General features: G+C 71.8%; 57 protein-coding genes, 1 tRNA gene and 1 pseudogene (1 of these 59 only partly in view). 32 read left to right on the forward strand and 27 right to left on the reverse strand.

The features are described from left to right. Positions 1-255: 255 nt before the first annotated feature. From ndhC to Ade02nite_RS46055, 5 genes and pseudogenes are all read left to right on the forward strand, one after another. On the forward strand, positions 256-633 hold the full coding sequence (ndhC, locus tag Ade02nite_RS46035; protein WP_203777763.1) for an NADH-quinone oxidoreductase subunit A: 378 nt from the start codon (positions 256-258) through the stop codon (positions 631-633). A 69-nt stretch (positions 634-702) separates the two neighbouring features. Continuing rightward, a pseudogene (locus Ade02nite_RS46040) lies at positions 703-1,104 on the forward strand (DivIVA domain-containing protein); the annotation flags it as partial. A gap of 53 nt (positions 1,105-1,157) precedes the next feature. Continuing rightward, complete coding sequence (locus tag Ade02nite_RS46045; protein ID WP_203777765.1) at positions 1,158-1,655, forward strand: SRPBCC family protein; 498 nt, start codon at positions 1,158-1,160, stop codon at positions 1,653-1,655. A 37-nt stretch (positions 1,656-1,692) separates the two neighbouring features. Continuing rightward, positions 1,693-2,292 (forward strand): DNA-3-methyladenine glycosylase I, encoded by a 600-nt coding sequence (locus Ade02nite_RS46050; RefSeq protein WP_203777766.1) that lies wholly within the window; start codon positions 1,693-1,695, stop codon positions 2,290-2,292. A gap of 12 nt (positions 2,293-2,304) precedes the next feature. Further along, positions 2,305-2,847 (forward strand): hypothetical protein, encoded by a 543-nt coding sequence (locus Ade02nite_RS46055; RefSeq protein WP_203777767.1) that lies wholly within the window; start codon positions 2,305-2,307, stop codon positions 2,845-2,847. A 192-nt stretch (positions 2,848-3,039) separates the two neighbouring features. Here the strand turns inward: Ade02nite_RS46055 and Ade02nite_RS46060 are convergent, their stop codons facing one another. The 3 genes from Ade02nite_RS46060 to Ade02nite_RS46070 all read right to left on the reverse strand — a co-directional run bounded on the left by Ade02nite_RS46060 (position 3,040) and on the right by Ade02nite_RS46070 (position 5,588). Beyond that, positions 3,040-3,852 (reverse strand): S1 family peptidase, encoded by an 813-nt coding sequence (locus tag Ade02nite_RS46060; RefSeq protein ID WP_203777768.1) that lies wholly within the window; start codon positions 3,850-3,852, stop codon positions 3,040-3,042. 96 nt (positions 3,853-3,948) lie between these two features. Further along, positions 3,949-4,782: an enoyl-CoA hydratase/isomerase family protein gene (locus tag Ade02nite_RS46065; protein ID WP_203777769.1), complete on the reverse strand. Its 834-nt coding sequence runs from the start codon at positions 4,780-4,782 to the stop codon at positions 3,949-3,951. Then, positions 4,779-5,588, reverse strand: a complete 810-nt coding sequence (locus Ade02nite_RS46070; RefSeq protein ID WP_203777770.1) for a PaaX family transcriptional regulator — start codon at positions 5,586-5,588, stop codon at positions 4,779-4,781. Before Ade02nite_RS46070 ends, Ade02nite_RS46065 begins: the two co-directional genes overlap by 4 nt. Positions 5,589-5,846: 258 nt before the next feature. Between Ade02nite_RS46070 and Ade02nite_RS46075 the strand changes: the two genes are divergently transcribed. Then, entirely contained in the window at positions 5,847-6,014 is a 168-nt protein-coding gene (locus Ade02nite_RS46075) for a DUF3117 domain-containing protein (protein ID WP_014694782.1), read from the forward strand. Positions 6,015-6,091: 77 nt separating this feature from the next. Further along, positions 6,092-7,480: a leucyl aminopeptidase family protein gene (locus tag Ade02nite_RS46080; RefSeq protein ID WP_203777771.1), complete on the forward strand. Its 1,389-nt coding sequence runs from the start codon at positions 6,092-6,094 to the stop codon at positions 7,478-7,480. Here the strand turns inward: Ade02nite_RS46080 and Ade02nite_RS46085 are convergent. Further along, entirely contained in the window at positions 7,457-8,032 is a 576-nt protein-coding gene (locus Ade02nite_RS46085) for an O-methyltransferase (RefSeq protein WP_438871027.1), read from the reverse strand. The genes Ade02nite_RS46080 and Ade02nite_RS46085 overlap by 24 nt on opposite strands. A 226-nt stretch (positions 8,033-8,258) precedes the next feature. On the opposite strand from Ade02nite_RS46085, the gene Ade02nite_RS46090 reads away from it, so the two are divergent. After that, on the forward strand, positions 8,259-9,530 hold the full coding sequence (locus Ade02nite_RS46090; protein WP_203777772.1) for a trypsin-like peptidase domain-containing protein: 1,272 nt from the start codon (positions 8,259-8,261) through the stop codon (positions 9,528-9,530). A gap of 72 nt (positions 9,531-9,602) precedes the next feature. Next, positions 9,603-10,013 carry a twin-arginine translocase TatA/TatE family subunit gene (locus tag Ade02nite_RS46095; protein WP_203777773.1) on the forward strand — a complete coding sequence of 137 codons (411 nt, stop codon included), beginning with the start codon at positions 9,603-9,605 and terminating at the stop codon, positions 10,011-10,013. Here the strand turns inward: Ade02nite_RS46095 and Ade02nite_RS46100 are convergent. The 3 genes from Ade02nite_RS46100 to Ade02nite_RS46110 are packed head-to-tail and all read right to left on the reverse strand — an operon-like array spanning position 10,010 to position 13,015. Then, the gene (locus Ade02nite_RS46100; protein ID WP_203777774.1) at positions 10,010-11,161 is read right to left on the reverse strand and encodes an Mrp/NBP35 family ATP-binding protein; all 1,152 of its coding nucleotides are present in this window, start codon (positions 11,159-11,161) and stop codon (positions 10,010-10,012) included. The genes Ade02nite_RS46095 and Ade02nite_RS46100 overlap by 4 nt on opposite strands. Before the next feature lie 22 nt (positions 11,162-11,183). Further along, complete coding sequence (locus Ade02nite_RS46105; RefSeq protein ID WP_203777775.1) at positions 11,184-11,729, reverse strand: DUF1003 domain-containing protein; 546 nt, start codon at positions 11,727-11,729, stop codon at positions 11,184-11,186. Continuing rightward, a complete protein-coding gene (locus tag Ade02nite_RS46110) occupies positions 11,726-13,015 on the reverse strand; it encodes a magnesium transporter MgtE N-terminal domain-containing protein (protein WP_203777776.1) in 1,290 nt (429 codons plus the stop codon). The genes Ade02nite_RS46105 and Ade02nite_RS46110 overlap by 4 nt, the downstream gene beginning before the upstream one ends. 27 nt (positions 13,016-13,042) lie before the next feature. On the opposite strand from Ade02nite_RS46110, the gene Ade02nite_RS46115 reads away from it, so the two are divergent. Further along, positions 13,043-13,915 carry a PhzF family phenazine biosynthesis protein gene (locus tag Ade02nite_RS46115; RefSeq protein ID WP_203777777.1) on the forward strand — a complete coding sequence of 291 codons (873 nt, stop codon included), beginning with the start codon at positions 13,043-13,045 and terminating at the stop codon, positions 13,913-13,915. Here Ade02nite_RS46115 and Ade02nite_RS46120 read toward each other — a convergent pair. Continuing rightward, entirely contained in the window at positions 13,912-14,409 is a 498-nt protein-coding gene (locus tag Ade02nite_RS46120) for a hypothetical protein (protein ID WP_203777778.1), read from the reverse strand. The two genes, Ade02nite_RS46115 and Ade02nite_RS46120, sit on opposite strands and share 4 nt — an antisense overlap. Before the next feature lie 9 nt (positions 14,410-14,418). Next, positions 14,419-15,129 carry an HAD family hydrolase gene (locus tag Ade02nite_RS46125; protein ID WP_203777779.1) on the reverse strand — a complete coding sequence of 237 codons (711 nt, stop codon included), beginning with the start codon at positions 15,127-15,129 and terminating at the stop codon, positions 14,419-14,421. A 139-nt stretch (positions 15,130-15,268) separates the two neighbouring features. On the opposite strand from Ade02nite_RS46125, the gene Ade02nite_RS46130 reads away from it, so the two are divergent. The 3 genes from Ade02nite_RS46130 (at position 15,269) to Ade02nite_RS46140 (ending at position 18,530) form a co-directional block, all read left to right on the forward strand. Beyond that, positions 15,269-16,183: a DMT family transporter gene (locus Ade02nite_RS46130; RefSeq protein WP_203777780.1), complete on the forward strand. Its 915-nt coding sequence runs from the start codon at positions 15,269-15,271 to the stop codon at positions 16,181-16,183. Positions 16,184-16,398: 215 nt separating this feature from the next. Beyond that, positions 16,399-17,040 (forward strand): hypothetical protein, encoded by a 642-nt coding sequence (locus Ade02nite_RS46135; protein WP_203777781.1) that lies wholly within the window; start codon positions 16,399-16,401, stop codon positions 17,038-17,040. Positions 17,041-17,726: 686 nt separating this feature from the next. After that, on the forward strand, positions 17,727-18,530 hold the full coding sequence (locus tag Ade02nite_RS46140) for an SDR family NAD(P)-dependent oxidoreductase (RefSeq protein ID WP_203777782.1): 804 nt from the start codon (positions 17,727-17,729) through the stop codon (positions 18,528-18,530). A 41-nt stretch (positions 18,531-18,571) separates the two neighbouring features. Here the strand turns inward: Ade02nite_RS46140 and Ade02nite_RS46145 are convergent, their stop codons facing one another. The 4 genes from Ade02nite_RS46145 to trxA form a co-directional block, all read right to left on the reverse strand. Continuing rightward, positions 18,572-19,018, reverse strand: a complete 447-nt coding sequence (locus Ade02nite_RS46145; protein ID WP_203777783.1) for a DUF4190 domain-containing protein — start codon at positions 19,016-19,018, stop codon at positions 18,572-18,574. 63 nt (positions 19,019-19,081) lie between these two features. Further along, a complete protein-coding gene (locus Ade02nite_RS46150) occupies positions 19,082-19,489 on the reverse strand; it encodes a CoA-binding protein (RefSeq protein WP_203777784.1) in 408 nt (135 codons plus the stop codon). Positions 19,490-19,508: 19 nt separating this feature from the next. After that, positions 19,509-21,419, reverse strand: a complete 1,911-nt coding sequence (locus Ade02nite_RS46155) for an intein-containing Rv2578c family radical SAM protein (protein WP_203777785.1) — start codon at positions 21,417-21,419, stop codon at positions 19,509-19,511. 109 nt (positions 21,420-21,528) lie between these two features. After that, complete coding sequence (trxA, locus tag Ade02nite_RS46160; protein WP_203777786.1) at positions 21,529-21,891, reverse strand: thioredoxin; 363 nt, start codon at positions 21,889-21,891, stop codon at positions 21,529-21,531. A 417-nt stretch (positions 21,892-22,308) separates the two neighbouring features. Here trxA and Ade02nite_RS46165 point away from each other — a divergent pair, with 417 nt between their 5' ends. The 7 genes from Ade02nite_RS46165 (at position 22,309) to Ade02nite_RS46195 (ending at position 27,341) form a co-directional block, all read left to right on the forward strand. Then, positions 22,309-22,941 carry a TrmH family RNA methyltransferase gene (locus Ade02nite_RS46165; protein ID WP_203777787.1) on the forward strand — a complete coding sequence of 211 codons (633 nt, stop codon included), beginning with the start codon at positions 22,309-22,311 and terminating at the stop codon, positions 22,939-22,941. Positions 22,942-23,023: 82 nt separating this feature from the next. After that, complete coding sequence (locus Ade02nite_RS46170) at positions 23,024-23,692, forward strand: DUF6758 family protein (RefSeq protein ID WP_369076687.1); 669 nt, start codon at positions 23,024-23,026, stop codon at positions 23,690-23,692. A gap of 130 nt (positions 23,693-23,822) precedes the next feature. After that, entirely contained in the window at positions 23,823-23,981 is a 159-nt protein-coding gene (locus Ade02nite_RS46175; RefSeq protein WP_166661190.1) for a hypothetical protein, read from the forward strand. Between the two features lie 9 nt (positions 23,982-23,990). Beyond that, a complete protein-coding gene (locus Ade02nite_RS46180) occupies positions 23,991-24,830 on the forward strand; it encodes a PH domain-containing protein (RefSeq protein WP_203777789.1) in 840 nt (279 codons plus the stop codon). 70 nt (positions 24,831-24,900) lie between these two features. Next, positions 24,901-25,752, forward strand: a complete 852-nt coding sequence (locus tag Ade02nite_RS46185; RefSeq protein WP_203777790.1) for a PHP domain-containing protein — start codon at positions 24,901-24,903, stop codon at positions 25,750-25,752. A gap of 52 nt (positions 25,753-25,804) precedes the next feature. Further along, positions 25,805-26,422: a MarC family protein gene (locus Ade02nite_RS46190; protein ID WP_203777791.1), complete on the forward strand. Its 618-nt coding sequence runs from the start codon at positions 25,805-25,807 to the stop codon at positions 26,420-26,422. 91 nt (positions 26,423-26,513) lie between these two features. Then, complete coding sequence (locus Ade02nite_RS46195) at positions 26,514-27,341, forward strand: RecB family exonuclease (RefSeq protein ID WP_203777819.1); 828 nt, start codon at positions 26,514-26,516, stop codon at positions 27,339-27,341. Positions 27,342-28,121: 780 nt separating this feature from the next. On the opposite strand, the gene Ade02nite_RS46200 is transcribed toward Ade02nite_RS46195, so the two are convergent. Both Ade02nite_RS46200 and Ade02nite_RS46205 read right to left on the reverse strand, forming a co-directional pair. Continuing rightward, positions 28,122-28,979, reverse strand: coding sequence for an oxygenase MpaB family protein (locus tag Ade02nite_RS46200; RefSeq protein ID WP_203777792.1), 858 nt, complete (start codon positions 28,977-28,979; stop codon positions 28,122-28,124). 56 nt (positions 28,980-29,035) lie between these two features. After that, positions 29,036-29,464 carry a Fur family transcriptional regulator gene (locus Ade02nite_RS46205; protein ID WP_203777793.1) on the reverse strand — a complete coding sequence of 143 codons (429 nt, stop codon included), beginning with the start codon at positions 29,462-29,464 and terminating at the stop codon, positions 29,036-29,038. Between the two features lie 162 nt (positions 29,465-29,626). Here Ade02nite_RS46205 and Ade02nite_RS46210 point away from each other — a divergent pair, with 162 nt between their 5' ends. Then, positions 29,627-30,100 (forward strand): DUF2231 domain-containing protein, encoded by a 474-nt coding sequence (locus tag Ade02nite_RS46210; RefSeq protein ID WP_203777794.1) that lies wholly within the window; start codon positions 29,627-29,629, stop codon positions 30,098-30,100. A 124-nt stretch (positions 30,101-30,224) separates the two neighbouring features. On the opposite strand, the gene Ade02nite_RS46215 is transcribed toward Ade02nite_RS46210, so the two are convergent. Continuing rightward, positions 30,225-30,557, reverse strand: coding sequence for a translation initiation factor 2 (locus tag Ade02nite_RS46215; RefSeq protein WP_239169556.1), 333 nt, complete (start codon positions 30,555-30,557; stop codon positions 30,225-30,227). Between the two features lie 64 nt (positions 30,558-30,621). Here Ade02nite_RS46215 and Ade02nite_RS46220 point away from each other — a divergent pair, with 64 nt between their 5' ends. After that, positions 30,622-30,798, forward strand: coding sequence for a hypothetical protein (locus Ade02nite_RS46220; protein ID WP_203777796.1), 177 nt, complete (start codon positions 30,622-30,624; stop codon positions 30,796-30,798). A 271-nt stretch (positions 30,799-31,069) separates the two neighbouring features. On the opposite strand, the gene Ade02nite_RS46225 is transcribed toward Ade02nite_RS46220, so the two are convergent. The 3 genes from Ade02nite_RS46225 to Ade02nite_RS46235 all read right to left on the reverse strand — a co-directional run bounded on the left by Ade02nite_RS46225 (position 31,070) and on the right by Ade02nite_RS46235 (position 33,111). After that, a complete protein-coding gene (locus tag Ade02nite_RS46225) occupies positions 31,070-31,744 on the reverse strand; it encodes a hypothetical protein (RefSeq protein ID WP_203777797.1) in 675 nt (224 codons plus the stop codon). A gap of 302 nt (positions 31,745-32,046) precedes the next feature. After that, a complete protein-coding gene (locus tag Ade02nite_RS46230; RefSeq protein WP_203777798.1) occupies positions 32,047-32,409 on the reverse strand; it encodes an FmdB family zinc ribbon protein in 363 nt (120 codons plus the stop codon). 99 nt (positions 32,410-32,508) lie between these two features. Beyond that, positions 32,509-33,111: a 5-formyltetrahydrofolate cyclo-ligase gene (locus Ade02nite_RS46235; RefSeq protein ID WP_203777799.1), complete on the reverse strand. Its 603-nt coding sequence runs from the start codon at positions 33,109-33,111 to the stop codon at positions 32,509-32,511. Positions 33,112-33,150: 39 nt separating this feature from the next. Between Ade02nite_RS46235 and Ade02nite_RS46240 the strand changes: the two genes are divergently transcribed. From Ade02nite_RS46240 to Ade02nite_RS46265, 6 genes are all read left to right on the forward strand, one after another. Continuing rightward, positions 33,151-35,127, forward strand: coding sequence for a sensor domain-containing diguanylate cyclase (locus tag Ade02nite_RS46240; protein WP_379038525.1), 1,977 nt, complete (start codon positions 33,151-33,153; stop codon positions 35,125-35,127). A 49-nt stretch (positions 35,128-35,176) separates the two neighbouring features. Beyond that, complete coding sequence (locus Ade02nite_RS46245) at positions 35,177-36,091, forward strand: UTP--glucose-1-phosphate uridylyltransferase (protein WP_203777801.1); 915 nt, start codon at positions 35,177-35,179, stop codon at positions 36,089-36,091. Then, complete coding sequence (locus Ade02nite_RS46250) at positions 36,088-37,398, forward strand: molybdopterin molybdotransferase MoeA (RefSeq protein ID WP_203777802.1); 1,311 nt, start codon at positions 36,088-36,090, stop codon at positions 37,396-37,398. Before Ade02nite_RS46245 ends, Ade02nite_RS46250 begins: the two co-directional genes overlap by 4 nt. Further along, on the forward strand, positions 37,395-38,027 hold the full coding sequence (locus Ade02nite_RS46255; protein ID WP_203777803.1) for a GNAT family N-acetyltransferase: 633 nt from the start codon (positions 37,395-37,397) through the stop codon (positions 38,025-38,027). Before Ade02nite_RS46250 ends, Ade02nite_RS46255 begins: the two co-directional genes overlap by 4 nt. Positions 38,028-38,159: 132 nt before the next feature. Beyond that, the gene (sepX, locus tag Ade02nite_RS46260) at positions 38,160-38,891 is read left to right on the forward strand and encodes a divisome protein SepX/GlpR (protein WP_203777804.1); all 732 of its coding nucleotides are present in this window, start codon (positions 38,160-38,162) and stop codon (positions 38,889-38,891) included. Between the two features lie 87 nt (positions 38,892-38,978). Next, positions 38,979-39,052 (forward strand) — tRNA-Ala (locus Ade02nite_RS46265). A 210-nt stretch (positions 39,053-39,262) separates the two neighbouring features. Here the strand turns inward: Ade02nite_RS46265 and Ade02nite_RS46270 are convergent. From Ade02nite_RS46270 to Ade02nite_RS46280, 3 genes are read right to left on the reverse strand one after another with little or no spacing between them, the layout of a single operon-like run. Continuing rightward, on the reverse strand, positions 39,263-39,814 hold the full coding sequence (locus Ade02nite_RS46270; protein ID WP_203777805.1) for a DUF642 domain-containing protein: 552 nt from the start codon (positions 39,812-39,814) through the stop codon (positions 39,263-39,265). 34 nt (positions 39,815-39,848) lie between these two features. Beyond that, the gene (locus tag Ade02nite_RS46275) at positions 39,849-40,631 is read right to left on the reverse strand and encodes an SDR family NAD(P)-dependent oxidoreductase (protein WP_203777806.1); all 783 of its coding nucleotides are present in this window, start codon (positions 40,629-40,631) and stop codon (positions 39,849-39,851) included. Further along, positions 40,628-41,542: an aldo/keto reductase gene (locus tag Ade02nite_RS46280; RefSeq protein ID WP_203777807.1), complete on the reverse strand. Its 915-nt coding sequence runs from the start codon at positions 41,540-41,542 to the stop codon at positions 40,628-40,630. The genes Ade02nite_RS46275 and Ade02nite_RS46280 overlap by 4 nt, the downstream gene beginning before the upstream one ends. Positions 41,543-41,641: 99 nt before the next feature. Here Ade02nite_RS46280 and Ade02nite_RS46285 point away from each other — a divergent pair, with 99 nt between their 5' ends. Beyond that, positions 41,642-42,508 carry a hypothetical protein gene (locus Ade02nite_RS46285; protein WP_203777820.1) on the forward strand — a complete coding sequence of 289 codons (867 nt, stop codon included), beginning with the start codon at positions 41,642-41,644 and terminating at the stop codon, positions 42,506-42,508. Between the two features lie 47 nt (positions 42,509-42,555). Continuing rightward, entirely contained in the window at positions 42,556-43,800 is a 1,245-nt protein-coding gene (locus tag Ade02nite_RS46290; protein WP_203777808.1) for a GAF domain-containing sensor histidine kinase, read from the forward strand. Positions 43,801-43,838: 38 nt separating this feature from the next. Here the strand turns inward: Ade02nite_RS46290 and Ade02nite_RS46295 are convergent, their stop codons facing one another. The 4 genes from Ade02nite_RS46295 to Ade02nite_RS46310 form a co-directional block, all read right to left on the reverse strand. Then, positions 43,839-45,374, reverse strand: coding sequence for a hypothetical protein (locus Ade02nite_RS46295; protein WP_203777809.1), 1,536 nt, complete (start codon positions 45,372-45,374; stop codon positions 43,839-43,841). Further along, the gene (locus Ade02nite_RS46300; RefSeq protein WP_203777810.1) at positions 45,367-46,212 is read right to left on the reverse strand and encodes a hypothetical protein; all 846 of its coding nucleotides are present in this window, start codon (positions 46,210-46,212) and stop codon (positions 45,367-45,369) included. Before Ade02nite_RS46300 ends, Ade02nite_RS46295 begins: the two co-directional genes overlap by 8 nt. Before the next feature lie 4 nt (positions 46,213-46,216). Next, positions 46,217-48,475, reverse strand: a complete 2,259-nt coding sequence (locus tag Ade02nite_RS46305; protein ID WP_203777811.1) for a glycosyltransferase — start codon at positions 48,473-48,475, stop codon at positions 46,217-46,219. Between the two features lie 324 nt (positions 48,476-48,799). Further along, a complete protein-coding gene (locus tag Ade02nite_RS46310; RefSeq protein ID WP_203777821.1) occupies positions 48,800-51,238 on the reverse strand; it encodes a bifunctional polysaccharide deacetylase/glycosyltransferase family 2 protein in 2,439 nt (812 codons plus the stop codon). Between the two features lie 51 nt (positions 51,239-51,289). On the opposite strand from Ade02nite_RS46310, the gene Ade02nite_RS46315 reads away from it, so the two are divergent. Next, positions 51,290-52,141: a hypothetical protein gene (locus Ade02nite_RS46315; RefSeq protein ID WP_203777812.1), complete on the forward strand. Its 852-nt coding sequence runs from the start codon at positions 51,290-51,292 to the stop codon at positions 52,139-52,141. Positions 52,142-52,793: 652 nt separating this feature from the next. On the opposite strand, the gene Ade02nite_RS46320 is transcribed toward Ade02nite_RS46315, so the two are convergent. Further along, entirely contained in the window at positions 52,794-54,374 is a 1,581-nt protein-coding gene (locus Ade02nite_RS46320) for a dolichyl-phosphate-mannose--protein mannosyltransferase (RefSeq protein WP_239169557.1), read from the reverse strand. A 76-nt stretch (positions 54,375-54,450) separates the two neighbouring features. Between Ade02nite_RS46320 and rsmI the strand changes: the two genes are divergently transcribed. After that, a protein-coding gene (gene rsmI / locus Ade02nite_RS46325) for a 16S rRNA (cytidine(1402)-2'-O)-methyltransferase (RefSeq protein ID WP_203777814.1) crosses the window boundary here: on the forward strand, positions 54,451-54,783 show its 5' end (the start). Its footprint extends 519 nt past the window's final position; only the first 333 of its 852 coding nucleotides appear in the window; the start codon lies at positions 54,451-54,453; its stop codon lies beyond the right edge, outside the window.

Consider the following 54,783-nt stretch of genomic DNA (forward strand, 5'->3'; position numbering starts at 1 on the left):
AACCACCCGATCCAGTTGCTCGACCCGTTTCGCTCCAGCGGACACGTTCCCAACCTCCAAAGGTTGCCGGCCGGCCGGAGATGATCGTCGATGAGCCGGCCCGCAAGAACTAGTCACTTCCAGACTACGTCGGCGCTCCTTACTACCCGGCGTGAGCCGTTGACCACAGTAGCCACGTCGCGCTCGCCCGAACCAGCAGAGTCCACTATCCGGCCGGGGAGTGCCCCGTACGTGGCTCGTCTACGCTTCGAGGTTGTGGACGGGTATCTCGGGTCGTACGCCACGCTCGGGCTGGTGGCAGCCGTGGGCGTTCTCGTCTTCGTCGGCGCGTTCGCGGCCAACAAGCTGCTCCGCCCGTCCGACCCGGCCCAGCCCGAGGGCAAGTTCATCGCGTACGAGAGCGGCATCGACCCGGTCGGCGGCGACTGGGCGCAGGCGCAGATCAGGTACTACGTCTACGCGTACCTGTATGTGCTTTTCGCCGTGGAGGCCGTTTTTCTCTTTCCCTGGGCGGTCGTGTTCGACCTGCCGGGCTTCGGCTGGGCCACCGTGACCGAGATGGGCGTGTTCGTGGCGGTGCTCGCCCTCGGCATCCTCTACGCCTGGCGCAAAAAGATCCTCACCTGGACCTGAGGTCACTAGCGCGTACCGGTCGGGGTGGCGGACTCGCCACGCGGATCGCGTCGTGCCAACATCTTGCGCATGGGCCAGCTTTTCCTCTTCATCGTCGTGGCGTTGGTCGTCGCGGCGATCGTGTTCGGCGTGACTGTGATGATCAGTGGCAACGACAGCGCGCTGACGCCGGTCGAGCCGGACGGCCGGGCGGTGCCGCTGCCCAGCGACCGCCCGCTCGGCGAGGAGGACGTGGCGCACACCAAGTTCGACGTCACCTGGCGCGGCTACCGGATGGCCCAGGTCGACCAGGCGCTCCAGCGGGCCGCGTACGACATCGGCTACAAGGGCGAGCTCATCGGCGTGCTCGAGGCCGAGGTGCTGGCGCTGCGCGAGGGCCGGATCGCGGACGCCGACGTGCTGCGCCGCGCCCGCGAGGCGGCGATCGCGCCGGTCACGCCGGCTCCGCCGCCGCCACCGGCCACCGGCGACGACCCGGTCATCGACGTGACGCCCGTCCCCGCGGACGAGCCGGTGGCCAAGCAGTGAGCCCCACCGAGCCGGTCGGCGGGCTCGGCGACGCGGCGGAGCCCGGCATCGGCGAGGTCACCGCGACGGTCATCGTCGACGCGCCCGCCCCCAAGGTCTTCGCGGCGTTCCTCGACTGGGAGAAGCAGTCCGAGTGGATCCCGTTCACCCGGGTCCGCGTGGTCGAGGGCGACGGCGGCGAGGGCAGCCTGGTGGAGGCCGTCACGGCGATCGGCCCGGCGGCCCTCCGCGACGAGCTGCGCGTCGTCAAGGTCAACGCGCCGTACGAGGTCCGCGTCGTGCACTGCGGCAAGATCCTGCGGGGCCCGGGCTCGATGAGGTGCACGGCGATGTCCGGCGACCGCACCCAGGTGGTGCTGCACGAGTGGTTCCACCTGCCGGCCGGCCCGATCGGCAAGCTCGCGTGGCCGGTCCTGTGGCCGGGCTCGAAGCTGAGCTTCACCGGCGCCCTGAAGAGGTTCGGCCGCCTGGTCGAGCAGGGCAAACTCCCGTAGCCGATTTTTGTCGTACCGCCCCTCTACGGTGGTCGCCATGACTGATGACGCCGGGCTCGTGATCGGCACCGACGGGCGTGCCCGCTGCTTCTGGGGCGGCTCCAGCCCCGACTACGCGGCCTACCACGACGACGAGTGGGGCAAGCCGGTGCGCGGCGACGACGCGCTCTACGAGCGGCTCTGCCTCGAGGCGTTCCAGTCCGGCCTCTCCTGGATCACCATCCTGCGCAAGAGGCCGGCGTTCCGGGCCGCCTTCGCCGGCTTCTCGATCGACAAGGTGGCCGCCTTCTCCGACGCCGACGCCGCCCGCCTCATGGCCGACACCGGCATCGTCCGCAACCGCATGAAGATCGACGCCGCCATCGCCAACGCCCGCGCCGCCGCCGACCTGCCCGACGGCCTCTCCGCCCTGCTCTGGTCGTTCGCCCCCGACCCGCGCCCGGCCCGCCCGGCGACCCGCGCCGACGTCCCCGCGATCACGCCCGCGTCCACCGCCCTGGCCAAAGACCTCAAGAAGCGCGGTTTCCGCTTCGTCGGCCCCACGACGGCCTACGCGTTGATGCAGGCCACGGGCATGGTCGACGACCATCTGGCGGGTTGTTGGGTCCCACCCCTCAGCCCGCATCCCGGCGCATGATGGGATGGAGCCATGGGTCAGTGGGCGGTGATCATTCCGGCGAACAGGTGGGCCGACGAGAGGTTGTTCCACCACGACACCGTGACGGTGTCGGCAGGCACATCCTCGGTACGGCCGGACGACGAGGTGCTCCTGGTCGCCGACGGCACCGTGGTGGCCCTCGCCCGAGCCGCCAAGAGCGAGGCCGGCGAGCTCGCCCTGACCTACCTGCGGCGCGCCTTCGACGACCCGGCCCCCGCCCCCGAGTTCGGCTCCCTCACCGAGGGTGAACCCACCCCCGTCGACGCCGAGACGTTCCGCCGCTTCGCCACGGCCCTGGGCGCCGAGCCGCTCGGCCCCAACCGCCCGACCTGGCTGGTGAGCGTGGCCCTCCCCATCGAGGCCACCACCCCGGCCGAGGCCGTGCGCCAGTTCTGGTCCCACCTGCTCGAGCTGGGCCCGGCCGAGCTCCCCACCTATGTGTGGCCGAGCGGCGACGAGCTCGCCATGCAGGCGTTCGTCCTGGGCGCCGAGGCCAACCAGGACCCCGAAGAAGAAGACGAGGACGAGGACTGACCGCCTCGCGGCCGGCGGGGGCACCGGCACAGCACCAGCGCCGGCATCGGCAGCGGCGCCGGCATCGGCTAGGGGAATGGGCGAGCTTCACGGCCGGCGCGGCGAACGCGCGGAGGTGCCACGGCGTCGGCTGGTGGCACGACGCCGCGGCACCGGTTCCGGTCGGGGCTTACACGCCGCGACCCCCGAGGATCAGCCGCCCAGTGAGGTGGCGGCGGAGCGGATCGCGGACGAGAAGTAGCTGACCTGCGTGTAGACGCCGGGCTTGTTCGGGCGGGCGCACCCGTCGCCCCAGCTGACGATGCCGACCTGGATCCAGGCGTTGTTGGCGTCGCGGCGGAACATGGGGCCGCCCGAGTCGCCCTGGCAGGTGTCGACGCCGCCGGAGGTGTAGCCGGCGCAGATCTCCTCCGCGGCGATCACCTCGCCGCCGTACATGGCGGACGAGTTGCAGGTGGCGTCGCTGACGTAGGGAACCGTGGCCTTCAGCAGGTAGCGCTGCTGCGATCCGCCCTCGCTCGCCGCGCCCCAGCCGGCGATCGTGAAGGTGCCCGAGTCGTACGCCGTTGTCGTGGCGATCGGCAGCGTGGCCAGGCCGGTGACCGGGCTGGCCAGGCGGATCAGGGCCCAGTCCTTGCCGGCGCCCGTGTATCCGGGTGCGCGGTAGACGTAGTTGGACCGGCGGGTGATCCTGCTGGACGAGTTCAGGTCGACGACGCCGAGCGTGGCCGTGATCGACGAGTTCGCGCCGGTGCGGCTCACGCAGTGCGCCGCCGTGAGGACCAGGGTGGGGCTGTAGAGGGCGCCGCCGCAGCCCATCGACAGGCGCACCATGAACGGGAACTCGCCCTGCGCGGCGCGGGTGCCGCCGACGACCGACGGGGTCGGGTTGACTGCGCCGTCACCCGACGTCGGTGCCGCGGCGGCGGGGGACGCGATCGCGCCGCCCGCCGCCATGGTGAGCGCGGCAAAAGCCGTACCCAAGAAGATCCGCCACCTGACCATGAGGCCCTCCCACGGGGAAACGCGCGTCCGGTAGGACGCGTCGGGAGGAGCGTATGCATCGAGCCTTATGGATGTGGTGATCCCAAAAGCGTCATATCAGCGGCCTTCGAAGACCGGCTTCTGCTTCGCCACGAAGGAGTTCACCGCGTTCTTGTGGTCGGCCGTCGCGCCGCAGATCGCCTGGGCCTGCGCCTCGGCCGCCAGCGCGTCCGACAGCGTGCCGGCGTCGCCGATGGAGAGCTCGCGCTTGATCGCCCCGTAGGCCACGGTGGGGCCCGCCGCGAGCCGCGCCGCCAGCTCCTGGGCGGCCGGCAGCACCTGCTCGTCGTCGTCCACCAGGCGGGAGAGCAGGCCCATGGCGTACGCGTCCGCGGAGCGCACCGGCTCCGCCAGCAGCAGCAGCTCCAGCGCACGCGCGTGCCCGACGATCCGCGGCAGCGACCACGAGATGCCGCTGTCGCCGGCCAGACCCACGTTGGCGAAGGCCATCAGGAAGCCGGTCTTCGGCCCGCCGATGCGGAAGTCCGCCAGCAGCGACAGCGAGGCGCCGGCCCCGGCCGCCATGCCCCGCACCGCCGCCACCACCGGCTTGGGCATGCTCGCCAGCCGCTGCGCGATCGGGTTGTAGTGGACCCGCACCGTGTCGAGGTCGGTGCGGCCCGACTCCAGCTGTTCGGCGTGCTCCCGCAGGTCCTGGCCGACGCAGAAGGCGTTGCCCGCCCCGGCCAGCACGATCGCCCGGCAGGACTTGTCGGTCTCGAGGGACGCCAGGGTGTCGCGCAGCGCCTCCTTGAGGTCGACGTCGAGCGCGTTCATCGCCGACGGCCGGTTGAGCGTGAGAGTGACGACCGCATCGGTGCGGTCAACCAGCAGGGAGTCAGTCTTCAGGCTGCTCAAGGGTGGCGGGTGGGGCGGTCGGATGGCGGTCATGTGTCTGAGAATCCCACACGGTTGCGAGTCACGGAGTGCAGGCATCGCTCCACGTAACGGTCGGCGGCCGGGCGCAGCCGGGCCGCGTGCCGGTCGAAGAAGCCCGCCGCGCTCGTGCCCGGCCAGCGCGGGGGCAGCAGCGACGTGGGCAGCTGCGGATCGCGGAACAGGAACGAGCGCCAGGCGTGCACCAGCCGGAAGCGGGCCGCGTAGGCCTCCTCGTCGCTGCTGCGGGCGTTGACCGTGGTCACCACCGGTCGCAGGTCGGCGACGAAGTCCTCGTAGGACCGGGCCAGCTCCGGCAGGTCCCACGCCTTGCCGACCACCTCGGCGGCGCCCGGCGAGCCGGCGGCGTGCGCGGCGCTGAAGCGCTCGTACGGCACTCCGGCGTCGGTCAGCACGAGGTCCGCCTCCTCGGCGGCGCGGGGCGCCACCCACGCGTGCTCGCCCAGCGACCCGTACCCGAGGAAGGCGAGCCGGGCCGCGTCCCGCTTGGCGAGCGGGCCGTGCAGCAGGATCAGGTCGAAGCGCCCGTCCCAGCCGGCCCGACCGGTCCGGTAGATTCGCGCCGCCGCCTCGTCGAGCCGGCGGGCGGCTTTCGGGGTCAGCAGGTATCCCGGACCGGAGACCAATCGCATAGGGTGCAACCAGCCTTGGCGCACCATGCGGGACACCGCGGTGCGCACAGCGGGAGGAGCGATGCCGAGTGGCGCCAGCAGCTTGACCAGGGCCGCGACCGGTGCGCGCCCTCCTCTCGGGCGGAGGTAGTCGCCGTACAGGTCGAAGAGTGCGGACCGCGCCTGCATGACCGCACATTGTGACAGCCCAAAAGACGATATGCTAGACGCTGTCACATCCGCCCGGGCTGGGTTTGGGTTCGCCGGTGTTCATCAGGGAAAATGTTTGATCGGCACGGTGGGCCGGTCCGCGTGAAGACGCGAATGGCCCCTCTGCCGCCGGTCGGATACGAGGTACCACGTCACGTGGGGCTGAGCACGTGACCGTTGACAAGTGGCTGTGGGGCAACCCACCGACACCCTGATGTGGGTCTGAGGGGAGACAAGATGGCGGCGATGAAGCCGCGGACGGGCGATGGTCCGCTGGAGGTCACCAAGGAGGGTCGTGGCATCGTCATGCGCGTCCCACTGGAGGGCGGTGGCCGTCTCGTCGTTGAGATGACTCCGGACGAGGCCAGCGCGCTGGGTGACGCGTTGAAGTCGATCGCCGGCTGACGTTTCACGCGAGCCCGCCGGTACGGTACCGCCCGTACCGGCGGGCTTTCCACGTCTTCGAGAAAGGTCATGCTCCCGTGTTTCCGATCCGGCTGACCGACCGCCTCGACGACGACCTGACCCGCGTGGTGCCGATCGGCTCGTCGGGTCCACTGTCGCACGCCGGCGGCGACCTGGGTGACGAGATCGCCGCTCTGGGTGACCGTCCCGATCCCGTGCTCGCCCTGCACCGCCCGCTGCGCCGCCCCGCCAAGGTCCTCCTGGTGGACGCGAGCGAGGGCTGGCGAGCGGCCGGCGCGGCAATTGTCAGAAACGTTCCGGGCGACGAGCCGCTGCAGATCGTCGTGGACGACCTGGACAAGGACCTCGCCGAGGGCCTCTGGCTCGGCGGATACCGCTACCGCGACGCCCGCGAGGAGCCCAGGACCGCCCCGATCGACCTGGTGACGGCCAACCCGCAGGGGTACGCGAGAGACCTTGCCCAGGCGCGGGTCGCGGCCCGGGCGACGTGGCTGGCCCGCGACCTCACCAACACGCCGTCCAACCTGAAGATCCCGGACTGGTTCGCCGAGGAGATGTCCGGCGCGTCCGCGCGCAGGCCCGGAGTCTCGGTACGCGTCCACGCCGGCGCCGGCCTCGCGCGCTTCGGCGGATTGCGCGCGGTCGGCGGCGGGTCGAAGTGGCGGCCGTGCATGGTGGAGCTGACCTGGCAGCCGCCCGGCGCGACCACCCACGTGGTGCTGGTCGGCAAGGGCATCACGTTCGACAGCGGCGGCCTCTCGATCAAGACCCGCGAGGGCATGAAGCGGATGAAGAACGACATGGCCGGTGCCGCCGCGGTGGCCGCCGCCACGCTCGGCGCCGCCGACCTCGGGCTCCGCGTGCGGATCACCGCGCTGATGCCGCTCGCCGAGAACGCGATGAGCGGCGCCGCGTTCCGGCCCGGCGACGTGATCACCCAGTACGACGGCAGCACCACCGAGACCACGAACTCCGACGCCGAGGGCCGCCTGGTGCTGGCCGACGCGCTCGGCTACGCGGTCGCCGAGCTCGACCCCGATGTGATCGTCGATCTGGCCACGCTGACGGGCTCGCAGAAGGTCGCGCTCGGCCCCGAGATCGCCGCGCTCTACAGCGGCAGCGACGAGCTCGCCGCGGCCCTCACCGAGGCCGGCGCCGGTGCGGGGGAGCGGATGTGGCGCATGCCCCTGCCGGGCGAGTACGCCGACCTGCTCCGCAGCGACATCGCCGACCGGCACAGCTCCCCGGCGAGCGGCCCCGGCTCGATGGTGGCCGCCCTGTTCCTGCGTGACTTCCTCGGGCCGTACGCGGACCGCTGGGCCCACGTGGACATGGCCGCGCCGGCCTGGAGCGACACCACCCAGCTCGAGATCACCCGGGGCGCGACCGGATGGGGAGCCCGGACGCTGCTGCGCTACCTGTCAGCGCTTGACGGCCGCCAGTAGGCCCGCGCCCGACGGGATCACCGCCGGGATCCACTCCTCGGACTCGCGCACCGAGCGCACCGTCTCGCGGATGGTGATCGTGTCCACGTCCCGGGCCGACGGGTCGGCGATCCGGCCGCCGGCGAGCACGCCGTTGACCACCAGCGCGCCGCCCGGCCGCAGCAGCCGCAGCGCCTCGTCGGCGCAGGCCCCGAACTCGGTGGCGTCCGCGTCGACGAAGACCAGGTCGTAGGCGCCGTCGGCGAGGCGGGGCAGCACGTCCAGGGCCCGCCCGGTGATGATCCGGGTCCGCGACGCCGCGAACCCTGCCTCCACGAAGATCCGCCGGGCGATCCGCTGGTGCTCGTTCTCGACGTCGATCGTGGTGAGCACGCCGTCGGGGCGCATGCCGCGCAGCAGCCAGACGCCGCTCACCCCCGTACCGGTGCCGATCTCGACGACCGCCTTGGCGCTGCCCGCGGCAGCGAGAAGGCGCAGCACGGAGCCGGCGGCCGGGGTGACGCTGAAGAGGCCGAGCTCGTGGGAGAGGCTGCGCGCGGTCTGCAGGACGATGTCCTCGTCGGCGTACGCCTCGGCGAACTGGGAACCATGGGCGGCCGGCTGCGGGCCGATCGAGCGTGCTGACGGGACGATGACGGACCTCCGGGGACACTGAGGATGCGCATAAAGAGTAGAGCGATGCTCTCCTGGGGCGCACTCGGCCGTCGATGGGATAAAAGGGCCGGGGAGAGGCAGCGCCGGGGATCCGTGTCATCCTGGAGGGGGAGCCGGGCGGAACATGAGTGGAGGCACCGACGTGACCGACGGTTGGAACGCGCGTCCCACTCCGCCGCCTGCCAATGGTCAACAGCCCTCGCCCTGGTGGTCCGACGCGCTCGCCGACCCCTGGCGTGACCCGTACGCTCCGGCCGCCGTCGTCGTGCAGAGCGCCCAGCAGAGCTCCGGGCCGCCGCCCGAGCCGGTCGCCGACCCCGACGCGCCCCGCCGCTCGTACACCCCGATCCTGCTCATCTGCCTGGTCACCGCCCTGCTCGCCGGCGGCCTCGGCGGCACGCTCGGCTATGTCTTCGCCGTCCGCGGCGGGGTCGGCGGCGGCGCCGCGTCGAGCCTGGGCGCCACTCCCGACGATCCGCCCGCGGCCGCCAACCGGGCGCCCGACTCGCTCGCCGGTGTGGCCAAAAAGGTGCTGCCCAGCGTCGTCACGGTCCGCGTGACCGGCGCGATCGGCTCCGGCTTCGTGGTCTCCAAGGACGGCTACGTGATCACGAACGACCACGTCGTGGAGGGTGCCGAGGACGACACCCTGTCGGTCGCGTTCAGCGACGGCTCCACCGCGAGCGCCAAGGTGGTCGGCCGCGACCCCGAGTCGGACATCGCCGTGATCAAGGTCGCCAAGGGAAATCTCACCCCGGTCGCCATCGGCAACTCCGACTCGCTCGCGGTCGGCGACCCGGTGCTCGCCTTCGGCTCCCCGCTGGCCCTGGTCAACACGGTCACCGCGGGCATCGTCAGCGCCCTCGACCGCACCATCGAGGCCGGCGGCGAGACGGGCGGCCCGACGCGCTACTACGCGGCGATCCAGACTGACGCCGCGGTCAACCAGGGCAACTCCGGCGGACCGCTGGTCAACGCCGCCGGTCAGGTGGTCGGCGTCAACTCGGTGATCCGCTCGGTGGGCGGCACCGAGACCGAGGCGGGCAACATCGGCCTGGCCTTCGCCATCCCGATCAACCAGGCCCGCCGGGTGGCCGGCGACATCATCGACACCGGCAAGGCCCGGCGCACGGTGATCGGCGCCGAGGTCGCCACCGGCGGCACCAGCTCGGCCGGCGCCCGGCTGCGCTCGGTCGAGCCCTCCGGCCCGGCGGCCACCGCGGGCCTCGAGGCCGGCGACGTGGTCACCAAGATCGACGGGCACGTGGTCGAGGACGGCACCGACCTGATCGCCCTCGTCCGCAAGTACCCGCCGGATTCGACCGTCTCCGTGGAGTACCGTCGCGGCACCAAGACCCAGACGGCGTCAGTGACATTGGTCGCCGACTCCAACTGAACCGCCCGCGGACTGCCAACTGACAGGTTCCGTGCGTAGGCTGGGCGCCGGAGACAAAGGGAGGCAGCCCTCATGTTCGAGAACCTGAACTGGTGGGAGATCGGCGCGCTGCTGCTGCTCGCGCTGCTGATCTTCGGCGAGCGGCTGCCGAAGGTGATCGGCGACGGCATGCGCATGCTGCGTGGCCTGCGCGCCATGGCACAAAACGCGACGAGCGACCTCAACCGCGAGCTCGGCACCGACCTTCAGCTGCAGGACCTGCACCCGAAGGCGTTCATCCGCAAGCACCTGATCAGCGAGGACGAGGAAGCGGCGATCCGCAAGCCGCTGCAGGGCCTGCTCGAGGACGTGAAGTCGGACCTGAACGGCGTGAAGACCGACCTCACCGAGGTCGCGGACGCCGCGGACATCAAGAAAGCGCCCTCGGCCCCGATCGTCACATCGGAGCCGAAGGCGCGCACCTTGGATCTCGACGCCACCTAGCCCTTGCGGGCGTTGACCATCAGGCCGAGGGGCTTGCCGACGAGGGAGTCGCGGCGCACGGCCAGCTTGGCGGCCACGGCGTCGAGCGCCTTGGCGGCCGGCGCGTCCGGAGCGGCCAGCACGATCGGGTCGCCGGCGTCGCCCGCCTCGCGCACCCGGGTGTCGAGCGGCACCTGACCGAGCAGCGGCACCGAGGCGCCGATCGCGGTGGTCAGCGAGTCGGCCACGGTCTGCCCGCCGCCCGCGCCGAAGACCTCCATGCGCGAGCCGTCCGGCAGCTCGAGCCACGACATGTTCTCCACGACGCCGATGACGCGCTGGTGGGTCTGGAGCGCGATCGCCCCGGCCCGCTCGGCCACCTCGGCGGCCGCCGCCTGCGGCGTGGTGACGACCAGGATCTCGGCGTTGGGCAGCAGCTGCGCCAGCGAGATCGCCACGTCGCCGGTGCCCGGCGGCAGGTCGAGCAGGAGCACGTCGAGGTCGCCCCAGTAGACATCGGCGAGGAACTGCTGCAACGCGCGGTGCAGCATCGGGCCGCGCCACACCACTGCCGCGTTGCCCGCGGTGAACATGCCGATCGAGATGACCTTCACGCCGTGCGACTGCGGCGGCATGATCATCTCTTCGACCCGGGTGGGCCGGCCGTCGACGCCGAGCATGCGCGGCACCGAGTGGCCGTAGATGTCGGCGTCGATCACGCCCACCGACAGGCCCCGCTTGGCGAGGGCCGCGGCCAGGTTGACCGTCACGCTCGACTTGCCGACGCCGCCCTTGCCGCTCGCCACCGCGTACACCCTCGTGCGGGAACCCGGCTGGGCGAACGGAATGACCGGTTCCGCCGAAGCGGAACCGCCGCGCAGCGTGGTCTGGAGCGCCTTGCGCTGCTCCTCGCTCATCACCCCGAAGTCGATGCTCACCGAGGTGATGCCGGGGATCTTTGTCAGGGCGGCGGTGATGTCGTTGTCGAGCTTGTCGCGCAGCGGGCAGCCGGCCACGGTGAGCAGCAACTCGACCCGGACCGTGCCGTCGGCGACAGTGAAGCCCTTGACCATGCCGAGTTCGGTGATCGGGCGTCGGATCTCGGGGTCGTCGACCGTGGCCAGCGCGGCCTGAATCGCGTCCTCGATGGTGGAGGCGGGAGCGGACATGGTTGCCATGCTACGTCGCTCCTTACGAACGCTCGGCGTCCCAGTCCTTGCGATCTTCTTCCCAGTCGGAGCGCGCCCGCTTCTCGCGGCGGTGTGCCGCCTCGTCCAGTTCGTCCGCGAGCCGGGCCAGCTCCGAGCGGAGGAAGTCGCGGGTGGCGACCTCGCCCAGCGCGATGCGCAGCGAGGCGATCTCGCGGGCCAGATATTCGGTGTCGGCCTTCTGCATCGCCGCGCGGCGCCGGTCCTCCTCCATCGCCAGGCGGTCGCGGTCGGCCTGCCTGTTCTGCGCGAGCAGGATCAGCGGCGCGGCGTAGGAGGCCTGCAAGGACAAGATCAAGGTCAGGAACGTGAACGTGTACGGGTCGAAGCGCAGCTTCTCGGGCGCGAGGGTGTTCCACAGGAACCACCCGGCGATCACCAGCGTCATCCACACGATGAACTGGGCGGTGCCCATGTAGCGGGCGATGTTCTCGGACCAGCGGCCGAACGCCTCGGGGTTGAACCGGGGCAGGCGCACACGCCCCGGCTCGACGGGCTGGTCCAGGCGGTCCCGGCGCGGCTCGGTCACAGCGTCACCTCGTCGGCGCTGTCGTCGATCCCGAGGTTGTCGCGCTCACGCCAGTCGCGGGGCAGCGAGTGGTCGAGCACGTCGTCGACCGTCACGGCACCGACCAGCCGGTGCGTCGAGTCGATCACCGGCATGGCCACCAGGTCGTACGTCGCCATCCGCTTGATGATCTCGGCGAGCGTGGCGTCGGGGCGCAGCGGCTCGATGTCGTTGTCGACGATGCCGCCGAGGATCGACGACGGCGCCTCGCGCAGCAGCCGCTGGAAGTGGACCATGCCCAGATATTTGCCGCTCGGGGTCGCCGAGGGCGCCCGCGCGACGAAGACCTGCGCGGCGACGACCGGCGACAGCTCGGGCTCGCGGATGCGCGCCAGCGCCTCGGCCACGGTCGTGTCCGGGGTGAGGATCACCGGCTCCGAGGTCATCACGCTGCCCGCGGTGCCCGGGCGGTAGCTCATCAGCTGGCGCACCGGGTCGGCCTCGTCCGGCTCCATCAGGTCGAGCAGGACGGTCTGCTCCGCCTTGGGCAGCTCGGCGAGCAGGTCGGCCGCGTCGTCCGGGTCCATGCGCTCCAGTACGTCCGCGGCGCGCTCGCGGTCGAGGCGTACCAGAATCTCCACCTGATCGTGCTCGGGCAGCTCCTCGAGCACGTCGGCGAGCGTGCGGTCGCTGAGCGCGGCGGCCACCTCGTTGCGGCGGGCGTCCGGCAGGTCCTGGAGCGCGTTCGCCATGTCGGCGGGGCGCATCTGCTCGAGCAGCGCCAGCAGGTTGGAGGTGCCCTGCGTGTCGGTGGGGCCGACCAGCCCGCGCACCCGTTCGAACTCGGCCTGGAAGACGTGGCCGCGGCGGGTCAGGCGCCCGGTGTGCTCGCGCACGGCGACCCGGGTGACCAGCCATTCGTTGTTCCGGTTGAGCTCCATGCCGATGTCGACGACGTTGCCCGGAGTGCCGTCGCCCTCGCCGTGCTCGGGCACCACCACGACCCGGCGGTCCAGCAGGTCCTCGATCACCAGCAGCTCGTTGGGCCGCTTCTCGAACCGGCGCAGGTTGAGGCTGCCGCTGCCGAGCACGACGTTGTCGGCGTCCATCGACGTCACCCGCCCGATGGGCAGGAAGATGCGCCGGCGCAGCGCCATCTCGGCCACCAGCCCCACGACCTGTGGTGGCCGGGTGGTGGTGCGCAGCCGGACCACACCGTCGCGCACCCGGCCGACCCTGTCCCCGTTCGGGTCGAAGACGGGCAGACCCGCGAGACGGGCCACATAAACCCTCGTCCCCATGGTCACGCCTTCAGCCTAGGTTAGGGTCCGGACATGTCAGGAGTGGCGTACGAGATCGTCGACGTATTCACTGATCGCCCGTTCGCGGGAAATCCCCTCGCCGTGGTGTACGGCGCCGAGGACCTAGCCGCAGATCAGATGCACACCCTGGCCCGCGAGTTCAACCTCTCCGAGACCGTCTTCGTGCTCCCGCCGGCCGACCCGGCGGCCACCTATCGTGTGCGGATCTTCACTCCGGAGTCGGAGATCCCGTTCGCCGGTCACCCCAGCGTGGGCGCCGCGGTGACCTCGATGCGCCGCGGCCTGTTCGCCGCGGGCGAGGTGGTCCAGGAGTGCGGAGCGGGCCTGCTGCCCATCACGGTCACGTCCCAGGGCGCCGCCACGGTCACCGGCTCGGCTCCCCGGCTGGGCGAGCCGGTTCCCGTCGACCACCTTCTCGAGGTCACCGGCCTGTCGGCCGACGACCATCAGGGTCCTGCCCCACGTCCCGCCGGGTGCGGTCTCGACTGGGTCGTTTTCCCCGTACGCCGGGAAGCGCTCGCCACCGTTACCATCGACACCCGGGCAGCGGCGAGGCACGGCATCACCGACCTCAGCGTGGTCGCCTGGAACCCGGAGACCGCGGAGGCCCACTCCCGCGTCTTCATCCCCGGCAGCGCCGTCCCCGAGGACCCGGCGACGGGCTCGGCGGCGCTGGCCCTCGGCGTCTGGCTGGTCGACGCGGGCCTGCTCCCACCCGAGGGCACGTCGTCGTACCGCATCCACCAGGGCATCGAGATGAAGCGCCCGTCCCGCCTGGAGTGCACGGTCACCGCCTCCGCGGGCGCGGCCACCTCGGCCACGGTCGGCGGCCACGTCTGGCCGGTCGCGTCGGGCGAGATCGCGGTCCCGCCCTTCGTGGGCTAACGCTTGCGGACGCGGTGCAGGCGGAAGGGGCGGGTCACGTCGACCCGGGCCGGGGTCTCGCGGGGCGGGGCCGCCCCCGAGTCCTTCGGGAGGTCGGGGCGCCCGACCGGAGCCTGGTCGGCGACCGGCGTCAGCCGGACCACCGCGCACCCCGTCTCGGCCCAGCGCGTCACCACCTCCTCCGCCGTGCCCGAGGCGTTGAGGCGCTTGGCGGCGAGCTGCGGGGCGGCGGTCTCCCACTCCTCGGTGCCGGGGGTCAGGCGGGTGACCGTGGCCTCGGTGACCACGATCAGCCCGCCGTTGTCGCCGCGCAGGCGCACGGTGGCCCGGGGCGCCTCGGCCAGGCCGGGGGCGTGCTGCTCGCCGGGGCCGCTGACGACGATCAGCGAGCCCTCCAGCGGCATGCACCACAGGGCCAGCGCCGGCCCGTCCCCGACGGAGATCCAGGCCAGCGCGGCCTTCTTGAGGGCCTCGTCCAGCAGCGCGGAAGTCACCGCGTCATCCTAAATGGCCGCGGGCTCGCCGACCCGGGCCTGATCGACCAGGCCGATGACCTCGGTGAGGGACCGGACCGTCCGGCCCGCGAAGTTGGTGTCGGCGTCGAAGGTCAGGTGATTGGCGAGGTCGGGCGCGGCCAGGCGTACGGGCGTCATGCCCACCGCCGCCGCGCCGGTCAGCTCGTGGCTGCCGCCGTCGCCGACGTAGAGGCATTCGCCCGGCAGCACATCGAGCTCGTCGCACGCCGCGAGGTAGATCTGCGGGTCCGGTTTGCAGACCCCCAGCCGTACGGAGAAGATCGTCGCGTCCAGCAGCGGGGCCACCGGCAGGCCGGGCAGGAACGCGGGCAGCTCATGTGTGCAGTCACTGATCACTGCCGTGGCCAGCCCGCGGCGCTTGACGGCGGCCAGGGTGGTGACGGCGTCGTCGCGCAGCCGGGTGTCGGCCTTGAGCGCGTTGATCCGCGCCGGGACGCCGGCGCGCACCTGGGCCGTGCGGGGGTGGCCACCGGCCTGCTCGATCACCCACCGTAGGGTGGCTTCGGCGGAGCCGTACCGGCCGCGGGCGCGCGCTCGGAAGGTCCGGTCGAGCACGCCGCGGACCGCTTCGGGATCGGCGCCGAGAGCCCGGGCGATCTCGGCGTGCTGGGGTCCGCGCTGGACCGAGCGGGTCAGTGTGCCGAAGAAGTCGAACACGACCGCACGGTATGCGGGCATGGTGAATCAGCCTCCGGGGCATCGAGGGGTGCAAAAGGGGTCATGCGAAACCTCGGTGACTGTAACGACACAATCACTCTCTGTTCAATAGGTGTCGAGGAACTGTGGCGTACAAGTCCGCAAGAAGCGACGGCGGGGGATGAATAAGCCTTCATCGCGCGTGAACGGGTCAGTTGTCGCCCTGGTGGTCGCGGTCCTGGCGGTCTCGTCGTCGGCCCCGCTGATCGCGTTCGCCGCAGCCCCGGCCCTGGCCATCGCGTTCTGGCGCAACTTCCTGGCCACGGTGGCGCTCACCCCGGTCACGTACGGGCCGCGCCGCTCCGAGATCCGGGGCGCCGCACGCCGGGTCGTCCTCTTCGCCGTGCTGGCCGGGGTGGCGCTGGCCGCGCACTTCGCCACGTGGATGCCGAGCGTGCAACTGGGCTCCGTGGCCACGGCGACCGCGCTGGTGGCTACCCAGCCGGTGTGGCAGGGCCTGATCGCCATGGCGCAGGGCCGCCGCCCGTCGGCGGCCGGGTGGGCCGGCATCGTCCTCTCGGTGGCCGGAGCGGCCTGGGCCACGGGCGCCGACATCGGCGTCTCGGGCGAGGCGGTGCTGGCCGACATCCTGGCCCTGCTGGGCGGCGTCTTCGCCGCGGTCTACACGGCCCTCGGCGAGCGCGCCCGCGTCTCGCTGAGCACCACCACGTACACCTGGATCTGCTACGGCGTCTGCGCCGCGCTGCTGCTGATCGTCTGCCTGGCGTCCGGCATCGACCTGGCCGGCTACGACACCCGCACCTGGGCCGCGATCCTCGCCTTGGTGGCCGGCGCCCAGCTCCTGGGCCATTCGATGTTCAACTACGCCCTCCAGCACACCTCGGCCACCACGGTCAGCGTCCTGATCCTCCTCGAGGTCCCCGGCGCGGCCCTGCTCGCCTGGCTCTGGCTGGGCCAGACCCCGCGGGCGGCCGCCCTGCCCGGGCTGTGCCTCCTCCTGGTCGGCGTCGCCGTCGTCATCCTGGGCGCCACCCGATCCACCCGCCCGGTCGTCGATCCAGCCCTGACCGACTGACGGAGACGCCCGCCCCGCCGCCTGTAGCCTCGGCCACCTGCCGCCCCGGCCACCTGCCGCCCCGGCCACCTGCCGCCCTCGCCTCCGCCCGCCCCTAGATCTCTTCACCATGATCACTCGGCGCCTTATCGGGCGGTTCGTGGCTTTCGTTCGTTGAGCCCTCGGGATCTTCGCCTGGCGGGCTGTGCCGGGCCGGGGTAGAGAGGGGGAATGCGATGCACCGCGCTCGATTCCTGGTCGGACTGGTGGCGGCTCTCGGGGCGATCCTCGTGATCGGCGGATGCGGCGATCAGGCCGACGACCAGCCCGCGGACCGGCCCGGCCTGACCGGCGGATGGAGCACCGCGGGCTGCGAGTTCCACCGCCCGCCCCGGCAGGTGGCGGTCGCGGGCATGCTCCTGCCGGCCACCCCCGCCAAGCTGGAGGCCGCGATGGACCGCATCGACCGCGGCGGCCGCGAGCAGTTCGCCGACAGCTACGCCGGGCTCGAGGTCGACCAGAAGCGCGTGCGGGCAATCGTCCACCGGGTCCCGTCGGCCGCCTTCGACCAGTTCATCCGCCGCGCCGCCGAGGACGCCTGCGTCGTCGTCCGCGACGCCGACCACTCCGCGGCCGACCTGGCCTTCTGGCACGACCGCGTCCTGGCCGACCTGCAGTTCTGGACCCACCGCGGCATCCGCCTGGTCTCCATCGGAGCCCGCCACGACGGCTCCGGCGTCGAGATCGGCACCCGCGACCTGGGACGCGCCCGCCTGGAGCTCCCGGCCCGCTACGGCGCCCGCGCCCCGCTCCTGTTCGTCGAGGAGGGTCCCGTGCGCCCCCTGCCCCGGCCCACCCCCACACCGGCCACCGACTGACACCCGAGCCGCCCGTCTCGAGCCCACCGTCAGCTGCCGACGGAACGCGGGGCGCCCGCGACACGCAGCCTCGTGCGCACGTCGCGCTTCGCCCCGTCCGCCGACCAGCGGTCGAACCCATGCCGCTTGACCTTCCCCCGTCCGCTTCACCCTTCCTCGTCCGTGCCCGGTGGTCGGGCCCACGCGCACGTGCCCTCCCCGTCCGTGCCCGGCGGTCGGGCCCACGCACCACTGCACCCTTGCCCGCGGCCGTGCCCGGCGGTCGGGCCCACGCGCCACCTCACCCTCGGTCTTCTTCCGTGGACTCATAACGTTCGATGTCATCACTCACGGTGCCCATCTCGCCGAACCTCAGCCCGGCGTGTCGGGCCGGAAACACCGCTCCTGGCACAGTCCCGGCGGCCGAGCCGAAAGCCCGGCGCGCGGCCCCTGACACGGATTGACGGGCGTTCCGGGGGCCGGATGTCGCAGCGCTGAACTCCGTGACGCGGCGTGCGTAGTGGAAGGCGAGGGAATTGGCCGGGCCGGGGCCGCGTACCCGGAAAAGAGGCGCACCTCGCGTGCGCCACGACTGCGGCGATGTTTGCTCTGGGTGAGGGGAGGGGGCAGGATCGCCCGCAGGGTCTCCGGCGCTGTGCCGGGTCGATGTCAGACAGTGCGGCCGTTGCCGTGCGGGGAGTGCTGAGATGGGGATCGACGTGGAAGCGACGGAACCGGAAGAGGCGCCGGTCACGCTGCGGCTGGACGGAAAGGTCGCCCTGGTCACAGGCGCGGGCAGTCCGGACGGGATCGGATATGCGACGGCGCGGCGGCTGCGCGACCTGGGGGCGCGTGTGGCGATCGTGTCGACCACGCGGCGTATTCACGAGCGGGCGTCGGAGCTCGGCGTGACCGGGTTCGTGGCCGATCTGACCGACGAGGCCGAGGTGGGTGCGCTCGCCGACGCGATCACCGACCAGCTCGGCGACGTCGAGGTGCTGGTGAACAACGCGGGACTCGCGAGCCGAGCCAGCCCGGAGGTGCTGCGGCCGGTGGCGCAGCTGACGTACGACGAGTGGAAGTCCGAGATCGACCGCAACCTGAGCACGGCGTTCCTGTGCAGCCGGGCCTTCCAGGGCGGCATGGCCGAGCGCGGCTGGGGGCGGATCGTCAACCTGGCGGCGACGGCGGGGCCGGTCAACGCGTTGCCGACCGAGGCGGCGTACGCGGCGGCGAAGGCCGGCGTGGTCGGCCTGACCCGGGCGCTGGCGATGGAGCTGGTGGCCGACGGGGTGAACGTCAACTGCGTTGCGCCGGGCACGATCTACACGGCCGCGTCGACGGTCACCGAGATCAAGCAGGGCCTGGGCACGCCGATCGGCCGGCCGGGCACGCCGGACGAGGTGGCGGCGGCGATCGCCTTCCTGTGCTCGCCGGCGGCGTCCTACATCACGGGACAGATGCTCGTGGTGGACGGCGGCAACAGCGTGCGCGAGGCCCAGTTCCGCTGAGGACCGTGGGCCGGCCGGTCACCCGGCCGGCCCACGAGCCATCAGGGCGACGTGGTGGCGGAGCTGCCCACCGCGATCACCACGATGATCACGTAGCCGATGCAGACCAGCAGGCCCAGCGCCGTGAAGATGTAGCCCAGCCAGAGCCCCGCGGTGGCCAGGCCCTCGCCCTGCTCGCCGGTCTGGCGGATCTGCTTCTTCGCGATGTGGCCGAGCACGATCGCGGCCGGCGAGAAGACGAACGCGAACACGAGGGCCAGGATCGCCATCGTGTTCGTGCTGGTCACCGGCGCGTACGGCGCGCCGTAGCCGGGCTGCGCGCCGTAGGGCTGGCCGTAGCCGGGCTGGCCGCTGTACGGCTGTCCGCTGGACGGCTGTCCACTGGACGGCGCGCCGTACGGCTGGCCGCTGGTCGGGTCGTATGGCTGCTGCCCGTAGGGCTGTTGCGGCTGATATGGATCCGGTGTTCCGCCGGGCGGATATGTCATCAGGTCCTCCTCGTTCCTCGGCACGGTACTAGCCGGGGTACAGGGGACAACACGATAGGTGACCTATCGCAGCTTGGTAAGCCCGCCGGTGGCCCGTTCCACTGCCAAGCATCGATCTTCGACGTAGTCGATGCCGGCCTCCTCGGCGATGCGCCGGGCCTCCGCCGACACGATGCCGCTCTGCAGCCAGACCGCCGGCGCCTTGATCGCGACCGCCTGCCGCACCACGTCGACCGCGTCGTGCGCGGGGCGGAAGATGTCGACGAGATCGACCGGCTCGCCGATGTCGGCCAGCGTGGGGACGGTCTTGACCCCGAAGACCTCGTCGACGAACGGGTTGACCGGGATGATCCGCCAGCCGTGCCGCAGCATCTGCAACGGCACCGAGTGGGAGGGCTTCCACGGATCGCGGGAGGCGCCCACCACCGCGATGACGTTGGCGTCGGCCAGGATCTGCTGTGCGCTCCTCATGCTCTTGACTGTAGTGCGATCACAGCAGGGTCAGCTGCCGTGATTCCTCGCGCTCCCCGACGGCGCGGGCCTCGCCGGGGGTGGCCCGGTGAAGCCCGTGGCGGCGGGCCGCCATCCGGACCCGGGCGACGACCTCGGCCTGATAGGACTGCGGCGAGTAGGAGCCGTTGCCGTACAGCTCGCGATAGCGCGGGGCCAGCTCCGGATGAGTGCGGGTCAGCCACGACGCATACCACTCCCGGGCGCCGGGCCGCAGGTGGAGCGGTAGCGGCGTGACGCTGGTGGCGCCGGCGGCCGCGATGGCGGCCACGGTCTCGTCGATCGACTCGTCGGTGTCGGTGAGGCCGGGCAAGATCGGCGCCATCAGCACGCCGATCGAGAAGCCGGCGTCGGTGAGCCGGCGGACCGCGTCGAGCCGCCGCCGCGGGCTGGGCGTGCCCGACTCGACGGCGCGCCAGGCCCGCTCGTCGACGAAGCCCACCGAGAACGACAGGCCGACCCGGGTGACCTCGGCGGCCTGCCGCAGCAGCTCGAGGTCGCGCAGGATCAGCGTGCCCTTGGTGAGGATCGAGAACGGGTTGGCGTGGTCGCGCAGCGCCGCCAGGATCTCGGGCATCAGCCTGTAGCGCCCCTCGGCGCGCTGGTAGACGTCGACGTTCGTGCCCATGGCGATCGGGGCGCCGGACCAGCGCGGAGCGGCGAGCTCCCGGCGGATCAGCTCACCCGCGTTGACCTTGACGACGATCTTGGTGTCGAAGTCGTGCCCGGTGTCGAGGTCGAGATAGCTGTGCGTGTGGCGGGCGAAGCAGTTGTGGCTGACCACGCCGTCGGCGATGAAGTCGCCCGTACCGGTGGTGATGTCGAACAGCGGCAGGGTGAGCCCGAGGTCCTCGATCTCGACGACGGCCAGTTGGCGGCCGGCTCGCACGCCCACGCCGGAGGCGTCGAGGGGCGCGCCCTCGACCCCCGTGAGGTGCCGGAAGCGCAGCGCCGCCCAGAGGTCGCGGTCGAGCTCGACGACGCCGTTGCCGCGCCGCGGGCCCCGGCTGGGCAGGCCGAGGTGGGTGAGCGCCTCGGTGACCCGGCTCAGGAACTGGCGGTCGCCGCTGGTGAAGGTGATCGCGAGCCGGTCGGCGCGGCCGACCGAGCCGAAGGCGCCGGCGAGAAAGCCCCTGTACCACCCCGTGGTGGGCAGCTCGGGCCAGCTCAGCGCCTCGTGCAGCGGGATGTCCTCGAGGAACCGGTCGGCGCGGCTCCAGGCGGCGCCGTCACGGGCGAGGGCCGGTCCGCCGCGGACCAGGCCGCAGAGGTAGCCGGCCTGGTAGTCGGGCGACTCCTTGGGTGGCTCGGCGAAGTGGCCGACCCCGAACATCAGGTCGCCGACGGCGAGCGCGGGCTGGTGTGCCTCGGCGGGGCTGACGTGCCGCCAGCCGCGGGTGGTGAGGAAGCGGTGGTCGCCGCTCGCGACCAGCCGGGTGCCGTCGGCCAGGGTGACCCGGAAGGAGTGCTTGGTGGTCGACCAGTGGTCGAGGACGGTGGTCGGCACGTATCGCCGGCAGGCGCCGGCACCCATCGTGCCCATGATGGCGTCGCCGCGGCGCAGGTCGGCCAGCCGGCGGGTGCTGCCGTCGGCCATCAGGACCGGGGTGTCGCCGGACAGGCAGTAGGAGCAGGCGTGTGAGCACCCGCGGTAGGGGTTGACGGTCCACTCGAACGGCACCCGCGACGAACCGGGAACACGGTTGATCAGGCTCTTGGCCCGGACCTCGTAGAACGTCATGCCGGCGAAGCCGGGGGTGTCGAACGTGCGGACGGTGGCGCCGGGCAGCGCCAGCGGCAGGGGTGGAGCCGCCGGCGCTGCCCTGTCCAGGAGCGAGCCGCCGTCTGCCCCGGCTTCCGGACCGGAGGCCGACAGGTTGGACCATCGCATGGCGGCTATTCGAACACGCGTTCGAGATCGTTGTCCAGTCGAACACGCGTACCAACGAAAAACCCGCCGGCCCGTGAGGGGCGGCGGGTTTTTCGAGGTATCTGCGAGATCAGTGGCTGTGCGCGGCGAGCTGCTGGCGCACCTCGTCCATGTCCAGCTTCTCGACCTGCTCGATCAGGTTCTCGAGGGCCGACTCGGGGAGCGCCCCGGGCTGCGAGAAGACGATGACGCCGTCGCGGACGGCCATGATCGTCGGGATCGAGCGGATGTCGAACTTCGCGGCGAGCGCCTGCTCGGCCTCGGTGTCGACCTTGCCGAACGTGATGTCGGGGTGCTTCTCCGAGGAGCGCTCGTAGGTCGGGGCGAAGCGGACGCACGGCCCGCACCAGCTTGCCCAGAAGTCGACCAGGACGATCCCGTCCTTGCCGGTGACCTCGTCGAAGTTCTCAGCGGTCAGCGCAACCGTCGCCATGATGTCTCCGTCCACGGGAAATTGGCTTTCGTGCGGTGAAACCCATCCGTCCCACTGGCCATTCCCGCCGCGGCGGCGGATGACACGTGGTCTACAGCACGAATTGGGGACACGGTGTGGGCCGTAGACCACCCATCGTAACGATCGGTGAGGGAAACGCTGCGCTGATCCAGGCAAATCGCGATGTCCTTTTTGCCCTCACCTGCACCCGACACATCGAGATCCATCTCGCCATGGGTAATAGGCAATAAAGTTAAATGTGAGCTGCGTCACATGTGAGCGACCTTCACATCGATACGGACGGTAAGGCAGACTCTCCCCCAACAAGCGTGGGCGGCGGGTGCCGGGGAGGGCCCCGCCGCTCATTGCGTCTCCCTCCGGGTGAGAGCCCGCCGCGGATGAGTAACGTGGCCGCCCATGATGATCGGTGAGGACGAGTCCGCCGAGGTGGGCGTCGGCCCGTGGCCCGGCGAGTGGCCCACCGACGCGCGCTACGACCCCGAGCTGCTGGCCAACGGCGATCGCCGCAACGTCGTCGACCGCTACCGCTACTGGACCCGCGAGGCGGTCGTCGCCGATCTCGACACCCGCCGGCACGACTTCCACGTGGCGATCGAGAACTGGCAGCACGACTTCAACATCGGCACCGTCGTACGCAACGCGAACGCGTTCCTCGCCGCCGAGGTGCACATCGTCGGTCAGCGCCGGTGGAACCGCCGCGGCGCCATGGTCACCGATCGTTACCAGCACGTGCGCCACCATCCCACCATCGAGCAGTTCGTGGCATGGGCGGCCGAGTGCGACCTGCCGGTGATCGGGATCGACAACCTGCCGGGCTCGCGGCCGATGGAGACCACCACCCTGCCGAGGCGCTGCGCCCTGCTCTTCGGCCAGGAGGGCCCGGGCCTGTCCGAGGCGGCGCGCGCGGCCTGCTCCCAGCTCTTCTCGATCGCCCAGTACGGCTCCACCCGCTCGATCAACGCCGGCGTCGCCAGCGGCATCGCGATGCACGCCTGGATTCGCGCGCACGCGGGACCCCCGCCCGGGTGAAACTTTCTGATACGCCCGGGTTCTGCGGATCCGCTTGACGAGGGACCGCGCGGGCCGCACGGTAGTGGATGTGGGTGTCACGGTGAGTTGCCCCAGGTGCGGTGCGCAGGTCCGGAAGCCGGACCTGATGCACAGCGAGTGGCGCTGTGACAACTGTGGCGACGTGCCGCCGTTCCACGTCGCCGAGCACATCAACGCCGACATCGTCGAGAGCATGCTCCGCCGCCAGGCGGTGTCCGGCGAGGGCGGGCGGGTGCCGTTCTGGTGCCCGTGGCCGCTCCCGGCCGGCTGGATGGTGACGGGCATCGGCTGGGCGGGTGACGACCGCCGGGGCGTGCGAGCGAGCGCGCTCGCCTGCAGCGGCCCCGAGCCGCTCGGCGGCGGGCCCGCCGACGTCATGCTGATCGCCGAGCAGCCGGGCGTCGGACTCGGCACCAGGTTCGCCGGGATTCCGGGCATCGATCCGGGCTATCTGATCGCCGAGGCGCTCGCCGATCCCGGTGGCCACCCTGGACCGCATGCCAAGATCAAGGCGGCCGGACACCCCACTCCACTGTGGTGCGTCAAGTCCCCTGAGGATCGAAGTGCGTACGTGAGTGAGGCGAAGGGAATGTGGCTCTATGCGGTAGCGTGGCCGGCAAGCGCGGGCTACTTCCTCGCGGAGCACGTCGTGCTGCACGATCTCTCCGAGGGGGTGCCGTCCGAGCTCGTGTACGGAGCGCCGTCACCGTGCCTGCACGGAAAGGCCTGATAGTTGGGTCCTGACCTGCGGAGACGGTATCGGCTTTTCGGCCACATTGTTCACACCGAGCGACGAAACTGATACCGTCAGTACTGCCGCGGCGCTGACCGTCACCCGCACCCACAGGAGAAGGCCCGCCATGATCAAGAAGGTTCTGACCTGGCTTGGTATCGCGTTCTTGATCTTCTTTATTGCCTTCAACCCGAACTCGGCCGCATCGGTCTTCGAGTCACTCGGAGGCACGATCGCCGATATTGCCCGGGGCTTCGGCACGTTCTTCACCAACCTCGTCGCTTAGCATCACCACATGGGTGGTCCTGCTGAGCCGCACGAGCCTCGAGGCGAGGGTGCCGGGCGCCCTCGGGACGACGACGAGAACTACGGGTACAACGACCCCGCGTTCGACGACGCGTCCGATTACTCGCGGCGCCGTACCTATTCGGACGGTCCTGGATACTCGCCGGACGCGGGTTACTCACCCAGCGCCGGCTACGCGAGCGACGGCGACCCCGGCGACGAGTACGAGCCACCCGTCTTCACCGAGGAGGAGCTCGAGGGGCTGGGGCCCGAGGGCGGCGGCGGCCCGCGCCGCGTGCTGCCCCTCGAGGACGAACCGACCACTCTGGTCGCCCGCTATCTCTTCCCCACCGAGCGCTACCGCGGCGAGTGGAAGAGACATTGGATCCACCTCTCCGCCCCGCTCGGCATCGGCGCCGGCGCGACTCTCGCCCTGGGCTATCTGGCCGGCTTCCTGACCCGGCAGAACATCAACGGCCTGGTGACCGCGGCCGTCCTGATCTGGCTCGGCGTGATCAGCTGGGTGGCCTGGAAGGTCTTCGACTGGTATTTCGACCGCTTCATCCTGACCAACAAGCGGGTCATGGTCGTCAACGGCATCATCACCCGGCGGGTGGCCATGATGCCGCTGCTGCGGGTCACCGACATGAAGTACGAGCAGTCCGCGCTCGGGCGCATGCTCAGCTACGGCACGTTCGTGCTGGAGTCCGCCGGCCAGGACCAGGCGCTGCGCGAGGTCAAGCACCTGCCCAACCCCAACGAGCTCTACCTGCGCGTCGTCGAGGAGATGTACGAGCCGCAGGCCGTCGAGGCGCGCCTCGGCAAGGACAGCGAAGGCGACGACGCGTAACCGTGAGGTGTGACGGAGCAATCGGGTCGCCGGGAGGCGGCCCGGCCCACCGTCCCGGTAGCGTTTTCAGGTGACCCGAATCGATCTGCACTGCCATTCCACCGCCAGCGACGGCACGCTCACCCCCGCCGAGCTGGTCAGGGCGGGGGCGGAGGCCGGTCTCGACGTCATGGCGATCACCGACCACGACACCACGGGTGGCTGGGAGGCGGCCGCGGCGGCCCGCCCCGAAGGACTGACGTTGGTGCGGGGTGCCGAGCTGTCCTGCCGCTGGCACGGCGCCGAGCCGCCGATCGCGCTGCACATGCTCGCGTACCTCTTCGACCCGGCGGAGCCCCGCCTCGCGGGCGACCTGGCCCGGCTGCGCACCGACCGCGAGCAGCGCGCCGAAAAGATCGTGAACCGGCTGGCCGCCGACGGGGTGCCGATCACCTGGGACGAGGTGCGCGGCTACGCGGCGGGCGGCTCGGTGGGGCGGCCGCACATCGCCCAGGCGCTGATCAGGGCGGGGCTCGTCCGTACGACGACCGAGGCGTTCCACTCGCAGTGGCTGGGCGCGCGCTACTTCGTACCGAAAGCTGATCTTGATGTGTTCGAGGCCGTGCGCGCCGTCCGGGCCGCGGGCGGCGTGACCGTTTTCGCCCATCCGCGGGCGACGGTGCGCGGGCGTGTGGTGCCGGACCGGCTGATCGTGGAGCTGGCCGAGGCGGGGCTGTTCGGCCTCGAGGCGGACCACGAGGACCACACCCCGGAGGAACGGGCGCACGTGCGGGCCCTCGCGGAGCGGCTCGGGCTCGTCGTCACCGGTTCGTCCGACTTCCACGGCACCCACAAGACGGTTCGGCTCGGTGCCTTCCTGACGGCGCCTTCCGCGTACGAGAAAATCGTGTCGGCAGCCACAGGCGTTCCCGTCCTGGGGTGACACTCGACGCACCGAACTGCGGCGCGGCGGCCAGGGCCCCTACCTTGTTCGGGTGAATCTCAAGTTCCTCGGCGAGGTCTTCGTGACCCTCTTGGTGATCGTCGACCCTCCCGGCATGGTGCCGGTCTTCCTCGCGCTGACCGGGACGATGTCGAACAGGGACCGGATCCGGGCCGGAACGCAGGCCGTCCTGCTGGCGCTCGGCGTGATCGTCGGCTTCGCCGTCGCGGGGCAGACGCTGCTCGACTACCTCCACGTGGACCTCCCCGCGCTCCAGGGCGCCGGCGGCCTGCTGCTCGTGCTCGTCGCGTTGCAGCTGCTCACCGGCAAGACCGACGAGCCGGCCGAGCAGGGCGGCACGAGCAACGTGGCGCTGGTGCCGATCGGCACGCCGCTGCTGGCCGGCCCCGGCGCGATCGTCGCGACCATGCTGTTCGTCCAGCGTGCGGAGGGTTTCGACGAGTACCTCGTGATCGCGATCGGCATCCTGCTCGTGATGCTGACCGTCTGGATCGTGCTGCGCTTCTCCGGCGTGATCGTCAAGCTGCTGCGGCCGGCGGGCATCGAGGTGCTCACCCGCATCGCCGGCCTGCTGCTGGCGGCCATCGCCGTACAGCTGATCGCCGACGCGATCGGTGCCTTCGTCCGGCTCGAGGCCGTCGGGCTCTGACGGGGTTTCTGTCATACCGGGCTGGCAGGATTGCAGCGTGCCTCCCACCAGATCCCGCGCCGGCGTCCCCGAGCAGCTCGGTTTCGACGGCATGCCCGAGCGGCTCTTCGTGTGCACCCCGAGCAAGCTGGGCGCCTACGTCGACTGCCCCCGGCGATACCGCTATTCCTACGTCGACCGGCCCACCCCGCCCAAGGGCCCGCCGTGGGCGCACAACTCGCTGGGCGCGAGCGTCCACACCGCGCTGAAGAACTGGTTCGGCCTTCCGGCCGACCGGCGAGATCCGAGCGTCCTGCCCACGCTTCTCAAGAGCACGTGGGTACGGGAGGGCTACCGCGACGTCGACCAGGAGCGCGCGGCCTACCGGGCGGCGCTCGGCTGGCTCGAGACGTATGTGGCCGGCCTGGATCCGGAGGAGGAACCGCTCGGCGTCGAGCGCGTGGTGGCGACGAAGACGGCAGTGCTGGCCCTCAACGGCCGCGCCGACCGCATCGACTCCCGCCCCGGCCCGCAGGGCCCCGAGGCCGTGATCGTCGACTACAAGACCGGCCGCTCGGGCCTCGACGCCGACGACGCGCGCGGCTCCCTGGCGCTGGCCCTCTACGCCTACGCGGCACAGCGCGTCTTCCGCCGCCCGAGCTACCGCGTCGAGCTCCACCACCTGCCCACCGGCACGGTCGCGGCCCACGAGCACACCGAGGAGTCCCTGGCCCGCCAGGTCCGCCGAGCCGAAGACACGGCCCGCGACATCATGGCCGCCGAAAAGGCCGTCAGCGCCGGCGCCGACCCCGACGCCGAGTTCCCCACCAACCCGGGCCCCCTGTGCGGCTGGTGCGACTTCCGCAAGATCTGCCCATCCGGCTCCGAGGCGGTCGCGAAGGAGCCGTGGGCGGCGGTCTCCCACCTCACCCCGCCGTAGGAGGTCGCTGCCCATCGACGGACCGGCATCGGCGGCGACCCCACCTGGTGTCCGGACCGCGGTTCGGCCCTGGCGAGGTCGTGTCGGCTTGCCCACGCCTGGTCTGCGCGCGACCTGTCCGGCCTGCGCCCGCCCCGCCTGGCCCGCGCCCGCGTGGCCTGCGCCCGCCAGGCCTGCCGCGCGACCTTCTCTGACTGCACCTCCCGACCTGCCCTGCACGTTGCCGGTCCTGCTCTCCCGTCCTAGCCGCGACCGCGCTAGCTGTGTTGGCTCCGGTGTTGCCCTCGTTCTGGGCGAGCACCACCGGCCTCGGCGCTTCCTGCTTGAAACGCTTCATGTCGATCTCGCGTTGAGTGAGGCGGCTCGGGGAGAATGCCGGCCCGTCGTGCGGCGCTGCCGTCGGTCGGACTGTCAGGCGATGGAAGCGTCGGTCGGCGACGCGGACGGACAGGCGATGCATGCGGTCGATCGAGGGCTTGCGATCGGCTGCGGGCCGGGGTGTTGGTCGGGCGGCGTCAGTGGTTGGCCAGGCGCTGGGAGTGTCGGGCGGTCGGAGGGCGCGGGCAGCGAGGGCGGTCAGGTGGCACGGGTGGCGCGGTCGGTCGGGTGGCGCGGTCGGTCGGGTGGCGCGGTCGGTCGGGTGGTGCGGGCGGTCGGGTGGCGCGGGCGGTCGGGTGGCGCGGGCGGTCGGGTGGCACGGGCGGTCGGGTGGCGCGGTCGGTCGGGTGGCGCGGTCGGACGGGTGGTGCGGGCGGTGGGGCGGTCGCGTGGCGTGAGCGGTCAGGCGGCGGCTGTTTGGGCGCGGGCCAGGGCGGCCTGGCGCATGGAGCTGTCGCGGTAGCGGCGGGGCAGGGTGGCGAGGACCGTCGAGAGCAGCAGGCGCAGGCCGCGGATGGAGAGGTCGGCGGTCATGTCGGTGGTGGGCCAGCCCAGGCCGCCGTAGAGGCGGCGGGCCCACGGTGGCAGCAGGGCCACGGCGGTGCCGGCTATGCCGAGGTAGGCCCAGCGGGTCGGGCCCAGGGTGAGGCCCAGGCGCAAGGCGCGCGGGCCCCACGTGTCGGGCACGGGCGGGACGGTCAGGAAGAGGGCGGTCTCGGCGGTGTCCCGGGTCATGCCGAGCTCGGGGCGGATGTCCTCGTAGTAGGCGGCGACCTCGGCGGCCGTGGACGGCACGGTGGCCGGGTCGAGGCCGACGAGCTCGGCGGCCTTCAGCTGCTCGGTGTAGTAGCGGTCGACCTCGTCGGGGGTCAGCCGCAGGCCGGCTCGGGTGGCGGTGGTCAGGAACGACTCGACCTCGGTCACGTGCACCCAGCGGAGCAGGTCCGGCTCGTCGATGCGGAAGGTCTCGCCGGTGCGCGGATCCACGGCGGTCATCTTCGCGTGGAGGCGGCGCAGACGGCTCGAGGCCTGCTCGACCTCGGCCGTGCTCCCGTAGATGACCGTGGCGACGTACGCGGAAGTGCGACTCAGCCGGCCCCACGGATCGGCTCGGTAGCCCGAGTTCTGGGCGACGCCGGCGACGGCGCGCGGGTGCAGCGCCTGAAGGTAGAGGGAGCGCAGGCCGCCGAGCATGAGGATCGGTTCGCGGTGGAGTTTCCAGGTGACCGAATCCGGTCCGAACAGCCCGACGTCGCTCATGACATCCAGACTGCCACGGCCGCGGGCCAAATTTGAACCCGTTCAGATAACGGGATTCACGCCTCGTCGTCGTGGCGCTTCTGGCAGGCGGGGCAGAGACCCCAGAACGTCACCTCGGCCTCGTCGAGCTGGAAGCCGTGGCTCGTGGACGGCGTCAGGCAGGGCCGCTCGCCGACGGCGCAGTCGACGTCGGCGATCTCGCCGCAGCCCCGGCAGACGATGTGGTGGTGGTTGTCGCCCACCCGGGCCTCGTAACGGGCGGAGCTGCCCGCCGGCTCCAGGCGCCGGGCGAGGCCGGCCCGGGACAGCGCGCCGAGCACGTCGTAGATCGCCTGGGTCGAGACCGAGTCGAGCCGTACGCGGGCACGCTGGGCGATCTCCTCGACGTCGAGGTGGCCGCCCTCGGTGAGGATGTCCAGCACGGCGAGGCGCGGCTTGGTGACCCGCAGGCCGTGCTCCCGGAGTAGATCTTCACCGTGGGGCATCGGTCAATGACAGCACGCTCTTGTTGAAAACCCAACTTTTCCGCGGCGCAATCCCACGCGAGGTGAACCGCCGGCGAGTGATCGGCGTAAGCGGACACGAGGACGTTTGCGCCGTCAGATACTTCTAAGCTGTCGGCCGACCGGTTCGATCGAGGAGGCGTCGTGTTCGACCAGATAAACGGCCTGCCGGTGCATGCGCTGGTGCTGCATGCCGCGGTGGTGTTCGTTCCGCTGCTGGCCCTAGGGGCCGTCGTCTATGCGCTGGTGCCGCAGTGGCGTCCCCGGATGGGCTGGGCGGTGGGCCTGCTGGCCGTGGCCGCGCCGGCGTCGGCCTTCGTCGCGAAGGCGTCGGGCACCGAGCTCTACAACCGCCTCCTCGGCCAGGGCATCAGCGGCCCCGGCAAGGAGATCCTCGACGACCACATGGCGTACGGAACGCGCACGTTCTGGTTTTCCCTGGCCCTCGGCGTGGCAGCCCTCGCCATGGTCGTCGTGACGTGGCGCCGCACGGGCCGCCTCCCCCTGATCGGCGAGGCCGCCGGCGCGGTGGTCCTGGTGGTTCTGGCCGCCATCTCCGGCTATTACGTCTTCAAGACCGGCGACTCGGGCGCGACCGCCGTGTGGGGCACCTACTAGACCGGTTCGGCAAGCGGACGGCTGGATCCGTTCGGCAAGGCAGGCGAACAGACGCCGGCGTGGTGGCAGCCACCGCACCGGCGTCTTGCTGCGTGAGCGCCCAGGCTGAGGCCCGACGGGTTGGTCAGAAGATGACCCGCGCGCAGAGCAGGCACATCAGGATGAGGGCGATCGCCCCGGCGACCAGGCCCACGCCGTAGGTGACCGTGCGGGCCGAGCCTTCCGCCTCGTCGAGGGCATCCATGTCCTGCGCGGGCATGCTGCGCGGGGGCGGCGGCTGCGCGATGGTGGGCGGCCGCCAGCTCGGCGAGGGCGGCGCGGGCCGTGGCGGGCCGGGATAGTCAGGCTCGGGTTTGGGGGCGGGTTCCGTGGAGTCGGGGGCCGGACCGGGCACGGCAGAGTCAGGATCCGGTCGCTGCCAGTAGGAGTCGTCCGGGACGCCGGTGGGGCTGCTCACGTTCACCGACGGTACAGCCGAAGGGGGAAGACTTCCGCAGCGGCGCGGGCCTACCCTCTTAGGCGTGGACATCCTGGATGAGCCCGAGCGCGACTTGGACGGCGAACGCGAGGTCGACTTCGAGTCGGAGGAGGCGCCCGTCCTCCCCGACCAGACCCGGGACGACACCGAGCGCGGCTGGGGCGAACGCTCCTTCGACAACGACGAGCGCCTGCTGGAGGACCGCCCGCCCCACTGGTGAGCACACCCCACAGACGCCAAACACCGTCCTCCCACGCGGCCCGCACCAGCGCCGCGCGCGAACACGCGCCCGCCGAGACGGCGCCGCGCGAACGCACGCCGCCAGTTTGCGCCGCGCGTGAACCGTGCTCGTGACGTGCGATCGAGCGGTTCCCGTGCCGGTGGGAAGGGCTGGGGCGGCGCGTGATCGAGCGGCTCCTGTGCCCGTGGAACGGGCTTGGGCTGCGCGCAATCGAACGGCGCCGGCGTAGGCGGGCTGGGATCGCGCAGGTTCAGTCGGGACGGATCAGGACGGCGAAGCCGTGGCCGGGGGTGGCTACGGCGCGTTCGGCTTCGGCGGGGGGCAGGGCCAGCAGCAGGCCGCCTGTCGTGGGGTCTGAGGCACCGGTGACAGTGAGGACCAGCGCCGCGGCGGCCACGGAGGTGGTGGCGCCCTTGGTGTCGTCGAGGCGTAGCAGGTCCACGCGGTTGCCCGGCCTTACCAGAGAGAGCGCGGTGGGGTCGGCCAAGCGGATGGCGACGCCGACCGTGCCCGGCGGGACGGCCGGGTTGCCCGATGATCCGCCCAGGGGGCCGGCAGCGTCGGCTGGGACGCCGCCCGTGCCGCCCACCGGGCCGGCAGCGGCTGGGACGCCGCCCGTGCCGCCCAGCGGGCCGGCAGCGTCGGCTGGGACGCCGCCTGTGCCGTCCAGCGGGCCGGCCGCGTCGGCTGAGGCGCCGCCCACCGGGCCGGAGCCGTCACCTCCCGACCTGGCCGGCTCGGTGGCTGCGTGGGGATGCGCCGCGTCGGTGGGCGACCGGCCGCCGGACGGGGTGGGGGACGCCGTGGCCGTGGGTGGGTCGCACGTCGGCGGAGGTGACCACGACACCAGGGCGGCGAGGGCCAGCAGGGCCGCGACCGCCGCGAGGCGTAGCAGCGTGCCGCGGGCCGGCCGGCGCCTGCGCACGGGATCCAGGCGCCCTTCGCCGCTTGCGCGGCTTGCGTTCCCGTGCGGCTGGGGGAGGGCCCGCCCGAGCCGGGACATGCTCGGTCTGGCCATCGTCCGGTCCCCTCTCGCTCGCTCTGGCGTCGTGGTCCGGCGCCGGGGCAGACGTTAGGCGGGAAGGAAGATCGCTCGCTCCGAGCCTGTGGACAGCGCGCAGTGTGGATAACCGTCGCCGCCACAGGTGATTTTGGTAAGCGAGCGGCCGGGATCCGGGCACGCGAAGATCGCGCCAGGGGAGCCCTGGCGCGATCGGAGGTGGATCGTCAGGAGGCGGCCGGGGTCTTCGAGGACGACGAGGACGAGCTGCTGGACGAGGAGCCGCTGGACGACGAGCTGTTCGAGGAGGACGAGGTCGTCGACGCGGGCGTGGACGAGCTGGAGCTCGACGTGTCGGACTTCTTGGTGGCGTCGCCGTTGGAGGTCGCGGACTTCTCGGCGCTCACGTTGCCGGAGCGGGAGTCGTTCCGGTAGAAGCCCGAGCCCTTGAAGACGATGCCGACCGAGTTGAAGACCTTGCGGAGCTTGCCGTGGCACTCCGGGCACTCGGTCAGCGCCGGGTCGGAGAACGACTGCACGGCCTCGAGCTGGTGACCGCATTCGGTGCAGGCGTACTGGTAGGTGGGCACGGCTCCTCCGGATCTTTCGGCTGCTGGCACTCGCCAACTCCGAGTGCCAATGTTGCGCCATCGGAGGTCATTTCGTCCACTCGATCGGCAGGTTGAGGGTCACACGGCCACGCGGAACAAACCGCCGTTCGGGGTGATGGCGGCGTGGACGGGGCGGTCGTGCGGCTCGGCGGGCACCTCGTCCAGCAGCTCGCCGTCGTGCAGCAGCGCCACCACCAGGGGGCCTGACGAGGGGATTCGGGCCAGCGCCCGGTCGTACGAGCCGCCGCCGCGGCCCATGCGGACCCCGCGCCGGTCGACGGCCAGCGCCGGCACGAGCACCAGGCCGGCCGAGGAGATGGCCGACACGCCCAGCCGCGCCCCGGGTGGCTCCAGCAGCCCGCGAGGTCCGGCGGTCAGGACGCCCTCGTACGCGGCCCAGTCCAGGTCGCCGTCGGGCAGGAGCACCGGCAGCAGCACCCGGGCCGAGGCGGCCAGTGCGGGGATCAGGCCGGGGCCGCCGGGTTCCGCGCCGACCGGGACGTAGGCGGCGACGACGGCCGCGTGCTCACCCCGTACCAGAGCCAGAACTTGATCTTGAAGGTGAGAAGCCGCGGAGCCGAGCGTCACCGGGGACAAGTGACGTCGGTTAGTAAGCAGACGACTCCGCAGAGCGATCTTGTCCGCGCGAGATCTTTCCGCTTCATCGGTTGAATCGGGCACTCGACACCCCCTTTTGAAAAGCGGCAAACGGTGCACACTATGTCAGCATCGCTCCAAAGAGGGCCACACCCGGGAGGATGTGTGACGCTACGTGGCCGGCTCACCACCGCCTTTCTGGTGGTCGTGCTCGGTCCGGTCCTGCTCGGGTCCATCTTCGTCGCCCTGACCGTCACCACGGTGAGCCGGGATCGGACGGCCGAGCGGCTCGACCGCGCCGCGACCACGGTCCGCACCGGCATCTCCGCGGCGTGCCGGCAACTCCAGGCGGCGGCCGACGCGGTGGCGGTGGTGCCCGCGGGTGAACGACCCGCGGTGGCGGGCCAGCTGATCGCGCGCGGCCTGGCCACCGACATCGAGCTCGACGGGCGCGAGCCGCACGACGACTGGCAGAGCTGTGCGACCCCCGCCGACGGCCCGGCGGCCACCATCGCCGTCGAGTCGATCAACGGGGACGCCACGATCCGGGCGGCTCAGAGCGTCGACGACGCGTTCCTCGACCACCTCAGCGCGGCCAGCGGCGCCCGCGTGACCCTCACCGGTGCGGACGAGAGCGGCCACCTGCTCAGGATCACGCCCGAGTCCGGCCAGCCGCTTCCGCTCACGCTCACCGTCCCCGCGACCAGGCCCAGCTTTCTGTACGCCGTACTGCCGGCCGTCGTGCTGGCGGCCGGCCTGGCAGCCGTGCTCGTCGCGCGCTGGCTGGCCCGCACCACCACCCGGCCGCTCGGCGAGCTGGCCTGGGCCGCCGACCGGGTGGCCGACGGTGACCTGGACACCCGGGTGCCGATCCTGCGCCCGGACGAGCTGGGCCGGCTGGGCGCGAGCTTCAACCGCATGACGCGCGAGCTCCAGGCGTACGTCCAAGCCCTCACCGCCAGCCGCGACCAGCTCCGCGGCCATCTCGCGATCCTCGGCGAGACCCTGTCGAGCACCCACGACCTCCAGCGGATCCTCCAGGTCATCCTGCGGACCGCGCTCGCCGCCACCGGCGCCCGCGCCGGGCTCGTGCTGCTCCTCGACCCGGCGGGCGGACAGCTCGTCGCGCAGTGCGGCGTCGGCCTCGCCGGGCACTGGGACGTGCCCGACGCCGACCTGCCCAAACAGCGGCTGCCCGTCGGCGAGGGCGTGCTCGGCGGAGTCGCCGCCAGCGGGGAGCCGCGCCGCGGCCAGGGCGAGCCGGCCACCGACGAGCCGCCCTGTCTGACCTATGTGGCGGTGCCCATCTGCGCTCCCGTCGAGGCCGGTGACGAACCCGAGACCCTGGGCGTGCTCGCCCTCTACGACCGGGTCGGCGGGGACGCCTTCGACGACGCCGACTTGCGGACGTTGCGTACGTTCGCGGGCCAGGCCGGCGTGGCGGTGCACAACGTGCGGCTGCACGAGGAGGCGCAGCGGCTCTCGCTGACCGACCCGCTCACCGGGTTGTGGAATTACCGTTACCTCCGCGAATCGTTGCGCCGAGAGGTGGAGAGGGCGAGCCGGTTCGGGCGGATGCTCACGGTGCTCGTGCTCGACCTCGATCACTTCAAGGACGTGAACGACACGTACGGGCACGCGGCGGGCGACGCGGTGCTGGGCGAGTTCGCCCGACGCATCCGGGTCGGGCTGCGCGAGGTCGACGTGGCGTTCCGGCAGGGCGGGGAGGAGTTCGTGGTGCTGCTGCCGGAGACCGACGCGTACGGCGGGGTGATCGTCGCCGAACGGCTGGGCGCCGCGGTGCGCGACCGGCCCGTGCCGATCGACCCGCTACGGCCCGACGGCACCCGCATCCCGATCAGCGTGTCGATCGGCGTCGCGGTCTTCCCCGAGCACGGCGACAACGCGCAGCGGGTGCTGGCCGCCGCGGACACGGCCCTCTACGCGGCCAAGAGCGCCGGCCGCGACACCTACCGGCTGGCGGATTCCGCCGATGTGACAAATTCGCGAGTTTCCCCGAGTGTTCATGAAGGAAACTTTGATCCCAAGACGGCCGTCCCGACCGGGCCACGACCGCCCGGGCACAGACGCGGCCGATAGTCTCGCTGCATACCACGAGCTCGATCGACTTGAAGGTGCGGTGACCTCGATGACCACGAACGCGCAAGCGTCCGGCCGCCGGGCAGTGAAGGCCGTGATCCCCGCGGCCGGTCTGGCGACGCGGTTCCTGCCGGCCACCAAGGCCGTACCCAAGGAACTGTTGCCCGTGGTCGACCGGCCCGTGCTGCAATACATCGTCGAGGAGGCCGCCGCCGCGGGCATCACGGACGTCCTGCTCGTCACCGGCCGCGGCAAGACCTCGATGGTCGACCACTTCGACCGCCGCCCCGACGTGGAGGCCCGGCTCGAGGAGAAGGGCGACCAGGAAAGGCTCGCCGCCGTACGCCGCACGAGTGAGCTCGCGGACATCTACACCGTCCGCCAGGGCGAGCCGCTCGGCCTCGGCCACGCGGTCGGCACCGCCGCCTCGCACGTCGGCGACAACCCGTTCGCGGTGCTGCTCGGCGACGAGTTCGTCGAGGAGGACAAGCCGCTGCTCCCCGACATGCTCGACCTCCAGGCCCGCACCGGCGGCATCGTGCTGGCGCTCGGCGAGGTCAAGCCGTCGGAGACCTCCCGGTACGGCATCGCCTCGGTCGAACCGTCCGGCGACGGAGACGACATCGTCCGGATCACCGGCCTGGTCGAGAAGCCGTCGCCCGACGAGGCGCCGAGCAACCTGGCCGTCCTGGGCCGCTACGTCCTGCCCGGCACCATCTTCGAGGCGATCGCCGACACCAAGCCGGGCCGCGGCGGCGAGATCCAGCTGACCGACGCGATGGCGCAGCTGCTCGCCGACGGCACCCCGGTGCACGGCATCATCTACCGCGGCCACCGCTACGACACCGGCATGCCGCTCGGCTACCTCCAGACCGTGGTCATGCTGGCGGCCAAGCGCGACGACCTGGGCGAGGAGTTCCGGAGCTGGCTGGCCGAGTTCGTCGCCGGCGGTGCGAAGGGATGACGGCCACGGCCGATGCCGAGGCGGCCGCCAACGAGCTGAAGCCTCTCGCCGAATACCTGGGCAGCGTGCTGCGCAGGCTACGGCCGCTGCCTCCGCTCGACCTCGACCTCACCCAGGCGCACGGCAACACCCTGGCCACCGACGTGCTGGCGCCGCATCCCTACCCGGCGTTCGACCAGGCGGCGATCGACGGGTACGCGGCGCGCTGGGAGGACCTCGCGGGTGCGGGCCGGGCCGGCTCGCACCCGTCCTTCGGGCGCGTCGAGGGTGGCCCGCGCGCGGTCCGGCTCAACGTGGTCGGCGACCTGGGCGCGTCCAGCTGGCGGCCGGTCCGGCTCTCCCCGGGCACGTGCTTCTCGGTCGCCGCCGGGGCGCCGCTGCCGATCGGCGCGGACGTGGTGGTGCCCGTGCACTGGACCGACCAGGGCATGGCCGCCGTCGAGATCCTGCACGCGCCCAAGCGGGGCTCCGGCGTGCGCCGGGCCGGCGACGAGATCGCGGTCGGGCAGGTGCTGGCCGCCAAGGGCTCGTACGTCACCCCGGCCATGGTCGCGACCTTCGCCGCCTCCGGCATCGGGCACGTCGTGGTGCGCCCCAGCCCGCGCGTGGTGGTCGTGGCGACCGGCGACGAGCTCGTCGACGTGGGCCGGCCGAGCCAGCCCGGACAGGTCGTCGACGCGAACTCGCACGCCCTCACCGCCGCCGCGGTCGAGGCGGGCGCTCTGGCGTACCGGATAGGGATCTGCGACGACGACCCCGAGGGCCTGCGCGGCCTGCTGGAGGACCAGACCCTGCGGGCCGATCTGATCATCACAACCGGCGGTACGGGCACCGGCCCGGGTGACATGCTGAGGCGCGTGCTGTCGCGCCGCGATCCCGGCCGCGGCGTCGTCGAGTTCACGGACGTGGCGCTCTGCCCCGGCAGCACCCTCGGCTTCGGCACGGTCGGCGGTGAGGAGGTGCCGGTGATCTGCCTGCCCGGCGAGCCCGGCGCCGCCCTGATCGGCTTCGAGGTGCTCGCCCACCCGGTCATCCAGCTGCTCGCCGGCGCCGAACCGGTGTTCCGCCCGAGCGTCAAGGCCCACCTGCTCGAGACCGTCTCCTCGCCCGGCGGGCTGCGCGAGTTCCGCCCCGCGTTCGTCACCGAGCGGCGTGGCGGGGGACATACGGTGCAACCGCTGGCCGGCGGGCCGTACACTCTCTCCGGCCTGGCCGAGGCCAACGGGCTGCTGGTCCTCGGCGAGCGGGTCACCACGGCGGCCGCCGGCTCGACCGTGGACGTGCTGCTCCTCGACCGGAGGCGATGATGCTGGGGTCCACGCCCGGATGGCCTGCCGTCCTGGCGGACGGGCCCGTCGTGCTGCGCCCCTACAAGCGCAGCGACGGCCGCACCTGGTCCGAGGTGCGGATCGCCAACCAGAAGTGGCTGGCACCCTGGGAGTCCGCGCCGCCCGGGCCGTGGGCCGAGATGAACTCCGCGCGCGCCTTCGGCTACGTCTACCAGGACATGAAGAGGGCGGCCCGGCGCGGCGAGAGCATGCCCTTCGCGGTGTGCCTGCAGGAGAACGGCACCGAACGGCTCGTCGGCCACCTCAACCTGGGCAACATCGTGCGGCGGGCGTTCAGTTCGGCGTACGCGGGCTACTGGGTCGACAGCCGCGTCGCGGGCCGCGGCGTCATCCCGACCGCGCTGGCCCTCGCCGTCGACCACGCGTTCGGCGCCGGCGGCCTGCACCGCATCGAGGTCAACATCCGCCCCGAGAACAAGCCGTCCCGCCGCGTCGTCGAAAAGCTGGGCTTCCGCGAAGAGGCGTACCACCAGCGCTACATGCACATCGACGGCGGCTGGCGAGACCACCTCGGATACGCGCTGACCAGCGAGGAGGTCGCCGCCGAGGGCGGATTGATGGCCCGCTGGCGGCGAGTGCGCGCCTGACGCGCTTGACACGCCCGGCGCGCCGTGACCATTTCCGCAGCTCGCGCCCGTAGCCTCGGGGAGATTGGGTCTTGCGGTCCGCGGCCGGGGAAGTGTAAAGCGGACCGCCCGTAGCTGACGGGAGGGGTGAGGGTGCCGACGTCGGTGCTCCTCGCCGTCCTCACCGCGGCGGGTCTGCTCGCCCTCGCACCAGCGCTCGTGCGCCGGTACGACGCCACCGAGCGCCTCGCCGCGGAGCGGGCGTCGTCGACGGCGAGGGTGCTCCAGCGCCAGCGCCGTCGCCGCACCGTGCCCGGACGCCGACCGATCAACCCGGGCAGGCTGGTTTCGGTTACGGTCCCCGCCCCCGCCTCGCCTCCCTCGGAACGCCGCCTCCGCCTGGTCAAGCCCGGCCGCCGCCCGGCACGCCGCATCCCGGCACGCCGCCACACCCCCGCGGTCGTCCGCCGCCGCCGCGTCTTCGCGGCCCTGATCCTGCTCAACCTGATCGAGCTGATCGGCGTGCTGGCGGTCGGCCCCGGCTTCTGGATCGGCTTCGCGGCAACCTTCACCCTGCTCGTCATCGACCTGATCCACCTGCGCAACCGGGCCATCGCCGACCGCCGCCGGCGCCGCGAGGAAGCCCGCGAGGCGGCGTGGCTGGCAGCCCGGCAGGCAGAGGTGCGCCGCGAGCAGGCCCGCAGGCAGGCGGCCCGCCGAGAGGCCCAGCGTCGCCTGGCGGCCCAGAAGGAGGCGGTGCGCCGCGCGGCGATGGGCCTCAACCAGGACCTGCCGCCGGCGGCCTCGGCCTCGGTCTCCTACCGCCGAGCGGGCGGCCTGCGGGGGCGGGCGTATGAGGCGGGGGGCCGTCACCACACGGCTTGAGGGACGTTGTGGGGGTCGGTTCGCGGGGAGGGTGGGCTACCTGTTAGCCTTGCTGCGGTTCCACGGACAGCAAGTCCACGGGATCAAGGGGCTGTGGCGCAGACTGGTAGCGCACCTCGTTCGCATCGAGGGGGTCAGGGGTTCAAATCCCCTCAGCTCCACGAGACTTTGGACGCCTCCTGTCCGCTGAGAAGCGCGGACCGGGGGCGTCTCGTCATATCTGCTCCGGGGCCGAGCCCCGGAGACCCCGCGATCCATGGGTTGCGCTGGGGTCTGTCGGGTGCGGTGGGTCGTGGAGAGTGGTCGACGCGCGTCACGCTGACGACTCACATCGGTGTTTGAGTGTTGATGCCGTGGGATCTCTGGGGCGCTCAGGCGGTGAGGGCTTGGGCTTTGGGACAGATGATCAGCAGGCAGGCCTCGACGCGGACGTCGTCGATGACGGGGCCGTGGCCGGCGGGGGTGGTGGTGCTGGCGAACTCGAGCTCGAACGACGTGCCCCGGGCCAGGACGTAGGCCGTACGTCTGGTGAAGCCCATGTCGGTCGCCGAGCGGCCGGTCGTGTCGAAGGACAACTGCTGGATGACCTGGCCGTTGACGCGCAGCTCGCCGGTCTTGATGGTGGGTGGGCCGGCGTAGTTGCCGGCCAGCGCGTAGGTGATGCGGTAGGTCAGCAGGGGCTTTGTAGCGAACGTGGCGGCGATGGCGCCCTGCTGACCGCCGTCGAGGTCGATGTTCTGGCGGCCCTCGGCGACCTGCCACAGCGAGTCGGCGGCCACGTCGACGTCGCCCCTGGTGACGGTCCAGGGGCCGAGCTGGGTGCCGGCGGCGTAGCGGTAGTAGGCGCCGGCGACGTGCGGCTTCTCGAAGCTGTCGCCGAACACCAGCGTCGCCGCCAGGAGGGCGGCCAGGAGAGTGTGCACGCTCACTAAACGCGCATATCGGACAAAGGGTGCGTTACCAGGCCGTCCAGCCGCCGTCGACCACGACGTTCGCGCCGGTGGTGAAGCTGGAGCGCGGGGATGCCAGGTAGAGCAGGGTGGTGGCGATCTCGGCGGGGTCGCCGACGCGGCCGAGCGGGGTCTGCTGGGCCAGGCGGGCCAGCAGCTCGGGGTCGCCGCCCTCGCCGGGGAACGGGCCGGGGGTCACGCAGTTGACCCGGACGCCGGCGGGGCCGAGTTCGACTGCCGCGTAGCGGGTCAGCTGGACCAGGCCCGCCTTGACCGCGCCGTAGTAGGGCGGGTTGCCGGCCTCGGGCGAGGCGTACAGCTGCGGCTTGGGGCTGACCAGCCCGTACATCGAGGCGACCACGACGACCGAGGGTGAGCTGTCCGCGGCCGCGGTGACCAGCAGGTCGCGGGTGGCGCCGAGCAGGCGCTGAAAGGCGGCGAAGGCCAGGTCGGCGGCCTCCAGGTAGTCGCCGGGCGTGGCCGTGCGCAGCGAGCCGCCGCGGCCCACGTGCGCGTTGTGCACCAGCACGTCGACGCGGCCGCCGTCCTCGCGCAAGCGGGCACCGAGCGCCGCCACGTCCTCGTCGGAGGTGACGTCGCAGCGCGCCGGCACGCAGTCGCCGTCCAACCGGGACGCCAGCGCGTCGAGCCGGCCCTGGTCGCGGCCGACGAGCCAGGTGGTCGCGCCCGCGCCCGCCAGCGCGGAGGCCATCACCTGACCGAGCCGGCCGGTCGCGCCTGTCACGACGGCGACCTTGCCCTTCAGCCCGAACAGCTCCATCGGGGTCATGCGGACCACCGGCTCGGGTCGAGCAGGTCCACCGGCATCTCGGGCAGCTCGCTCAGCACCCGCTCGCGCTCGTCCTCGGTCAGCGGCTTGCGGCTGACCAGCGCGGCGTTCTGCCGCAGCTGCTCCTCGGTCTCGGCGCCGACCACCAGCGACGTGACCCAGGGCAGGGACAGCAGGTAGGCCAGGCAGAGGTCGGCGCGGTCCGCGCGGCCCAGGCCGGCGGCGAGCCGGTCGAGTGTGGAGACCACGGCGTCGCGGCGGTCGTCGGGCAGGTGCGGCCATGTCACCGCGCTTCCGGCGGCGAGCAGACCTTGGAGGTACGCGCTGCGCACGGTCACCACGAGATCGGGCCGTTCCGCGAGCGCGTCCGACAGGTCGCCGGCCAGCCATCGCCGGTCGAGGATGTTGCACGGCAGCTGGACGTACCCGAGGCCGGGCAGTTCGAGGACCCGGCGCAGCTCGTCGGGCGACTGCACGGACACGCCGACCCGGTCGGCCTCGCCCGTCTCCAGACAGCCACGCAGGTCGGCCCAGCCGGCGGGGGCGTCGGCCGCGCGGTGCAGCAGGATCGTCAGGGGGCCGGTGACGCGCAGCGCGGCCCGGCTGGCCTGGACGCTCTCCCGGACGTCGCCGCCCGGTGCGATCTTGGTGACGACGGCGAGTCCGAGGTCGCCCAGCGCCGCGCCGATCCGCCGCTCGCTGTCGCCGTAGGCGCGGGCGGTGTCGAGGTGGGTGACGCCGAGGTCGCGGGCCGTGGCGAGCATGCGCGCCGTGGCGTCGTCGTCCGGCATGCCGGTGCGGTTGGCGATGCCGTACGCCCCGCCGAGCTGGGCCGTGCCCAGCACCAGCGCCGATTGGCGGTACGCGCCGCGCGCCCGGACCGGTACGACCGGTCCCGCGTGGTCTGTCATCGGTTGCCCTTCGTCGCTTCTGGCGGTGCTAGGCTTCAGCCCCGACGCCGCAGGACCGACCGTATTAGATCGGTCGACGCTCGAATTCACAGGGTGGACATGCACCACGCCAATTACTACTACGGCCACGCTCACGTGCTCGCGCGGTATGCCCAGCTGGACGAGTGGATGCACCCGCCGCGCATGCAGGGATACCTCCAGCACGGGTGGAACATCGGTGACGGCCTCGCCCCCGGTGTGCCGTTCGTCGAGGGCAGCCGCCTGTGGGTCTGGTCCGAGCAGGTGCGGCGCCGGGCGTGGTCGCAGGGCCGCCGTGACGTGGTCGCCATCGGCTCCCCGTTCGCCTATCTCCTCGAGATGAACGAGGCTCCGGTCGACGAGTCGAAGCGCGAGGGCACCATCTTCTACCCCTTCCACGGCTGGGAGGGGCAGCAGGTGATGGGCGACCACCAGCGCCTGATCGACGAGCTCAAGGCGCACGAGACCGGCCCGATCACCGCGTGCCTCTACTTCAACGAGCACAAGGTCCGCAAGATCCGCAAGCTGTACGAGGACGCCGGCTTCCGGGTCATCTGCCACGGTTACCGCGGCTTCTGGTGGCGTGACCACGACCGCGACTTCCTGGTGCGCCAGCTCGCCGAGCTGCGCCGCCACAAGCGCGTCGTCTCCAACCGCCTGTGCAGCGCGATCTGGTACGGCCTGCTGGCCGGCTGCCAGGGCGCGGTCTACGGCGACCCGATGGTGCTCGAGGGCGCCGACCCGACGTTCGGCGGGGAGCCGCGGCTGCGGCGCCAGTGGCCCGAGGTCTACGGCTACGACCCCGACCCGGTGGCCGCCCGCGAGATCGCCCGGATCGAGCTCGGCGCCGACATCCTCGCCACTCCCGAGGAGCTGCGCCTGCACCTGGGCTGGCCGGCCGCCACCCGGCCGCTCAAGTCGTGGAAAAAGCCGGAAAAGGTCGGGTAGCTACTTTCGGGTGGTACCTCTGAAGCAAGTCTTCGGAGGTGACCGGCATGAAAGCTCCCCTGCCCGACAACGAAATCGACCGCCTGGCGGCGCTCTACGCGCTCGACATCCTCGACAGCGCGCCGGAGCAGGACTTCGACGACATCGTCGCGCTCGCCTCGAACGTCTGCGGCACGCCGATGTCGCTCGTCAGCCTGGTCGACACCGACCGGCAGTGGTTCAAGGCGCGGGTCGGCACCGAGGCGACCGAGACCGACCGCGAGGTCTCGTTCTGCGCGCACGCGATCCTCGGCCGTGACCTGCTCGTGGTGCCGGACGCGACGAAGGACTCGCGCTTCGCCGACAACCCGACGGTGACCGCCGGCGACGGCATCCGCTTCTACGCCGGCGCGCCGCTGGTCACCACCGACGGGTACGCGCTCGGCACGCTCTGCGTGATCGACAACGAGCCGCGCAGCCTCGACGTCGAGCAGCTTCAGGCGCTGCGCGCGCTCGCCCGGCAGGTCACCTCGCAGATGGAGCTGCGCCGGCACGCGATCGCGCTGGCCAACACCACGGCCCGGCTCCAGGAGCTGGAGCGGCGCAAGGACGACCTGGCCGGGCTGGTCGGCGGCGACCTGCGCGCGCCGCTGCGGCTGATCTCGTCGTACCTCGGCAAGCTCGGCAAGACCGGCTACCACGACGCCGAGATGGCCGACCTGGTCGGCCGGGCGGTCTCCGGGCACATCCGCGGCTTCCTCGACCTGCTTCACCACCTGACGACGATGGCCGACGCGGGCTTCGGCAGCGAGAGCCTGCACATGCGCCAGATCGACCTGACCCGCATCACCCAGCGGGCGGTCGAGGCCGTACGCCCGATCGCCGCCACGAAGCAGATCTGGATCCTCAACCAGGCGGGCGGCCCGTCCCTGCCGATCATCGCCGATCCGGTACGGCTCGAGCAGGTGCTCACCCACCTGCTCTTCGCGGCGGTGAAGTACACGCCGTCCGGCGGCCGGGTGCGGGTCGGCACCGAGATCGAGTCCGGCCCGACGGTGCGCCTCGACGACATGGACCTGCCCGACGGCATGCGGCCCGATCTGTTCCCGCACCTCTACTACGGGGCGATCGCCAACCCGTCGACGGTGCCCGGCCCGGACCGCGGGCTGGCCGTGGCCAAGAAGATCCTCGACGCGCACCACGCCACCGTGGCGCTGTCGGACCGTCCGGGCGACGGCACGTCGCTGCACGTGGTGTTCCCGTTCGCCGACCTGACACCGAGCGACCTGATCGACGACCTCATCAGCGCATGAGAAAGGGCCCGCCACCGGCGGGCCCTTTTCTCGGCTTCTCAGCCCTTCAGCTTCTTCTTCACCGCGCGGGCGAACTGCTTCGGGTGACGGATCTTCGCCACCTTCTTCGCGGTGTCGTGCAGCTTGAGCACCGGCGAGGTGCGGTACTGCCGCAGCTCGTCGCGGAGCTTGCGCAGCTGCGCCTCGCGGGTCTTGAGGCTCTGGTCGCGGAAGCGCAGCGTCCGCTCCAGGCCGAAGACCTTGCCGGCCAGCTCCTTGGCCCGCTTGCGGTCCTCCTCGGCGTCGGCGAGCGCGGTCGCCACGTCGGGCTCCTCGGCGACCGGGCCGGCGAACTCGGCGGCCAGCTCGCGGCCGCGCGCCAGCAGCTCCGGCGTGGCCTCGACGCCGGACATGCCGAGCCAGGTGGTCACCAGGTCGTCGCTCTCGACCATCCACGGCGGCCACGGGTGGCGGCGGTGCGCGGCGACGAGCCGGTCACGGAACCGGAACCAGGCGGCGGCCAGCAGCTCGTCGTGGCCGGCACCGGCCGGCGCCTCGGTGACGCCGCGGACGAATCCGCCGCCGGCCGGGTAGAGGTCGTCGAGCGGGAAGCTGTCGACGCGCGCCGCGTAGGCCCGGAAGCCGGGCACGTCCTCGGCGGCGGCCAGCCGGAACAGCTCGGTCTCGGCGGAGACCGTGTCCGGGATGACCCGGTCGCCGACCGTCCAGCCCTGCTCGCCGAGGTCGAGGCTGTGCGTGGCCGTGTAGGCGGTGTGGGTCGCGCCGGCCGGGCCGAGCACGGCCAGCCAGCCGGGCGCCACCGCGCCGAGCAGGCCGGCGCGCGCCGCGGCCTCCGCGCCCGTGGCGATCGGGGCGACCAGCGGGGTGTGCGCGGCCGCGGCGGCCAGGCCCTCCAGGGCCAGGCGCGCGGCGGGGCGCCCCGGGCGGGTGCCCGCGGCGGCGGCCGCGTCGAGCAGCGTGTGGGTCTCGCCGGCCGCGTCGAACGAGGCGAACAGGCGGGCACCGGGCAGCGCGGCCAGGACCTGGTCGGGCGAGGTGGGGCGCTCGGGGTCGTCGTGCAGCGGGCGCCACTCGTCGTCGCCGTGGCGGGCGTCCACCGGGCGCCGGTCGTAGAGGCCGGTCAGCGCGAACTCGTTCTCGACGCCGATCAGCACCACCGCGTCCGGGCCGGCGAGCGCGCGGACCAGCTCGGCCCGCTGCGGCCAGGTCAGCGCCGGCGAGTCGTAGCCGAGCACCCGGTCGAGGCCGTCGGCCGCGATCACCAGGTCGTACGGGCCGTCGGCCAGGCCGTCGAGCGCGCCCGCCACCACGGTGACCTCGGGGTCGGGGAAGGCCTCACGCAGGTCGGTGGCGTCGCTGACCGAGCGGAGGAGCACCGTGACGCGCTCGCTGCGGGCGGTCGCCAGCTTGATCAGCTCGTGGCTGTGCGGCCCGGCGATCAGCGTGCGTGCGGCCTTGGCGGGCAGCGCGTCGGCGAGCAGCGCCAGCAGCGCGTCGCCGCCCGCCGGACGGCGGTAGCTGGAATAGTCGGTCCAGGGCTGAATCTCGCCGCGGACAACCTCGATGTCAGTCACGGGTATTCCAATCGAAGAGCATCCGCATCTCGGCGGGGGACATCATCCAGGCCTTGCCGAGTTCGTCGTCGGTGATGGCGCGAGCGGTGGCGAGGTCGATGTCCTTGCCCAGCATGTCCGGCCAGAGCCGGGCGATCCGCGACTGGCCGCCGAACAGCGGGTTGTCGCCCTCGAGCGCCATCGCGTCGCCGTACACCGCGGGCTCGCAGCCGGCCGCGACACCGTAGAAGATCGCGGTGGCGAGCCGGTTGGACGCCACCCGCTTGAACCGGCGGAACGCGGCGAGCTGCTTGTAGAGGAACTTGCGGTCGGTGCCCTCGTAGTTCCAGCCGCGCTTGCCGAAGCAGATGACCTCGAAGCCGGCCTCCTCGTACGCCCGGCGCACGTCGGGCCGCTCGTACTCGGTGTAGTAGAGGCTGATCGTGACCGGCTCGGTCTCGGTCTCCTTGATCTCGCTGATCAGGCGGGCGTGGTCACCCTCGATCTTGGCGCCGAGGCCGCCTGGCGCGTCCCAGCCGTGGAAGAGGAACCAGAGCGTGCCCTCGCGCTTCTCGTCCGGCACGCGGCCCAGGTCGGGCTCCATGTCCATGAGGTAGAGCATCGGCGCGCCGGTCACCGCGTAGTTGCGGCGGCTCAAAGCATGTCCGCGGCGGCGCGGCGCGTCGCTCCAGACGAAGCGCCAGGCGCCGTCGAAGAACTCGTGCACCGGGTTCCAGCCGCAGCCCACGTTCCAGCCGTGCTGCAGGTAGCCGGGGATGCGCGGCGGGAACTCGTCGTCCATGCCGCAGTAGCGGGCCAGGATGTGGGTCAGCCCGTAGTAGTGGTTGTGGTGATGCATGGGGTCAGTCCATCTCCAGGTGCAGGATGCCACTGCGGGCCCGCAGGACCAGCTTGCCCAGCCGGCGGGGGAGCCGGCTCACCAGGAAGCTGTCGGCCTGTACGGCGTACGGCGTGCCCTCCTCCGGCGAGGCGAACAGCGCCCAGTTGAGCTCCTCACCGTCGGCCAGGTCGTCCAGTCTCGTCGACGCCGTCCACCGTTCGTCGTCGAGGGTGATCTGTGCGGGCGCGTCGATGCCGTCGTCGGAGTTGGGCAGGAACCGGCGCCAGGTGATCCGGCTGTAGTCGGTGCCGGCCCAGCGGGGGCCGGAGACGGTCAGCCACGTGGCGTCCGGCACGGCCACCACGTCGTCGGCGAAGACCTGGGCCGGGCTCTCGATGAGGTTGAGGTACATGCCCGGGGAGCGGCTCACCGAGATGACCCGGCCGCCGCGCTCGGCGAGCACGCCACGGTCGAGACCGGTGATCGACATCATGAACTGATTGTTGCCGTCGTGCATGCGCGGCACCAGCACGGTGCGCAGGAGGAACGGGTCGTCCGGCTCGGTCACGCCGATCAGCTGGTCGAGCGGCACCCGGGCGGTGAAGTCGTCCATGGCCGTGTGCCGGGTGCGCTGGATCGGCACGTGGATCGCGCCGACCGAGTGGCTGAGCCGCAGCTCCGGCTCCTCGAGCCGGGACGCGAGCCGGCCGTTGAGCACCAGCTCCTCGCCCTCGACCTCGGCGGTGGTCAGCTCGACCGTGTTGCGCCGGAACTCGAGGAAGACCCGGCCGTCGCCGCCGTTGAGCGGCTGCACCCACACGTCGCCCACCCAGTCGCCGACCGGGTACTGGAGGCCGCCGGCGGCCAGCACGCCGCGCCGGCGCAGGCCGTGCGAGCGGACCTCGACGGTCACGTGCGCCTTCTTGGCCGACTTCGTGACCGAGGCGAGCAGCGTGCGCGGGATGCGGGTGACGAAGCCGACCGGCCGGTCCTCGCCGTGGGTGTCGTGCTCGACGAGCCGCTCCACCGGCAGGTCGTGCGAGTGCCTGCCCCAGGCGAGCGCCACCCGGATCTCGGACTTGGACGTGGTCGGCAGGTGGGCGATCTCGGCGGTGCCGTGCAGCACCAGCGCGTCGTCGCTCCACGAGAGGTCGCGCACCGCGGTGCGGACGTCGAGCTCGGTGCGGGGCAGCGTGTAGAGCGACGACGACACCTTGGAGCCGTCGCGCAGGCCCGGGTACTGGCCCTCGTACCGCCAGGGGAGCCGCGGGTGCCGCCGGGCCCGGACGCCGCCGCGCAGGCCGCCGTCGGCGCGGAACCGGGCGAGGTTCTGGAGCAGCTCGGCGTCGCCGCTCTGCAGCGCCTCGTACTCGAGGCGGGCGAAGGTGGACGACTCGGCGAGCACCGCCGGGTCGAGCCGCCGGCTCAGCCGCTGGCCGAGCGCGAGGAGCGGGGCCACCTCGTGGTCGGCCGCCGACGAGAACGACTGCACGATGGTGGTGAGGTCGACCGTGGCCAGGTGGCGGTGCACCTCGCCGCGCAGCTCCGGGGCGCGCTTGTCGACGATGTCGAGCACCATCTCGGCCGAGACGACCCGGTCCTCGATGTTGGCGAACTGGAACTTGAGCTGGGTGATCGACTCGCCCGACTCGCGCTCACGCCAGTAGTAGACCGGCACGGCGAGGCAGTCGACGGTCACGGCGTCGATGTGCGCGCGCAGGGTGACCGGGTAGTCCTCGTACCGGATCGCGGGGAACTGGTATTTGAACTGGTCCCAGAAGGTGCGCCGGTAGACCTTGTTCCACACCATGCGGTCGATGGCCAGGCCGGGGTGGTCGAAGACGTGGGTGGCCTTGCGCAGCTTGCCGTAGCCGGCGCGGTGCACGTACGACTGGCGCACGCCGTAGGTGTTGTTGAACCGCCGCGCGTTGCCGCCGGCCAGCGACGAGGAGGTCTCGTCGAGGGTGCGGACCATGAGCTCGTACGCGTAGCGCGGGATCAGGTCGTCGCTGTCGACGAAGGTCAGGTACTCGCCCTGCGCGTGCTTGACGCCGGTGTTGCGGGCGGGACCGAGCCCCTGGTTCTCCTGGGTGACGATGCGGAATCGCGGGTCGTTGGCGCTGTGCGCCCGCGCGATCTCGGCACTGCCGTCCGGTGAGCCGTCGTCGACCAGGATCACCTCGAAGTCGGTGAAGGTCTGCCGCGACAGGGAGTCGAGGCAGTCACCGATGTATCGCTCGACGTTGTAGAACGGGACGACGATGCTCAGGCGTGGGGTCACCTCGCTTCCTCACCGGGACGTGGCACGGACGGTGAGCGATGGAGCTGCAGCATGACACCAGTTCCTGCGAGGGGCGCGGACGACTTGGCGATGCTCCCTGCCCCAGGAAGACGAAACCAGATCCTGAAGATGAACTTCAGGTGAACTTATGAGGGTGCGGGGGTGAAGTGTGGCGTACATATGCATAGACATCCGATAAGCCGGTTTTGTTATTGGCTGCGTTTCCCGTCCGTTTGGACCTTCCTGTGCGGCACATCGGCCCGCACCCCGCCCGGCTGCAGTTCGAGCGGGGCGCGGGCCGACGCATCGCCCGGCGCGGCCGGGCTACCCGGTGCGGACCGGGCCGGAACCGCCACCCGGGGGCGAGCCGGCTGACGGGAGGTCGTAGGGGTCGAGCTCCGCAGGATTCGGATCGGCGGAGTCCAGGTCGTCCCGGGCCTGCTGGGACGGCACCACCGGCCGCGCCACCGCCCGGCCGGACGCCGGATGCAGGTCGGTGCGCGTCTGCGCCAGCGTCGAGGGCCACGTGTCCACCGCGGGGGCCACCTCGCCGCCCGGCGCCACCGGCACCGCCTCGGCACGCGCGCCGAGCCCGGCGCGGTGCAGCTTGTGCCAGCGCAGCCGCCCGCCGGTCAGCGCTGTGGTCGCCGACTGCATCAGGACCAGGTACATCAACTGCCGGTACGCGAACTGCTGGAGCGGCAGGCGCCACAGCGGCCTGAGCGACTCCTTGTCGAAGCGGAACGCCACGGCCGCGGTGAACAACTGGAGGGCCAGCATGCCGACCCAGGCGACCACGGTCTCCTCGAGCTCCCAGAAGACCAGGCCGTAGACGAGCATGATGTCGACCACGGGCGCGAGCATCGGCAGCGCGACCCCGAACAGCGCCAGGAACGGCAGCCCGACCCGCCCGAAGCGGCCCGACGGGCCCGCGTCCCACAGCGCCCGGCGGTGCTTCCACATCGCCTGCATGGTCCCGTAGCTCCAGCGGTACCGCTGCCGGTAGAGCTGCTCGAGCGTGGCGGGCGCCTCGGTCCACGCCTTCGCGTTCTCCGCGTACACGACCTTCCAGCCCGCCCGCAGCAGCGCGATCGTGACGTCGGTGTCCTCGGCCAGCGTCTCGTCGCTGACCCCGCCGACCTGGGCCAGCGCCTCGCGGCGGAACGCGCCGATCGCGCCGGGCACGGTCGGCATGCAGCCGAGCACCTCGTACAGCCGCCGGTCCAGGTTGAAGCCGATCACGTACTCGATGTGCTGCCAGGCGGCGACCATCCGCTCGCGGTTGCCCACCTTGACGTTGCCGGCGATCGCGCCGACTTGGGGATCGGCGAACGGCTGCACCAGCTCGCGGATCGAGTCCGGCTCGAAGATCGTGTCGCCGTCGACCGTGACGATCAGGTCGTGCTTGGCGAGCGCCACGCCGGTGTTGAGCGCGTTCGCCTTGCCGCCGTTGGGCACGCGCACCACCCGCACGTTCGGCAGCCGCATCCGCTCCACCAGGGCGGCCGTGCCGTCGGTCGAGCCGTCGTCGACGACCACCACCTCGATGTCCGGGTAGTCGCCGCCGGCCAGCGAGCGGACGGCCGCCTCGATGCCCTCCTTCTCGTTGTAGGCGGGCACGATCACCGACACCGGCTCGACCACCGGCGGGCCCCAGCTCCAGTCCGGCCTGCGGCGCTGCCGGGCATGCCGGGTCGCGAGGAGCAGGAGCAGCGCCGTACGCCCGATCGTCAGCGCCCCGACCACCAGGAACAGGCCGGCGATCACCCACACGAGCCCGTCGGCGAGGCGGACCGTCCAGATCACCGCCGAGCCGCGCCACACGTCGCTGCCGGCGGCCTCCGGGTTCTCCGCGAGCAGCGGAACGGGCGCGGCCTTGTTCTCGGCGGCCCTGTTGCTCTCGGTGATCGTCCCGTTGAGACCTTCGGTGACCGTGGTGAAGCGGTAGCCGCGGGCCTGCATCATCGGGATGTACCGCTCGAGCGCCTGGACCGTCTGCGCCCGGTCGCCGCCGGCGTCGTGGAACAGCACGACCGCGGAGGCGTCGCCGGACGGGGTCGCGTTCCGGACGATCCGCTCGGGGCCGGGCAGCCGCCAGTCCTCGCTGTCGAGGTCGTTGACGACGATCAGATAACCCTGCTTGCCGGCGTCCTTGATGATCTTCCAGTTGGTCTCGTCGATCGCGTTCGTCTTGGACGAGTACGGGAAGCGCGCCAGGTTGGTGTGCACGCCGGTGGCGCGGGCGATCGCGACCTGCGTCTGCGACAGCTCCAGGTTGCGCCGCCACGGCGCGATCAGCTGCATGTTGGGGTGGGTGAACGTGTGCAGGCCCAGCTCGTTGCCCTCGTCGGTGATCCGCTTGGCGAGCTCGGGGTTGCGGGAGACCTCGGAGCCGACGACGAAGAACGTGCCGTGCGCGTTGTGCCGCCGCAGCACGTCGAGGACCCGGGGCGTCCAGGTGGGGTCGGGGCCGTCGTCGAAGGTCAGCGCGATGGTCTTGGCGGGCATGCGGCTGGTGCTCTCCTGCCCGCCGGTGGTGTTGATGACCGGCCCGCCCTCGAGGATCTCCCGCGGGACGCCGGCCTGGTCGCCCACCTCGGTCTCGGCGTGGTCGCCCTTGAACTCGGCGTTCACGTACGCCTGCACGACGAGCACGGCGACGAAGACGCCGAGCAGCAGCGTGCCGAGCAGGACGCGCGGGGCGGGCAGCAGCCGGCGGCGGACGGGGCCGCGGCCCCGGGTGCGGGCGCGGCGGAGGGGCATGACGGGAGGGGTCACGAAAGCACCTTGGTGGTCAGGGTGGTGAGAGCGGTCGTGAGGACGCCGGTGGGGGGTTCGGGGGCGGGCGGGGTGCTCGTCCCGGAGTCCGCGTTGCTGGAGCCGGAACTGGAGCTGGAGCCGGAACCGCTGCCCGATGTCGAGCCGGAGCTGCCGCCTGAGCCGCCGCTGGTGCTGCCGCTCGTGCTGCTGGTGCTGCCGCCGCTGGTGCCGCCGCTCGTGCTGCTGCCGCCGGTGCCACCGCTGCTGCCGCTTGTGCTGCCGCTGCCGCTGCTCGTGCCGGTGCCGCCGCCTGAGCCGCCGCTGGTGCTGCCGCCGGACGTGGTGCCTGTTCCGGCTCCAGAGCCGGACGAGCCCGAGCCGCTGGGGCCCGGGCTCGCTTCGCCGTCGACGGTCGTGCCGCCTCCGCTGCCGCCGCCTGTCCCGCCCGTGCCTCCACCGGTGCCTCCGCCGATCGGTGGCGGCACCGGCGCCGGCGGCGTGGTGGTGGGCGGCGTGGTGGTCGGCTTGGTCGTCGTCGGCGTGGTGGGCGGGGTGGTGGTGCCGGACTCCAGCGGCCGCGTGGTGGTCGGCTTGGGCGCCGGGGTGGGCTTCGTGGTCCTCGTGGGCTTGGGAGTGCCCGACGGCGTCCGGGAGGGCGTCACCCGAGCGGACTCCAGCCGGGGCACGGGCCGGCGCTCGGGCGTCCGGCGGGCCTCGGCCACGAAGACGGCGGTCGTCTTCTGGGCCGGTGTCGGCGTCGGGCTCGGCGGGGCCGGTGGCTTGGTCTCCTCCTCCGGATCCTCCAGCCCGGGCAGCGGCAGCACCGCGCTGGAGCGGACGGGACCGCCGGCCAGGCTCACGCTGATCAGGCCGCCGTACAGCATGACCACCGCGCCGAAGGCGTAGGCGAGCCGCCGCAACAACCGGCTGCGACGCCCCGTGGTGTCCACGAACACCGGTGCGGGCTGCGCCACGGAGATCACCTCGGTCTCGAGGCTCTCGGGCGCGGCGAATTGCGGGTTTTCTGGCTCGTGCGAAGTCACGCGGCGAGCTTAAAAATATTTATGGCGATCTTGAGCGTGCTCACTCGCGCGGGTGACGGATGATCGCCGCACGGAAATCAACCGAAATGATGAGGGTCAACGTTTGACCAGATGGGGGCCGGTATGTGCCGCTCGGAAAGGCAACGCCCTGAGCAGCGGCGCAATGGCGAATGGATCGAGGTTACGCGAGTTCGGAGAACCGTTAACTGTCGCTTTACCGACAGTGAAAGAGGCTAAAAGCCGAAGCCTATTCACAAGGCATTATGCCCAGACTAAAGGAAAATACAGTGCTTTGTCCGTTTTGTCGAACGACCCCGTGCAGCCGTGATCGAAATTTGAAACTCCGGAGCGTGACCCGTTGTGCCTGACATCGGCGGTCGTTAAGCTTCTTGGTGCGCGCCCCTATCGCCCGCTTCCCCCGTGGCAGGCGATCGGGGCGCGCTCTTGCTTTCCGGCGCTCGAGACGACTCGCGCCGGCAGTGCCTCAGCACCACCGGCGCGGCGAGGGCCCGGGCCTAGATCCAGCGGCCGCCCAACCACATTCGTTGCGACCAGCTCTCGTACGGAATGAGCTGCCCCACGAAGACGGGATAGAAGTAGGCGAAGCAGAGCGCCACCACGACCACGTAGGCCGTGACCACGATGGTGCCGATCAGCTGTCTGTCCGTGCGGGCCGGCCCGGTGGCCGTGCCCTGCTGCGGCGTCATGACGGCGCCGAGGACATAGACCACCGCCAGGATCAGGAACGGCAGCGCCGGCAGCACGTAGAACGAGAACATCGTCCGGCCGTCCTTGATGGCGTAGTAGAACCACGGCAGGATGCCGGCGACCGCGCCGGTGCCGATGGCCCACGCGCGCCAGTCGCGGCGGGCGAAGCCGAACCAGACCAGGGCGGCCAGCGCGGGCAGGAACGACCACCACAGGATCGGCGTGCCCAGCAGCAGGACCTCGCGGGCGCAGCTCGCCGCGCCGCAGTTGCCGGTGTTGCCCCAGTAGAAGGCGACCGGCCGGCCCAGCAGCAGCCACTGCCACGGCCACGACTGGTAGACGTGGCGCTCGGTCAGCCCACTGTGGAACTTGTACGCCTCGGAGTGGTAGTGCCACAGGTTGAGCAGCGCGCCGATGACCGGCGGCTCGCTCATCCCGTTCGCCTCGCGGTAGTGCCGGAAATAGCCGTCGTCGGTGACGAACCAGCCGGTCCACGCCGCCAGGTAGATCACGAAGCTGATCGCCAGGGTCAGCAGCAGCCAGCCGACGTCGCCGATGATGCCGGCCAGGAACGGCCCGCGGATGCCGGCCGAGCGGCGCGCCTGCACCCGCCAGACGATCACCAGCGCGGCGAAGAACGGCGCGAACGCCAGCGCGCTCCACTTCACGCCGCAGGCCATGCCGAACGTGACCCCCGAGACCAGCAGCCACCACGGCACGATGCGCGGCACGGCCGGCGTCTTCTCGGGGTCGAACCCGTTCTCCAGCGCGCGCAGCATGCCGCGCCGGTAGTGGTCACGGTCGAGCACGATCGCGGCGAACGTCATGAGGACGAACAGGCCGAGGAAGATGTCGAGCAGCGACGTGCGGGACAGCACCAGCTGGAAGCCGTCCAGCGTCATCAGCAGGCCCGCCAGCCCGGCGAGCAGCACCGAGTGGAAGAGCCGGTAGGCGACCCGGATCAGCACCAGGATCATCAGCGTGCCGGCGATGGCGGGCATGAACCGCCAGCCCAGCTCGGTGTTGCCCCAGATGAGCTCGCCGACCGAGATGAGCCACTTGCCGAGCGGCGGATGCACCACGTAGGCCGGGCCGTTGGTCTTCTCGTCCCATTCGACGCCGTGCTGGAGCATGTCCCAGGCGTCGGTCGGGTAGTAGACCTCGTCGAAGATGTAGCCCTTCGGGCTGCTGACCCCGTTGAGCCGCAGGATGCCCGCGATCGCCACGATGACGGCGGTGACGAGCCACGAGTGCGGGTTGAGCCAGTTGTCGAGGCCGGACAGCCGCCGCCGGACGATCTCGGGAACCGCGCGCAGCCCACCGGTCTCCGGCTCCGCCGCGGGCGGTTCCGGGGTGAGCTCTTTCTCCGCTGTCGCCGCCGTAGTCACCCCGCGATCGTAGAAGGTGGGCCTGAGAGGCGGCGCCTGCCGTCGCCGTGACCCGTCATGTGATGGACTTTCCGGCGTGTCTGCTGAAGAGAACCGTTCCGGCCGGGTGGTCTTGCTCGGCGCGCCGCTGGGCAACATCGGCGACGCCTCCGCGCGGCTGCGCGAGATCCTCTCCACGGCGGACGTGATCGCCGCCGAGGACACGCGCCGCCTCGCCCGGCTCACCCGCGATCTGGGCGTCACGGTCACCGGGCGGGTCGTCTCCTACTTCGAGGGCAACGACGAGCGGCGTACGCCCGAGCTGGTCGACGCGCTGGCCGCCGGCGCGGTGGTCGCCGTGGTCACCGACGGCGGCATGCCGAGCGTCTCCGACCCGGGCTTCCGGCTGGTCCGCGCGGCCCTCGACGCC

Origin of the sequence: Paractinoplanes deccanensis (genome assembly GCF_016862115.1) — a bacterium.
Taxonomy (GTDB): Bacteria; Actinomycetota; Actinomycetes; order Mycobacteriales; family Micromonosporaceae; genus Actinoplanes; species Actinoplanes deccanensis.

What these genes read in the sequence shown, in the direction of transcription:
- Ade02nite_RS46245 (WP_203777801.1), top strand. Translation starts at nt 35,177, where the DNA reads ATGACCACGAACGCGCAAGCGTCCGGCCGCCGGGCAGTGAAGGCCGTG.
- Ade02nite_RS46140 (WP_203777782.1), top strand. Translation starts at nt 17,727, where the DNA reads ATGGGGATCGACGTGGAAGCGACGGAACCGGAAGAGGCGCCGGTCACG.
- Ade02nite_RS46240 (WP_379038525.1), top strand. Translation starts at nt 33,151, where the DNA reads ATGTCAGCATCGCTCCAAAGAGGGCCACACCCGGGAGGATGTGTGACG.
- Ade02nite_RS46290 (WP_203777808.1), top strand. Translation starts at nt 42,556, where the DNA reads ATGAAAGCTCCCCTGCCCGACAACGAAATCGACCGCCTGGCGGCGCTC.
- Ade02nite_RS46050 (WP_203777766.1), top strand. Translation starts at nt 1,693, where the DNA reads ATGACTGATGACGCCGGGCTCGTGATCGGCACCGACGGGCGTGCCCGC.
- Ade02nite_RS46145 (WP_203777783.1), bottom strand. Translation starts at nt 19,018, where the DNA reads ATGACATATCCGCCCGGCGGAACACCGGATCCATATCAGCCGCAACAG.
- Ade02nite_RS46165 (WP_203777787.1), top strand. Translation starts at nt 22,309, where the DNA reads ATGATGATCGGTGAGGACGAGTCCGCCGAGGTGGGCGTCGGCCCGTGG.
- Ade02nite_RS46075 (WP_014694782.1), top strand. Translation starts at nt 5,847, where the DNA reads ATGGCGGCGATGAAGCCGCGGACGGGCGATGGTCCGCTGGAGGTCACC.
- Ade02nite_RS46195 (WP_203777819.1), top strand. Translation starts at nt 26,514, where the DNA reads ATGCCCGAGCGGCTCTTCGTGTGCACCCCGAGCAAGCTGGGCGCCTAC.
- Ade02nite_RS46090 (WP_203777772.1), top strand. Translation starts at nt 8,259, where the DNA reads ATGAGTGGAGGCACCGACGTGACCGACGGTTGGAACGCGCGTCCCACT.
- Ade02nite_RS46060 (WP_203777768.1), bottom strand. Translation starts at nt 3,852, where the DNA reads ATGGTCAGGTGGCGGATCTTCTTGGGTACGGCTTTTGCCGCGCTCACC.
- Ade02nite_RS46065 (WP_203777769.1), bottom strand. Translation starts at nt 4,782, where the DNA reads ATGACCGCCATCCGACCGCCCCACCCGCCACCCTTGAGCAGCCTGAAG.
- Ade02nite_RS46255 (WP_203777803.1), top strand. Translation starts at nt 37,395, where the DNA reads ATGATGCTGGGGTCCACGCCCGGATGGCCTGCCGTCCTGGCGGACGGG.
- Ade02nite_RS46175 (WP_166661190.1), top strand. Translation starts at nt 23,823, where the DNA reads ATGATCAAGAAGGTTCTGACCTGGCTTGGTATCGCGTTCTTGATCTTC.
- Ade02nite_RS46180 (WP_203777789.1), top strand. Translation starts at nt 23,991, where the DNA reads ATGGGTGGTCCTGCTGAGCCGCACGAGCCTCGAGGCGAGGGTGCCGGG.
- Ade02nite_RS46300 (WP_203777810.1), bottom strand. Translation starts at nt 46,212, where the DNA reads ATGCATCACCACAACCACTACTACGGGCTGACCCACATCCTGGCCCGC.
- Ade02nite_RS46095 (WP_203777773.1), top strand. Translation starts at nt 9,603, where the DNA reads ATGTTCGAGAACCTGAACTGGTGGGAGATCGGCGCGCTGCTGCTGCTC.
- Ade02nite_RS46310 (WP_203777821.1), bottom strand. Translation starts at nt 51,238, where the DNA reads ATGCCCCTCCGCCGCGCCCGCACCCGGGGCCGCGGCCCCGTCCGCCGC.
- Ade02nite_RS46250 (WP_203777802.1), top strand. Translation starts at nt 36,088, where the DNA reads ATGACGGCCACGGCCGATGCCGAGGCGGCCGCCAACGAGCTGAAGCCT.
- Ade02nite_RS46285 (WP_203777820.1), top strand. Translation starts at nt 41,642, where the DNA reads ATGCACCACGCCAATTACTACTACGGCCACGCTCACGTGCTCGCGCGG.
- Ade02nite_RS46155 (WP_203777785.1), bottom strand. Translation starts at nt 21,419, where the DNA reads ATGCGATGGTCCAACCTGTCGGCCTCCGGTCCGGAAGCCGGGGCAGAC.
- Ade02nite_RS46280 (WP_203777807.1), bottom strand. Translation starts at nt 41,542, where the DNA reads ATGACAGACCACGCGGGACCGGTCGTACCGGTCCGGGCGCGCGGCGCG.
- Ade02nite_RS46135 (WP_203777781.1), top strand. Translation starts at nt 16,399, where the DNA reads ATGCACCGCGCTCGATTCCTGGTCGGACTGGTGGCGGCTCTCGGGGCG.
- Ade02nite_RS46200 (WP_203777792.1), bottom strand. Translation starts at nt 28,979, where the DNA reads ATGAGCGACGTCGGGCTGTTCGGACCGGATTCGGTCACCTGGAAACTC.
- Ade02nite_RS46275 (WP_203777806.1), bottom strand. Translation starts at nt 40,631, where the DNA reads ATGACCCCGATGGAGCTGTTCGGGCTGAAGGGCAAGGTCGCCGTCGTG.
- Ade02nite_RS46055 (WP_203777767.1), top strand. Translation starts at nt 2,305, where the DNA reads ATGGGTCAGTGGGCGGTGATCATTCCGGCGAACAGGTGGGCCGACGAG.
- Ade02nite_RS46125 (WP_203777779.1), bottom strand. Translation starts at nt 15,129, where the DNA reads ATGCCCGCATACCGTGCGGTCGTGTTCGACTTCTTCGGCACACTGACC.
- Ade02nite_RS46205 (WP_203777793.1), bottom strand. Translation starts at nt 29,464, where the DNA reads ATGCCCCACGGTGAAGATCTACTCCGGGAGCACGGCCTGCGGGTCACC.
- Ade02nite_RS46115 (WP_203777777.1), top strand. Translation starts at nt 13,043, where the DNA reads ATGTCAGGAGTGGCGTACGAGATCGTCGACGTATTCACTGATCGCCCG.
- Ade02nite_RS46150 (WP_203777784.1), bottom strand. Translation starts at nt 19,489, where the DNA reads ATGAGGAGCGCACAGCAGATCCTGGCCGACGCCAACGTCATCGCGGTG.
- Ade02nite_RS46070 (WP_203777770.1), bottom strand. Translation starts at nt 5,588, where the DNA reads ATGCAGGCGCGGTCCGCACTCTTCGACCTGTACGGCGACTACCTCCGC.
- Ade02nite_RS46130 (WP_203777780.1), top strand. Translation starts at nt 15,269, where the DNA reads ATGAATAAGCCTTCATCGCGCGTGAACGGGTCAGTTGTCGCCCTGGTG.
- trxA (WP_203777786.1), bottom strand. Translation starts at nt 21,891, where the DNA reads ATGGCGACGGTTGCGCTGACCGCTGAGAACTTCGACGAGGTCACCGGC.
- Ade02nite_RS46100 (WP_203777774.1), bottom strand. Translation starts at nt 11,161, where the DNA reads ATGTCCGCTCCCGCCTCCACCATCGAGGACGCGATTCAGGCCGCGCTG.